We start from the raw sequence: 57,671 nt of genomic DNA on the forward strand, positions 1-57,671 counted from the left end.
GCCCCGCCCTGCCTGAAAACTTCGGTGGGCTGATCAAGGGCTCTGTCTATTTCATCAGATGACGCCAATGACGTCCCGGTCGCAAGGTAGTTTGTAGACTGATGTATGCCGTTATGGTAAACCTACGCGAATTTGTAACTCAATACGGGAGCGTAGTTAATGAAGAACCGATCAGCGACAGTGGCGCGTAAAACGCGCGAGACCGACATCAAAGTATCCATCAATCTTGATGGTTCAGGGGTCAGCAAAATCGAGACGGAAATGCCGTTTCTCAGCCATATGCTGGAATTGTTCTCCAAACATTCGCTGATTGATCTCACCGTGGTGGCCAAGGGGGATCTTGAAGTCGACTACCATCACACCGTCGAGGATCTGGGGTTGGTGCTCGGGGACGCCATTGACCAGGCCCTGGGTGACCGCAAGGGGATTGTGCGATACGGGTCGGCCTATATCCCCATGGATGATGCCCTGAGCCGGGCCGTGGTGGATTTGGGGGGACGTCCCTTTATGGTCTATGAAGTGGCCAATCGTACACGCAAGATCCGCGATTTCGACCTGTTGCTGATCCGTGAATTCTTCCAGGCGTTTACCGTCAAGGCCCGGATGAATCTCCATATTGCCCAGCTTTATGGTAAGGAACCCCACCATGCCTACGAGGCCATTTTCAAGGCAGTGGCGCGCGCCATGAGTGCCGCCTGTCAGAAGGATCCCCGTGTCAAAGGCGTGCCGTCCAGCAAAGGGGCGATCTGATTTGAAAATTTATCCAGCCATTGATTTGAAAGACGGGAAATGTGTGAGGTTGCGCCAGGGCCTGGCGGAGGCGGTCACCGTCTATTCCACGGATCCTGTAGCCATGGCGCGCCAATGGGCGGAGGCGGGTGGCGATTGGCTGCATGTGGTGGATCTGGACGGGGCGTTTGCCGGGCATCCGGTTCATCACGAGGTGATCAAGGCCATGGCGGCCGCCATTTCCATTCCCTTGGAATTAGGCGGGGGCCTTCGTACGGACGCCGATATCCGCCAGATGCTGGAGGCCGGCGTGAGCCGCGTGATTCTGGGAACCCGCGCCTGTGCCGATCCCGGGGCGCTGGCGGCGCTGGTGAAGACCTTTGGTGACAAGATTGCCGTGGGGATTGATGCCCGTAACGGGAAGGTTCAAGTCAAGGGCTGGGTGGAAACCACTGACACCCTGGCGGTGGATCTGGCCGTGAAGGTGGCGGCGGCAGGGGTGCGTACGATCATTTATACCGATACGGCCACGGACGGGATGTTGACCGGCCCCAATCTTGACGGCGTGCGGATCCTGTGCCGGGCGGTGAAGGCCAGGATCATCGCCTCAGGCGGGATTTCCAACTGCGGGGATATTGCGGCACTCGCGGCCTTGGCACTGCCCAACCTCGATGGGGTCATTGTCGGGAAAGCCCTCTATGAGGGGGCCGTGACCATTCCCGCCATGCGGGCGGTGGCAGGATCGGCGTTCTGACCATGATGATTGATTCAAAGCTCGTGCGACTGCCCTCCGGTGTACGTGTGGTGACCGCGCCGATGCCGCAGGTCGAAAGCGTGTCGATGGGCATCTGGATCGGAGCCGGCGGCCGTTGTGAAACGGCCGCCCAGTCCGGGGTCAGCCACTTCCTCGAACACATTCTTTTCAAAGGGACCGCCCGGCGTACGGCGCGTGAGATTTCGCAGGCCATTGAGGGGCGGGGCGGGGATATCAATGCCTTCACGCAGGAGGAGAATACCTGTTATTACGCCCGGGTGGCGGCACCCCATACGTGGCAGGCGCTCGATGTCCTGATAGATATGATTCAGCACCCCCGTCTGGCTCCGGTGGATATCAAAAAGGAGCGGGACGTTATCATCGAGGAAATCATGATGGTCCGGGATCAGCCCCACCAGCAGGTGGAGGAGACACTGGGTGAGTTGATGTGGCTGAATCATCCGTTGGGCCGGCCCCTGGCCGGGACCTGTGAGACGGTCAAGGCCATCGGGCGCGACGAATTGCTGGCGTATAAAACCCGGCATTATGTGCCCGCCAATATCGTCGTGGCCTTTGCAGGGAAAGTGGATCACCAATCCTGCATTGAACGCGTGCAGGCGGCGTTCCCCGGGAAAGGCAGGGCCTTGCCGCCCCCCTTCGCTCCCTTGGGAAAAGGGGTGAAACACAAGCCGCTGGACGTGCAGGCGAAAGAGGTGGAGCAGGCGCATATGGCGCTGGGATTCCCGACATTTGGACGCCGGGATCCCCGACGCTTTGCCTTGAAACTGTTCAGTGTCATTCTGGGCGAGAATATGAGTTCGCGCCTGTTCCAGGTGGTCCGCGAGCAGTATGGCCTGGCCTATGCCATTCAATGTGGTGGCCATCTGTTTCATGACACCGGCTGCTTTGCGATTACCGGCGGGTTGGACCGGGACCGGTTGGACCGTGCCTTGGCGTTGATTGCCCGCGAGGTGCGCCGGATCAAGGATACCCCGGTCGGGAAGCGGGAGCTGGAGCGGGCCCGTGATTATTCCATCGGGCAGATCCAACTGGGCCTGGAAAGCACGACCAGTCAGATGATGTGGATCGGGGAGCATATTCTGGCCTATGGGCGTGTGAAGGCACCGGAAGAGGGGATCGAGGCGTTGAAGAAAGTCACTGCGGCGGAAATTCAGCACCTGGCAGGTGAGATTTTGCGCCCGGAACAGGCCAGTCTGGCCATGGTCATGCCCGATGCCGATGGCCGTGCGAATGCAAAACTCGGAACGTGGTTAGGGTCCATATAATTCCTGAAGAATTTTCTCTGACAGAATGAACATAATAAACAGAATGGTTCATCGTCGATGGGTTCATTTTGTGTATTTTGTTCATTCTGTCTAAATATTTTAGTTTCGACTACGCTGTGGCAAGGAGAGTCCATATATGAAACTTCGCGGAAAAACAGCATTGGTCACCGGCGGGGCGGTCAGGATTGGCAAGGCCATCTGTGAGGCGCTGGCGGAGGAAGGCTGTAACGTGGTGATCCATTGCAGCCGCTCCCTGCCAGCCGCCCAGCAACTGGCTGGATTGATCCGTGCTCGCGGGGTCAAGGCGTGGGTCGTGCGTGAGCCCATTGACTCCGAGGCCGATTGCCGCTCCCTGATTACCGCCTCACTCAAGCAGGCCAAACAACTCGACATCCTCGTGAATAATGCGGCGGTCTTCCATAAAAACCGGTTGGCAACCACGACCGAGCGCAAGCTGACGGTGGAGCTGGGAATCAATTTGTTTGCTCCAATATTCCTGACGCGTTTTTTTGCGGAACAAGCCGAGCAGGGGGCGGTGATTAATTTACTGGACCGGCGGATCATGGCCAACGATCCCGACTGTCTGCCCTACTCGCTATCCAAAAAAGGGTTGGCGGCCTTTACTCAGGAAGCCGCCCTCGCCCTGGCGCCCGCCATCACCGTGAACGCGGTGGCACCCGGCGCGGTGCTTCCCCCGCCGGGGAAGGGCGCAGAGTATCTCTGTGACCATGCGGGCCGGATTCCGCTCAACTGCCGTATTTCGCCGCAGGATGTGGCTGCTGGCGTGGTGGCGTTGCTGCGGCTTGAGGGTGTGACCGGCCAGACCCTGTTTGTGGATGGTGGCCAGCATTTGCTTGGGAATGGCGTGTGAAAAAAAGGACTGATGGACTATGACTTACAAAGCGTTGCGTAAAGATATCTGTGATGCCAATCAGGAACTTCATAAAAACGGCCTCACCTTTTTGGGCCGGGGTGAAGTCAGCGGATTTGACCGTGAACATGCGATTATGGTGGTGAAACCGGCCGGCATTCCCCATGAACGGCTGACGCCGGAAGACATGCTGGTGGTGGATTTTACAGGAACCCGGATCGAAGGCACCGCGGCCCCGGGACCGGATGCCATCACCCATCTCTATCTGGCCCAGTCCTTTCTGGAGGTGAACGCCATTGCGAGCAGTTACAGCCCGCATGCCACCATGTTTGCCCACGCCCTGCGCCCCATCCCCTGTCTGGGCTCCATCCATGCGGCCCATTTCAAGGGCGAGATTCCTGTGACCCGCATGTTGCGGAAGCCCGAGCTGGACCGCAGTTACGAAAAGAGTTTGTCCTCCGTCATTGTGGAACGTTTCGGACGGATGGTGCATCTTGAAACGCCCGCCGTATTGGTCGCGAGCCATGGAGTGGTCGCCTGGGGGAAAACGGCGGCAGACGCCGTTTTCAGCGGATTGGCGGTCGAGGAACTGGCCCGGATCACGTTGGGCACGTTACAGCTGGCCCCGGCGATACAGCCCATTCCCTCCATGCTGGTGGACCGCAGCTTCGCCGATCACGGCCGGAAGTGATTGAATCTGGCTCAGACGTATTCCGGACCGAACTTTGAGGCGACCAGTTGTTGGACTTCCTTGATGCGTTCGGCCTGATCAGCGGGGCAGATGAGGGTCGCTTCGGGCGTGTGAATGACCATGAGGTTCTGGCAGCCGACGGTGACAATCAGGTGGTTGGGGTCACTGGAGGCCACGAGCATGCCCTGGCTGTCCATCAACAACGACTTCCCCCCTCCGGTGGCATTCTGATCCCCGTCCATCGGACAGGTCAGGGCGAAGGACGGCCAGGAGCCGACATCCAGCCATTTCAGCGGCATCGGAACGGCGGCTACCTGAACGGAGGCGTCTCGTGAGGCGGGCTCCATGACGGCAAAATCCACACTGATTTTTTTCAGGGTGGGATAGATGGCCGCGATGACTTCCTGTTGAAGCGGTGTCCCCCAGGCGGCGGCAATTTTCATCAGGCCGTCATGGTTTTCCGGATGATAACGCCGGATACAGTCCAGCAGGGTGCTGGCACGCCAGACGAACATGCCACTGTTCCAGAGATATTTGGACGGTCCGGCCTTGAAGTAGCGTTCAGCCAAATCCGCGGTTGGCTTTTCCTTGAATTGATCCACGATGGACGCGCCGCCTTCGATAGGGGTGCTGAGTTGAAGGTACCCGTAGCCGGTGGCCGCCTGGGTCGGGGCGATGCCGAAGGTGACTAATGTGTGGGGCCGCTGTTCGGCCAGGCGGAAGCCCTGATCCACAATCTTGAGGAATTGATCGATGGGTTCAATGATATGGTCGGCGGTAAAAATGGCAATGACGGCCTCGGGATCCTGTTTCGCAAGAATCGCGGCGCTGAACCCGACGGCATTCAGGGTGTCCCTCGCGCAGGGTTCGCCCAGGAATTGACTGGTCCCCAATTCAGGCAGGGCCTGGCGCATCATGGGCTCCTGACGATTGGCAGCGCAGATATAGCGTTGGGCGGACGGCACGAGCCCTTCAAGCCGTTGGGAGGCAATTTGAACCAGGCTTTTCCCCTTGATAAAAGGGATCAATTGTTTGGGCATCACGTCCCGGCTCATCGGCCACAACCGCGTTCCTGATCCACCCGCCATTATCACTGCATATCTCATGGTAATCTCCCTTGTGTCTTGGACGTTTCTGTGATGTTTCTGCCATAATTCTCATCATCACGTCAATGATCTCCAATCCTGATCCTCTTCTTTCCCAGAAGACTTTATGTTTATGCTTGAAGATCAAGAGGTTATGAACTTGAGGTGCCAATTTGGCACCTCAAGTTCATGGGGAGGGACGCGTTATGTTCCCATGGCCTTTACAGAACAGGGTGTGGCCATGCTGTCCAGCGTGCTGAACAGTCCTCGTTCCATACAAGTCAACATCACTATCATGCGGGCATTTGTGCGACTGCGTTACATTCTTGCCACACATGCTGATTTGGCCAGGAAGTTGGAGGAGCTTGAAAAGAAATATGACGCGCAGTTTCGCGTGGTATTTGATGCGATGCGGGATTTGATGAAGCCTCCGGCAACTTCAAGCAAACCGATAGGTTTCAGCATCCGGGAGGGACATCCCGTCTATCTTGTGGCGGTCAGAAAACGGAGTCGGAGATAGTCCGTGAGGGTAAGCGGTGGCTGATTCAACTCACCCCAATCTCAACTCTCTCGCCGATGTTGGGCGGGGAGGTGAGCCAGCCGCTTTGGACTTCAATGACCGAGTGGGCCTTCCCGCCGCCCCAGACGAAACGCCAGGGGGGCACCTGTTGAACGATGCGGACAACCCGCCCGTTGGAATCCAGAAAAATGAGGTCAATGGAGAAGCACATGAAGCAGGTGTGGATGGAGCCACAGGGGCTGAGAAGCAGGCCCTGTCCAGGATTCAGGCCACGGCGCCCCATCAATCCGATACTGCGCTTCCAGAAGGTGTCGGCAACGAGCAGTTCGGGAATCAGGTGCAAATATTCTTCTCCATGTGCTTCCGGATTTCCCCTTCGCTGGCAGGGAGGATAGCGCAGCGGGTGGGCAGATGGCGCAACGCCTCGAGAATGGGATGATGGGCCAGGTCCGATCCGGTGGCCTCCTGAATGGCCTGACTGAACTTCGCCGGATGCGCGGTCGCCAGGCAGATCATGGGGGAAGCTGGGTTAACGTAAGGCCTGGCCACATGAACGCCGACGGCGGTGTGGGGATCAAGCAGGTAGCCATAGCGGGTCTGAAATTCCCTGATGGTGGCCAGGGTTTGCGCGGTATTGCCGGAACCGGCACAGATGAGGTTATCAATCTTGCCATTCGCGAGCGGCGGCACCGTAATCTTCTGGTCCACCTCAAACTGCTTCATGACCCGGCTTAAGACCACCGGGTCAGCGCCCAGCCGGTAATACAGATACCGCTCGAAGTTGCTGGCCACCTGAATGTCCATAGAGGGGCTGATGGTGGCATGGACGGCATCACTGGAATAGCGGCCGGTATTAAAGAAGCGCGATAGGATGTCGTTTTCATTGGTGGCCAGCACCAGCCGGCTGATGGGCAGTCCCATCCGGGCGGCCATATAGCCGGCAAAGATATCGCCGAAGTTGCCGGTAGGGATGGAAAACTGAACCGTTTTGGCCCCGGTCAGCCGCATGACGCGGAAGGCGGCAAAGAAGAAATAGACGATCTGGGCCAGCACACGTGCCCAGTTGATCGAGTTGACGGTGCCGAGCGAATAACGGTCCTTAAATTCCAGATCGCTGAAAATGGTTTTCATGATCCGCTGGCAGTCGTCAAACGTGCCCTCCACGGCGATATTGAACACATTGGCATCCGGGACCGTGGTCATCTGGCGTTCCTGAAGTGGACTGACCCGGCCGTGGGGATGCATGACGAAGATATTGATATGCTCGCGGCCTTTGACGCCATCGATGGCGGCGCTGCCGGTGTCGCCGCTCGTGGCGGCGAGGATGTTCATTTCCCGCCCGGTTTTCTTCAGGACATATTCAAACGCATTTCCCAAAAACTGAAGCGCCACATCCTTGAAGGCGAGGGTGGGGCCATGAAACAGCTCCAGGATGTGGATGTCCCCGACGCTACGGACCGGGGTCACGTCGGGATGCCGGAAGGAGGCATAGCTCCGGGTGATCAGGTCGCGGAGTTCCCGCTCCGGAATATCCGTATAGAGCCGCATGACTTCGAATGCCAGATCGGTGTAAGAGAGCGATTTCCAGTCCTTGAGTTTGCCGGTTACATCCGGGATCACGTCAGGGAGCAACAGCCCCCCGTCGCGGGCCAGACCGGTCATGACGGCATCCTGAAACCCCCGGCTCTCTTTTTCACCACGTGTACTGATGTATTGCATGGTGGGAACCATAGGTCATGGGGAAAGCGGCAGGCAAGGAGAAATTATTTGCTTTTGAGCGTGTGGAGGGTTACTTCCGGGCGGCACGAGAACCGCACATCCACGCCGGAGCACCCTGTTCCGGCGGAGGTATAGCCCTGCATGCCCCGGTACCCCCACGAGCCCCGCACAAAACGGATCGGGACGCGGGCATTGATGAATAAGGGAAAGCCACCCGGGAGACAGATCTGTCCGGCATGCGTATGTCCGCACAGCAGGAGGTTAAACCCGCAGGCCGCGGCCTTCCGGTAGATTTCAGGTGAATGGGCCAGCAGTACGGAGGGCATTGCCGGGTCCAGATGGGTGGCGGCTTTCTGGATGTTGTCCGTTTCGTAGAAATGGGGGTCATCGACCCCCGCCAGGGTGATGGCGGCATCCCCGCGCCGCAATACCACGGACTCGTTCATCAGAAGCCGGATTCCCGTCGCCTCAAGAGGCGGCAGCATTTCGATGAAATCATGGTTTCCGAATACCGCATACACATCCCCCTTCAGTGCCGGCCGCAGGCGTTGAAAGGCTTCAATCGCCGGTCCGGTCGGGCCATGCGTGAGCGAGCGGAAGTCTCCGGTGATGACGCAGACATCATAGGTGAGCGGGGCGATCACCCGGGCAATGGCCTCCGGGAGTTCCGGAGTGATATCCAGATGCAGGTCGGATAAGTGCAGGATCGTGAAGCCATCGAAGGCGCGGGGTAGGCCGGGAATGGATACCGGATTATGACGGACGATGGCTCTCAAGGCATTCTGCTGGCCCCGCCGATAGAGGCCGGTCATTTTGAGTGAAAGCCGGATCAGCCAGTGCAGCACCATCATGTTTTCAATGTGAAAATACGTCCGGCCATGGCCCATCACCTTGGCGACCCAATGTGACTGCATGTGCAGCCGATGGGTCAGGTGTGCCCGCCCGATGCGCTGCTCGATCATCCGGTATAGAGATTCATTATCCATCGCCCCTCACTATAATGGGGGCCATGGCGGCAGTCCATCATTATGGGGTAGAGCGGATGAACATCTGGTCCACATAGAGGGTGTCTTGTGACGTTTTGCCTGCGGTGCGATTGGTGTCCATGACCCGGACATACACCTTGCCCTTCACGGTTGCCGGTAGGGAAAAGGTTTGGAACGCGTTGTCATCCGTGGTCTTGGTCACCGTCAGCATGGAGCTGAAATTCACATTATCCGTGGAATAGGAGAATGCAAAATGATCGCCGTCCTGGTTGGTCGAGTGATGCGCCTGAATCGTGAATACGACGGACGTGCCGCCGGTGACATCAAACGTCCAGATATGGCTCAGGTAGGAATACCGTTTTTTGGCGGTCCCGCTGGAGAGTCCTTCTTTGATCGATTCATATACGTTGTCGGCGGTGAGCAGGGATGAAAGGCTTCCGGAAATAGTGCCCACGCTCCGGATTTCGCCTGACGCGAAATTATTCGTGGGCGCTGCGGGTGGGGGGGGTGGTGGCGGGGGAAGGGCCAACATTTCCGAGCCTACTGCGCTCAATAGCGGTTGGTTCCCGATGCTCAGCAGATCCTGACTGAGTTCCCAGATCATGACGCCGGCGAGGCCCTGCGCCTTGGCATACTGGCATTTCAGGCGGACCGAGACCGGATCCTCAAAGGTGACGATGGTTCCCCCATTGAGGGGGGAGGTGAGATAGGGAACCTGGGAAACACTGTCCCAGTTATAGGTGTAATTGAGGGTGGACGCGACCGTGTATTCGCAGGCATTTCCGCCGGCGGCGGGCTTATAGAGTTGGGTGGTCCCTGTGAACGCCAGACCGTAGAAAGGGATTCCTGAGACCAGCTTATTGTAAGGCACCCCGCGTTGGTCATGGAAATACTGGCGGATACTTTGATCAATGGAGCCGGCCGCCAGGGGATCCAGGGGATTGGAGTAAAGCGGAGCATTATGGCCGGACATCCCTGCCCAGGAGCCATAGTAGCAGTAGGTCATTACCCCGATCCAATCTAGTAATGGATGCAGGGTTGCGACATCAAAAAATTTACCCCGCCAGTCGTCGGCATTAATGGTCATGGTCAGCATCAAATTAGGCGCCGCCTGTTTCCAGTAGGCGCGAATATCCTGAACCAGCAACGTCAGGTTCTGGCGGTCGGTGGTGTTTTCAGGGTATTCCCAATCGAGGTCGGCGCCATCATAGTGATTGGTCAGGCATAATGCCGTGAGAGTGGTCACGAATTTGGCGCGAGCGGTTGAATTCCCTGCCATCGGGGAGAAACCCAGTGAGTCCGTATAGCCGCCCAGTGAGAGCAACACTTTCTTGCCAGCGGTATGGGCGCGTTGCGTGAGCTCCGGTACAGGCGTTAAAAAGCCTTGTGGATAAGAAATACTGCCATCGGCATTCGGCCAGGCAAAGGCATGTATCACATGAGTCAGATTCTGAAGCGGGATGGCGGAAGGCGGGTACTCCTGGGTGGTCCATTCTGCGTAATAGCCCGCCACGATCTGGCTATGGGCTGTTAAGCTTCCCGACACTAAGAGCAGCGCTATAGTGACTATTCTTCGCAGGAATGCGAAGCGGGTAGTCGAATGATACTTAAGCGGTGATTGATAAGAAAACCCTTCATTTGCCGCAAATAATCCCAACTGAATGCATGATTTCATTGAGTTATTTCCCCTGTGGTGTTGTCGTGAATAAGTCGTTGGTTTAGCACGCAATGGTAAGGAGCAGTTATCGTGCCTATTTACCCTTGTCTTGACATCCCGGGAGAGTGTTGGCAGGTTTCCCTCCATGAATTCTGCACTCTATATCCTGTTGGGTCTTGGCATTGGCGGCTTGCTGGGGGGCCTGATCGGCTGGCTATTGGGGCAACGTCGTATTTCGGCCACCGCATCGGACAGCCGTGTTGAAACGGAACTTCGCCAGCAAATCGTCCAGCGGGAATCTGAGCTGTCGCACATTCGTGAGGCGCTGGCGCAATCGCAGACGGCCCGCGCGTCGGCCGAGGCCAACTGCTCTGCCGCGGAAAACCTGTTGGCCGAACAGCGGCAGCGTCATGACCAGGCGTTGAAAGAAGCCCGCCTGGCGCAGGATAAGGCCATCGCCGATTTGCGTGAAGCGTTCAAGGCGCTGAGTGCCGATGCCCTGAAGCAGACGCAGCCCGAGTTCCTGCGTCTGGCCAATGAGACGCTCGCCAAGTTCCAGGAATCGGCCAAGGGGGACCTGGCCCAGCGCCAGCAGTCCATTGCCACCCTGGTCAAGCCGCTGGAGGAGCAGTTGAAGAACTACCAGCAACGCCTGCAGCAAAGCGAAGCCTCGCAGTCGACCACGCTGGGGGAAGTGAAAAAGCATCTCGAAACGCTGGCGCTCCAAAGCCAGTCGCTCTCGAACGAAACCCTGCAACTCCGGCGTGTACTCAGTTCGAACCAGGCCCGCGGCCGGTGGGGCGAAGAGACCCTGCGCCGTGTGGTTGAAGCCGCCGGTATGAGTGCCCACTGTGATTTTGTCGAACAGGCGCAGTCCGGTGACAGCAAGCCGGACCTGATCGTCCGGCTTCCGGGCGACCGGATGATCATCATCGACGCCAAGGTGCCGGATCTGGATTTCCTGGATGCGATGGAGGCGGCCGATCCCGTGAAGCGGGCCGAGGCGCTGGCGATTCATGCGGCGAAATTGAAAGGCACCATCAAGTCGCTGGCGGATCGCGATTATCCGCATCAGTTCCCGAACGCCCTGGATTACGTCGTATTGTTTCTCCCCGCCGAATCCCTCTTCAGCGCCGCGCTGGAAGGGGACCGCGACCTGATCGTCTGGGCGGCCGGCAAGCAGATCATGCTGGCGACGCCCGCCTCGCTCATCGCGTTGCTGCGGTCCGTGAGTGTGAGCTGGCAGCAATATGCCCAGACTGAGAATGCCCAGGCGATTGCCGGGGCGGCGCAGGAGCTGTTTGCCCGGGTAACCAAGTTTATCGAGCATTTCGAGCGGATCCGTTATGGCTTGGACAAGGCGAATAACGCCTTCAATGACGCTATCGGCAGTTACGAGCGCATGGTCCGGCCCAGCGGAGAAAAGCTCCTGAAGCTGGGCGGGGGAACGACCGGCAAAACCCTCGCCGATGTGCCGTTGCTCAATGCCTCACTCCGACTGCCGCCCTCGACCTGAGGGATATTATGGGGTCTTGCCTTTCATCGCCCCTTCTGACACTATCGGATTAATTATTGTTACAAAAATAAAATGACTGCCAAAATTCAATCTTCCCGCAAGCGGCGGCCAGGGGCTGGACGCAAGGCCGGCTCGACCAAATATGGGGAGCCCACCCGTGTGATCCGGCTGCCGGAATCGATGTGCCAGCAGGCGGCCATGCTGCTGGCCGCCCGCCTTGCGCCCAAACCGGGCGATATGATTGCGGAGATCACTGTGCCTGTTTTGAATGCTCCTTTATCCGCGCGGCCCTTGTTCCTCTCCCAGGTGGCCGCCGGCTTCCCTTCTCCTGCGGATGATCATATCGAGCAGCGGCTGGACCTTAATCAGTATATGATCCAACATGATGCTGCGACCTACTTCGTGCGCGTCAAGGGGGACTCCATGATTGAGGCCGGCATCCGGGATAATGACGTGCTGGTGGTCGATCGCTCCGTCACCGCCCGCGTGGGCTGTATCGTGGTGGCGGTGGTGAATGGCGAGTTGACCGTCAAGACCCTGGGGCGGACCAAGGGCGGTCAACCCCTTCTGTCGCCAGCCAATGCCAACTATGCGGCCCTTGAAATCAAGGAGGGCATGAGTTTTGAAGTGTGGGGCGTGGTGACCGGTTCGGTCCGGAAATTCAAATGAACCCGCGCGTGATCGCGCTCATTGACTGCAACAATTTCTACGTAAGTTGTGAGCGGGTGTTTAATCCGAAACTCGCCAGTCGGCCGGTGGTGGTGTTGTCCAATAATGATGGCTGCGCCGTGTCCCGTTCGAATGAAGCCAAGGCGCTGGGCATCAAGATGGGGGCCCCCTGGTTCACGTTGAAAGAACTGGCACGCCGGCAGGGGCTGGTGGCCTGCTCATCCAATTACGCGCTCTATGCCGACATGAGCAACCGCGTGATGTCCATCCTGGCGCAGTACAGTCCCTGTCAGGAAGTGTATTCCATTGATGAGTGCTTTCTGGATCTCACGGGTAGCCCCTGCCGGGATCTGCAGGAGCAGGGACAGGCGATCCGTGAGCGGATCCGGCAATGGACCGGGCTGCCGGTGTGTGTGGGGATGGCCTCCACCAAGACGCTGGCCAAACTGGCCAATCATATCGCCAAGAAAAACCCGCAGTTTGGCGGGGTTTGTGATCTCAATGCGATGTCGGATGAGGAGCGTGACAACTGGTTCGGTGGTCTGGGGGTGGGGGAGGTCTGGGGGGTGGGCCGCCGGCTGACGCCCAAGCTGGCCGAACTGGGGATTCAGTCGGTGTTGGATCTCAAGCGGGCGGAACCGGCGCGGTTGCGGTCGCATTTCTCGGTGATGATGGAGAAGACCAACCGGGAGTTGAATGGCCGGGTGTGTATTGAGATGGAGGAGATCACTCCGCCCAAAAAGCAGATTATGAGCTCACGCTCGTTCGGGGTGCCGGTGTCGGATTTGCAGAGTCTGGAGGAGTCGGTGGCGTTGTATGTGAGCCGGGCTGCGGAAAAACTGCGGCGTCAGAAATCCTATGCCGGCTCCCTGCAGGTCTCGATCCGGACGAGTCCGTTCAATCCCGCGATACCGTATTATGGCAACAGCATTACCCTGTCATTGCCCACGCCCACCGATGACACCCTGCAACTGACCAAGGTGGCGTTGTGGGGGCTGGCTCGCATTTACCGTCCGGGCTTCCGTTACCAGAAGGCGGGTGTGATGTTGTCGGAGTTGGTCCCGCCCTCGGCGGTGCAGCCGGACCTCTTTGCGGGTCGGACGGACAGCCGGAGCCGGGTGTTGATGGGGGTGCTGGATGGGGTGAACCGCAAGCTCGGGCGCGGGACCTTACATTCGGCCCGGGAGGGGTTCACGCAACCCTGGAAGATGAAGCAGGATCACAAAAGCCCCGGTTACACCACCCGGTGGGATGAATTGCCTGAAGCCGTGGCGTGAACTTTCAGCGTCTGGTTCAGGACATACGCCAGCCAGGCCTGCTCTTCAACGGACCGGTCGGAAAGCAGCCCGATTCTCCTTCCGCTTTTCGGGATGATTTGAATCTCCATGACGGGCCGGTTATTGACTTTCACGCTACTGGGGCCGACCCGGATGGCGTCAATCGAGTCGAGGGGGAGCTTCTGCTCGCTGGTTTTGAAAGGCCCGATGACCCGGTAGGCCAGCATATTGTTGACGACGGCGATCAGGACTTTACGCTTGGCCATATTTATGGCGATGACCAAAATCAGAAGGCCGATGGCCCAGAAGACGGCAATGAACAGATAGACCGGCAAAGGCGGGTGCCCCTTGATCATGAGTACCGTAAAAACGGTCATGAACCCGTTCCAAACCAAACTGAAGGCGAATAGCCCCTGACTCCCTTTCCACAAGCCTAGCGGCGGAACGGAGATGGCCAGACCGTGGGGATCGGCCTGGCAGGTGATGTCGGTGCCAGCGGGTTTCGAGACCGCCATGCTGGTGTTTTCTTCGCCCACATCAAGTTCGATCACCGGCTCCGTGTGGTCTGCCATTGCGGAATGTCCGCCCAGAGAGAGCGAGGCGGCCAGAACATCGGCCAATGGCCTGAGCAGATCATGAGGATAGGCGGGGGCCATCCACAGGGGTTTCCCGGTGACGGACACCGCCTCCAGCGAGGCCAGGTCCGGGGCATAGGTCTGGGTGCTCCCATCCGCGTTGGTCACGGTCATGCCTCCTTTTCGAACGATCAGCTGGCGCAGTTCAGCGATCGGCCGCTTGCGGCGGATGGGGATGGGACCGAGCTGGTCAATGGCCCGGATAAACCCATCCCCGACCACGATTTCAGAATGCGAGTTGTCTTTGATGATCGCGATGCCAATCATGATTAGGCCGAGCCCTGCGGCCAGTCCTGGAAGTCCCGCCAGCCCGAATCCAATGTCAATCCAGCGTCCGAACCCGGGATCATGAAGGCCGCTGGCAAACGCATCGCGTATCCAGAAGAGCATAAAGCCGGTGATAAACAGGCCAAGGCCGATGGGGGCCCAGCCGAGCTTTCGGGCATTGCCCAGGTTCCGTGTGGGGAGGACATAACGGGTCACGCTCATGCTCTCCCTGATGACTTTGATTTCAGGCGGAAGTGTGGATGTGCTCATGGCCGGAATATTAATCATAATCTTATCGTAATCCTAATCTTAATCGCTCTGGCTTATTCGAACACGGCCACGTTGCCGGCCGTGAACAGGCGTTTGGCCTGGGCGGGGGCCGTGCCCTGGCCATCAATGATGACGTAATAGACTTTGGCGCCGTCGCCATACCAGTCGGTATGGGCGCCCCGCAGTTCGAGCATCCCTCGCAAAAAGTCAATCCATTGGCGTGCGTCATGAGCCGGCTTGCCGGTCCAGGGGGGGGGGCGGTGAAATTCGATTTGACTGGTGCTCTCCGCATGAACCGTAAAGCGGGGACAACCCGAAACGTAGGCCTGGATCTGAGCGCGCGCCTTGCCTGGCGCCTCGATCCGGAATGGGCCCCGGGGATCGGTTTGCTCAATGAACTGGGCGGCCTGATAGACGGCTTCAGAGGGGGAATCCCGCATCTGGTTGAGAACAATCACCAGTGCCGGGATGAGGATGATGGCTAGCCCGGCATAGCCTGAATCAAGAAGAGTTTGAACAGAAGCACGCGAAGGTCGCAAAGAAGAATATTCTTTTACGCCTTCGGCGGAAGCCCCGTTTTCACTTTGCGGTCTTTGCGAGCTTCTGTTTAAAAGTATTTTCTTCTCCGTGATTTTATCAAGGCCCAAGGTTGCCAGGCAGGCCATGAAGGGCAGGGCCAGCAGGGCCCCATACATGTCAGGGGTGCAGGAGATGACCAAGGTTCCCAGTCCGGCAACGGTCAGGGCGCGGAAGGGCGGCGTGGTGAGTTTGGCGGGTAACGTGGCGATGGCCAGAAAGGCCAGAGGTAAAAGCCAGCCGAAGCGGGTGATCAGGCGGATTCCCATGGTGACGGGCTGGCCATTCACCAGAAGCAGGCCGGCGGCAAGGGCGAGGAGGGCGGCAAGCCACAGGCCCCAGCGTCCGCGAAAGAGCGCGAGGGCCGGGGAAGCCAGTAGCAGGAGCGGGATCAGCAGCGCGCCGACCACTCCCCCCTTATGTGCCATCATGAGGAGTGCGGTCATGAGCAGCCAGGCCGGGATCAGCCAGATCCGTTTTCTTTGCGTGCTTTGCGACTTCTGTTCAAATTTATTCTCTTGATACTGACCGTGTTGTGCCAGGGACTGGCCCCATTTCAATAGAATCAGAAGATAGACCGGCAAGAGCGCGAGCAGGAGTCCCCGGCCTGTGGCCCAGTAATTGTAGCGCATGAAGACGGGAGAGAACAGGTAGAGGATAGCCAGCCAGCCGGCCGAAGCGTCCGTTTTAAACAGGTACCGGCCCAGTGCCCAGGCTCCGGAAAACCCGGTGAGCCCGAAGGCGAGGGACAGGAGATAAAAGCCCCAATCCACTCCCGTATGGCCTAGCATCTGGATGGTGGCCAGCACCAGGGGTTGCGCGCTGGAGTAGGAGCGGGGGGTGAACCCGAGGAGGGACAGCGGATGGATGAGCCAGGAGATGCGCTGTTCAACCGCAATGTTGCCAGCCAAATCCTGCCACTTATAGGTGTCGATTCCGGCGATATGGGTCAGGGGGAGCACCAGGAGTGCGAAGAGAATGGCGGCAGTAGTGAGAGGATGCGGGAGAGAAGAGAATTTGAACAGAAGTCGCGAAGATCGCGAAGGGGAAATAGGGTTTCCGCCGAAGGCGGGGAAGAAAACTCTTCTTTGCGTGCTTTGCGACTTCTGTTCAAACTCTTCCCGTTTTCTATTGCACGCGGTGAAAAGGATTCCGACGGCTCCTGCCAGGAGTCCATGGGCGATGGCGAGTGAGTTGGCCGTAATGGGAATCGCCGACACATGAAGGGCGATGGGGATGGCCACATTGATGGAAATCATGGCAGGCCCCCAGCCGGCAAGAATCGCGTTCCATGAGTATCGCTCCAAGAATAGGCGACTCAGCAACCAGGGCGTAAGCCCGATGGCGAGAATAAGTGAAGCGATGTGGCCGGCGGCTAGACTGTTCACTCAAAGTCCTGATGTGCTGACTTCCGGTGGAGGTTCCGGAGGAGGTATCGGCGGCGGTCCTGGTGGCGGCCCCGGTGGCGGCGAGGGCGGCGGTTTGGGTGTGGGCGGCGGTGTGGCACCATGGGAGGTACGCGAACCTCCACTGCCGCCAAAGGCGCCGCCCCCCTCCTTGCCTGAAAGGGTTTTGTACCGCTCGAGATTTTTCTGGCCGACGAGCACCAAGGGGAATTCTGCTACCGGCGCATCGTTGGGGAGGGATGAGAAAGTGAACATATCACGGGCAATCCGGGGCGGGGGCAACTCATATTTATCAGTGGGTTTCTGTGCCGCGATCTCGGCATCAACCGCCGTCATCGTCGCCAGTTTATTGCCGAATTCGACCTTCGGGGGTGCCGCGTTCGGTTTGTCGGAGGGGGGGCTGCCGGGCTGGGTATTGGCCTCGCCTGAAGGCGCAGGCTCTGAAGCAGGCGTTTGACTGCTCTCATTTCCCTTCAGCATCGCTTGCAATTCAGCCAGATTGTCGGGTTCCGGGGTGCGGGAGACAAAAAAAAAGTAGCTGGCAATGAGTGAGCATGCCAAGACGCACAACAACAGGATGATAATGTTAAACCGTTTATTACTGTCTTTCACGGAAAGGCCCCCTTGTGAGGACGTCCTCATACAAGCCCCATCATTATCCAAGAAACCATTGCATTGAGCAAGATGGATTTCGTAAGGTGTACAGATTGGAGAAACGATTTATGGGTAATACATTCGGATCAATCTTTCGCGTTACAACGTTCGGGGAGTCGCATGGGCCGATGGTGGGGGCGGTCATTGACGGCCTGCCGGCCCAGTTTCATCTGAAAGAAGCGGACATCCAGCCGCAATTGGACCGGCGCCGGCCGGGGCAGAGCGATCTGACCACCCCGCGGCAGGAATCGGATACCGTTCAGATTATTTCCGGATTGCAGAAGGGGGTGACCCTGGGCTCGCCTGTGACCCTCGTCATCCCCAACCGCGACACCAAGCCGGAGGATTATGGCGAGATGCGTACAGCGCCGCGCCCTTCGCATGCGGATTTCACCTATATGACCAAGTATGGCGTCCTGGCGTCCAGTGGCGGTGGCCGGGCCAGTGCCCGCGAGACCGCCGCGCGGGTCGCCGCGGGCGCGGTCGCCGAGAAGTTTCTCCGGGAGCGGTTCGGCATTGAGATTGTCGCCTGGGTTCAGTCCGTGGGTGAATTGGAGGCCGCGGAGGTCGATGTCGCGACGATTTCCCGCCCGCTGGTGGACAAAAACCCGGTGCGTTGTCCGGACCAGGCCCAGGCGGCCACGATGGCCACGCTGATCCGGTCCCTCAAGGAGGCCGGTGATTCGGTGGGTGGGGTGGTTTCCTGTGTCTGCCGGAATGTGCCGGCCGGGTGGGGGGAACCGGTATTCGGCAAGTTGTCCGGTCTGTTAGCCGGCGCCATGCTGACCATTCCCGCCACGCGCGGTTTTGAGTTCGGGCTTGGCTTTGCCGCCACGAGCCTGCGCGGCTCGGTGCATAATGACCCGTTTGTGAAGCGTGGCAAATCACTGGGTACGCTGACTAATAACAGTGGCGGGATTCAAGGCGGCATCTCCAATGGCGAGTCGATCCTGTTCCGGGTCGCCTTCAAGCCTCCGGCCACCATCGGCTGTGCCCAGGCCACTGTGGACTGGGATGGTCAGAAATGTGAATTGAAGGCGCGGGGCCGGCATGACCCCTGTGTGGTGCCGCGTGCGGTCCCGGTGGTCGAGGCGATGGCGGCACTGGTGCTGGCGGATGCGGCCTTGATGGCGGCGGTTGCCAAGTGAAGGCCCCGGGTACCTACGAGATTCTGGCCAGTGACCCCAACACCAAGGCGCGGCGCGGCCGGTTATGGACCCTGCATGGGGCCGTCGAGACCCCGGTGTTCATGCCGGTGGGGACCCAGGCGACCGTCAAAGCCATGACTCCGGTGGAACTGAAGGAGGCGGGCTCCGACATCGTGCTCGGGAACACCTATCACCTGAGTCTGCGGCCTGGAGTCGAAATTATCGAAAAATGCGGCGGCCTGCATCAATTTATGGGGTGGGATCGCCCCATTTTGACCGATAGCGGCGGATTTCAGGTCTTCAGCTTGTCGAAACTCAATAAAATTAAACCTGATGGGGTTGAGTTTCGTTCGCATATTGACGGGACCAAACTGTTTCTCGGGCCCCGTGAGGCGATCGACATCCAGCGCCGGCTCGGCTCCGATATTATCATGGCGTTTGATGAGTGCCCCCCCTATCCCAGTACCTACGAATACGCTTGTCAGGCTGTAATGCGGACCCTATCATGGGCCGCTTTATGTGCCGAACTGCATCCGCGGAACGGTCAATTGGTCTTTGGAATTGTGCAAGGCGGCGAATATGCCGACCTGCGTGCGAGGTGTGCCCGCGAATTGGTCGCGATCGGCTTTGACGGCTATGCCGTCGGGGGCGTGAGCGTGGGCGAGCCGGAACCGGTGCTGCTGGAGGCTGTGAAAAACGGCGTGGCGGAGCTGCCGGTGGAACGGCCGCGGTACCTGATGGGCGTGGGCGTGTTGAAGCAACTCGTGGAATCGGTGGCAATGGGCGTGGATATGTTTGACTGTGTGATGCCCACGCGGTATGCCCGGCATGGGACGGCAATGACCCGGACTGGGCATTACCCCGTCCGGAACGGGTTGTATAAAGAGGATACCCGTCCGGTTGAGGAAGGCTGTACCTGCTATTGCTGTCAGAACTTCACGCGGGCGTATATAAGGCATTTGATGAATGTGAAGGAGATCCTCGGGGTACGGTTGTTGTCGATCCACAACCTGCACCGGACGCTGGAGTTTATGCGCGAGATGCGCGCGGCACTGGATCAAGGGGTTTTTGAAGAGTTCAGACGGGAATTTCACGCAACTAATAAGGAGAGTTAATAAGCATGACGACGACACTGTTGTTTTTGGGAATGGGTTCTGCACCGGCTGGTGGCCAGGCGCAGGGCGGTAGCGGGATGTTGATGATGGGCTATATGGTCATCATTTTTGCTTTGTTCTATTTCATGATGATCCGGCCCCAGCAGAAACGCGAAAAGGAACGCCGGGCGATGGTCGATAGCATCAAGGCGGGCGATCGCGTCATGTTCTGCGGCGGAATGATCGGTATCGTGGCGACCGTCAAGGACCAGATGCTGGTGATCAAGGTGTCGGAGACCACCAAGGTGGATATTGTCCGGAGTGCGGTGGTCCGCGTGCTGGGCAAGGACGAAGTTCCCGCCAGTGTTGAAACCAAGTAAGAAGTAGTGGCTGAGGGTAGCGAGGAGTAGGTCGATATGGATAAGAAAACAATCTTCAAGTGGATGTTGCTCATTGTTCTGGTGGGGATGTCGGTCGCGATGGTCTTCCCCGTCAAGGATAAGGTGCGGTTTGGTTTGGACATCAAGGGCGGAACGAGCTTCACGGTGCAGATCGACGAAGCCGCCATGTCGGATCAGATCCGCGAGGAAATCAAGACCAAGTTGGGCGTCGAGGATTTCGCCAAGCTATCCGAAGACCAGATCGCTACCCGGGTGAAGGACCGGATGATCACGACCCTTAAGGAGGCCCAGGCGCGGGCCATTGAGGTGATCCGGAACCGTGTGGACGGTCTGGGAATTGCCGAGCCGATCATCTTCCCGGAGAAGGATAACCGGATTGTGGTGCAGCTTCCCGGCGTGGATGAGCGGAAACGCGACGAAGCCGCGCGTATGCTCAAGGAAGCCGCGTTCCTGGAATTCCGCATGGTTAACGAAAAGAGCCATGAGCTGGTCAATAAATTATTTGAAAAGGGCGTCGCCCCGGAAGGGTACAAGATCATGTCCCTCTCGGATGGCGGGGCGGCCAGGGATTATCTGGTGCGCGACCGTCAGGCGGTCCCAGATGAAAAGATGGACGCCGCCTTCCGCGCGAAGGTAGCGCTGTTCAATTCCCCGCGCCGGTGTGAGTTGCTCCTTGAAAAACAGAAGGTGGGCGGGCGTGAAGCCTTTACCCCGTATTATGTTGAAAAGACCGCCCAGTTGACGGGCGATACCCTGAAGCGCGCGTCAGTGGATACCCAGGGCGTGGGCCAATCGGTCGTCAGCCTGGAATTCAATCCTGAAGGCTCGCGTAAATTTGCGCGGGTGACCGGGGAGTATGCGCCCGGTGGGGCCAAGAACCCCGGCCCTGTGGGACGCCAGATGGCGATTGTACTGGATGGGTCCCTCTATTCCGCGCCGGTGATTAAAGAGGCCATTCATGGCGGACGTGCCGTCATCAGTGGTAGCTTTACCTTCAGTGAAGCGTTGTTCCTGACGCATATCCTCAAGGCGGGGTCACTGCCTGCGCCCGTGGAAATTGTTGAACGCCGGGTGGTGGATCCCACGTTGGGTAAGGACTCGGTCACCAGCGGGATGAATGCCGGCCTGTATGGCTGTGTTGTCATTATCATCCTGATGGCCCTCTATTACCTGGTCAACGGCTTGCTGGCCGATCTGGCGCTGATCCTGAATGTGGTGCTGTTGCCTCTGGGCATGATCGTGGTCGCCGGGATTCTGGGCATGTTCTCCAGTGATGCCCGGGCTGGCAGCGCCATTGCGCTACCGGTGCTGACGTTGCCCGGTATTGCGGGTATCGCCCTGAGTATCGGTATGGCCGTGGATACCAACGTGCTGATCTTTGAGCGTATTCGTGAGGAAATCAAGGCGGGCAAGAGCCTCAAGGCCTCCATTGACGCCGGTTTCTCCCGCGCCTTTGCGGCGGTGTTTGACTCCCATGTGGCCACCATCCTGACGGCGGTGATCATGTTTATCTTCGGGTCCGGCCCGGTCCGGGGTTATGCCATCACCCTGATTGCCGGTCTGTTGATCAATCTTTACACCGCCGTGACGGTCACCCATATGTGCCATATGCTGATCGCGGAGCGGACCAACAAGGTCTCCCTGATGAAGATGTGCTCCATCATTCCCGAGACGAATATCGACTTTATCGGGAAGTGGAAATGGATGCTTGGCGGGACCTTCGCGGTGGTCGTGGTGTCCTGGGCCCTGATGATCGGGCATGGAATGAAGGACAAATCCAGTGTGTTCGGCGTGGACTTCACGGGCGGAACGCAGTTGACCATGAGTTTCCTGGCAAAGCCTGAGATCGACAGTGTCCGCGCGGTTCTGACCGGCGGCGGCATCAAAGATCCCTCCCTTCAGTTCCAGAAGGGCATGGAGGCCGGGACCCGCGAGATCCTTCTGGTCAAGGTGGCCACCTTGGAAGAAGGCAAGCAGGTGGAAGCCCTGTTGTTGGCGAAGATTCCCCAGGCTGGCTTCAAGTTGATGCAGCAGGACGATGTGGGACCCCAAATCGGGCAGGAACTGAAAACGCGCGCGGCCTGGGCCATGATTCTGGGCACGCTGGCGATGGTCATCTATATCGCCTTCCGGTTTGAGTTCGGCTTTGGACTGGGCGCCGTGGTGGCCACCATCCATGATGCCATGATCACCCTGGGTATCTGTCATCTGCTCGGTTTCCCGATCACGATGACGCTGATTGCCGGGGTATTAACCATTATCGGTTACTCCAGTAATGATACGGTGATCATCTTCGACCGGATCCGTGAAAATCTGCGCCTGTACCGCGGCGGCCAGACGTTCAAGGAATTGTGCAATCACAGTATCAACCAGACCCTCTCCCGGACGTTGCTGACCAGTTCCTTCACCCTGGTGTCGGTGCTGTTCCTGCTCATCATGGGCGGTGGCGCGTTGAAGGACTTCTCGGTGGCCATGCTGGTGGGTATGATCACGGGCACCTATTCAAGTATCTACATTGCCACCCCCGTTACCCTGGCGTGGTACCGTTGGAAGGCGCCGGATCTCGGCCAGAAATAAGCTCCGTGAAACAGTGGAGACTTCGAGAGACTGCAGACGGGCCAGTTCAAGAACTGGCCCGTCGTTCTTTGCTAGCCCCCCCCCTGGCCCGCGCCTTGCTCCTGCGTGGCGTATCCACAGCCGGTGATGTCGACCGCTTCCTGAATCCCCGGCTGAGTGATGTCGTCGACCCCTTCGTCCTGCCGGCCATGGAGCCGGCCGTGGCGAGAATCTGGCAGGCCCTCAAGGCGAAGGAATCCATTGTGGTGTATGGGGATTATGATGTGGATGGCGTCACCAGCGCTGCATTGATGAGTCATGTCCTGACCCGTCTCGGGGGAAAGGTATCCCGGTTTCTTCCCAGTCGGACGGAGGAGGGCTATGGACTCAATGCCGAGACGGTGGCACGCTGCATCAGCGCCTATCACCCCGGCCTGATCATCACCACCGATTGTGGTTCAGGCGCCCATGAGGCGGCGGCTACCGCCGCGAAGGCGGGGGTGGATATCGTCGTCACTGATCACCATGAGGTGGGCGCCGGTGGTCCGGCCCAGGTGGTGGCGGTGGTGAATCCCAAACTGGGCTCAGACCCGCAGGCCCGCTGCCTGTCCGGGGTGGGGGTGGCCTTCAAGGTCTGTCATGCCTTGCTGAAAGCCGGGCGCGATCAGAAGAAGAAAGAGGCCTTCGCGGTGGACTTGCGCGAGGTCCTGGATTTGGTGGCCTTAGGCACCGTTTCCGATATGGTTCCCATGATTCATGAAAACCGGATCCTGGTGCGGCATGGGTTGACCCAGCTGAACCGGCGCGAGCGGCTTGGATTGCGCGTGCTCTCCGAGGTGGCCGGGGCAACAGGGGAGTTGGGGACCTATCATGTAGGCTTTGTGCTCGGGCCCCGGATGAATGCGGCCGGGCGGATGGGTAAGGCGGACGAGGCCTTGGAACTGCTGCTCACAGAAGACCCTGACAAGGCGCTGGAACTGGCCCGCTTCCTGGATTCGGCCAATCAGGACCGCAAACAGGTTGAGAGCGACATCATGGAGGAAGCCGTCCGCCGGATTGACACCTATTTCGACCCGGCGACGCATTTTGGCATTGTGGTGGGAGACGTCGGCTGGCATGTCGGGGTGGTGGGCATTGTTGCCTCGCGACTGGTGAGTAAATATGGCCGGCCCGCGATTGTAGTGGGGTTTGACGAACATGGTCTGGGCCGGGGTTCCTGCCGGAGTATTGAAGGCTTTGATTTGCTAGGGGGCCTTACGCTGTGCTCCCAGTACCTGAGCCGGCATGGCGGCCACGAGATGGCCGCCGGTCTTGAAGTCCAGCAGAGTGTGTTTGAGCCGTTTCAAAAGGCCTTCCATGCCGTTTGTGAGGCAGGCTTGAAAGGGCGAGACCTTCGCCGCACTCTGGAGTTGGATAGTTGGGTGTCCATGGCCGAGGTGCTTGATCCAGCCTTTATGGATGTCACTACCCGCATGGGCCCCTTTGGTGAAATCAATCGCGAACCCGTGTGGGGCCTGAACAACGTTCAACTGGTCGGGGCCCCCAAAGTGCTGAAGGGCGCCCACCTCAAACTGCGTGTGGGACTGGGAAGCGACGTGTGCGACGTGATCGGGTTCAAGATGGCCGACCGGTTGAGTGAATTGCAGGAAGGGCCCTTGGATCTGGCGTTTAATTTGCGTACCAATACCTATATGAACCGGACCACCCCGCAGTTGAACCTGCTGGATCTCAGGAGCGGCACATGAAAATACCTTACTATCAATTGGATGCCTTTGCGGAAGAGCGATTCAAGGGCAATCCGGCGGGCGTTTGTTTTTTACCGCGGACCTGGCTGCCTGACGGGGTCATGCAGAAAATAGCGGCGGAGAACGGCGTCTCTGAAACGGCCTTTGTCCTCCGTGAGGGCGAGGGGTATGGATTGCGCTGGTTTTCGCCGACCATGGAGGTGGATTTATGTGGCCATGCCACCCTGGCAACGGCCCATGCGATTTTCTTTGAGACGGGGCTGGATGCGGAAAGCATCACCTTCACGACGCGGAGTGGCGACGTGAGCGTGGCGCGGGTTGAGGACATGCTGGTCCTGGATTTTCCGGCCAGACCGCCGGTGCGTTGTGAGCCTCCGTCCGGAGTGGAGTTTGGGCTGGGCACCATGCCGCAGGAAATTTGGCGGGCAAGGGATTATCTGGTGGTATTTGAGACGGAGGCGGATGTGACGTCGCTACAGCCGGATTTTGAAAAACTGCGCGAGTGGGATGGACTGGGCGTGATTGCCACCGCCCCGGGCGATGCCGTGGACTTTGTTTCCCGCTTCTTTGCGCCCAAGGCCGGCCTTAATGAGGATCCCGTCACCGGGTCCGCTCACGCTACGCTGATTCCCTATTGGGCCCGGCGGCTTAAAAAGAAGGAGCTCCATGCCCTGCAGATTTCCGCCCGTGGCGGTGAATTGTTCTGTCAGGACGAGGGTGACCGGGTGAAGATCGGCGGCTATGCCGTCACCTATCTTCGGGGCGAACTGGATATCATCCTGTAGGTCATGAGTCCCGGGCACCTCGCGCCCCCCACTTTTGTTAAACCTGTTTAACGGGATGCATTAGCGGCTGGGCCTTGATAGATTCTTCTTTATGAGCAGTGAGAAGGAATTGTTGATCGATGTGGCCCTGCCCGGGGAATGGGCGGTTTACGGGCCTGTTCCCAGTACCGTTCAGCCACATCCGGATTCGGATATCCCGGCTGCGCAAGCCATGCCGGCCGCGCTCACGCTGGGCAACCAGTCCTACTCCTGCCTCAAGGTGAAGCCCGAAAACGGGGTGGTCAATCTGATGTCCCTCTTTTCGCGCGGCGGGCTGAAGAATGCAATCCGTACCGGCGACTGGGCTTATTTGACCGGGGAGATCCACTGCGCGACGGCCGGGACGGTGCTGATCGGAGCCGGGGCCGATTGGTGGATGCAGTGGGTGATTGACGGGAAACCGGTGTATGACACGCTGGCGTTGGGCAACCAGACCGGGGATTACTCGGTTTTCAATCATGTCTTCAAGGTCAATCTGGAAAAGGGATCCCATACCGTCTGTGTGCTGGTCAAGAGCGGAAGCGCCGGCTGGACCTTGGTGGCGGGGAGCAGCCCGAAGGATCGGAAGCGGTTTATGGAAGTGGAGAAAGCACAACGGGGAATGGCCCGGGATGCGAAGGAGCTGGAGGCGGTGATCCAGTCGACGGCGAAAACAAACAGCCACATGAAACTGGTGATCTTCGGTTCATCGGTGGCGTCCGGGGCGGGCGCGGTAGATAATCATGGCTGGGCCTACCGCTTGAAAGAGGTGCTGGAAAAACGGAATTGGACGGTCGTGAACAAGTCGGTGGGCGGGGACAGCACGACCAAACTTCTGGCGCGTTTCAACCGCGATCTGCTGCCGGAAAAACCGGATGTGGTGATCATCGGACTATCCCTGGCCAATGAGGGACTGGTGACCTCCCCGGCGGAGACCTTCGACCGGTACAGCCGGAACATGAGGAAGCTTATTCAGTTGTGCCGGAAGCATGGGATTGTCCCGGTGATCAGCAATGGTTACCCCAATAATGCCTACACCCGGAGTCATTATGAGATCATCCGGAAATTTAATGCTGAGTTGAACTGCTGGCCGGTGGCCAGTATCAATTTCATGGGAGCGGTGGATGAGGGCCATGGCCATTGGCCGGACGGGTGTTGGACCGATGGGGCCCATCCTAATGAGTGCGGCCATGCTGAAATGTATTATTCCATAGCCCCTTCGTTGTTTGACATGCTTATCGATCCCTGTGACCAGCTGCCCGCCCCCAGTTCATCCTGGCTGGCCTACCGGCCTGATCCCGCGGTTAACTCCGCTCCCCTGACGCATCACGTCATCGATCCCATCCATTCCTTCTCCCTGGCCTTTACCGTCATGTTCCCCGGGCCCGTCTCCGGGCGTTCGGTATTGGCGGGCGTCGATGGCAATAGTCTCTGTGTCAGCAAGGAGGGGCGGATGACCTATGAAGCCGAGGGTGGCGGGGTGATTCAGGCGGGGGAACGGATTCAGGCGGAGCGGCCCTACCATCTGGCCGTGACGCACAGCTATATCAACCGGCAGACCCGTCTCTGGGTGGATGGGGTGCTGGCCGGAACCTTGAGCCAGCAAATCGCCCCGCGGGAGTTAACCTTGGCGGGAAGCTCCACCTGTGCGGGGGGGGAGGCCTGGTACCGGAATGTGATGCTCTACCGGGGCTGTTTGGACGGCGAACAAGTGATGTCGCTTGCCCAGGGGCAGATTCTGCGTTCAAGCCTGGAACTGTATGCGCCCCTGGCCGATCGCCCGCTCGTGAAGCACCTGCCCGTGTTTAACGCGGCCCCGACGGGGGCAAAGCTTGAACTGCAAGGGGATCAATGCAGGTCCTGGCCGTGACAGCCTGAGTATTTTCATTTCAGGGTTCCCTTTCAATTTTGACAATCAATTGAGCTCAGCAGGGGTTTTCGTAATCGTAATCCGATTCCTGATTAACACTGTAGAGGTGTCGGGAGCGTTAAAGCAAGACCAGGATTACGATTACGATTATGTAGTGTTGTCGTCCCCTGCGGAGTTGATATGTGTCATTCTATGCCTGTCTCATACGAATGAGGTTGACGTAATGACAGGGATATGATGTACTGTGCGGTGTCATGAACTCAGGAACCACACAGAAGGAGACAACTATGAAGACCGGAACGTCGACCATGTTGAATAGTGCCCTTGCGAATTTTGACCGGGCCAGCGGCTTGCTGGGAGATGAGTATCCCTCAGACCTGTTGGAGAAACTGCGCCATCCCAAAGAACGCACCGAGTTACGGCTTTCACCCCAGTTCAGCGATGGGAAGATCCATACGATCAATGCCTTCATCGTCCATCACAGTGATGCGATTGGGCCGTGCAAGGGGGGGATCCGCATGTCGCCTTCGGTGACGTTGGACGATGTCACTGCGCTGGCCATGGAGATGACGTGGAAGTGTGCCCTGATCGGGGTGCCGTTTGGCGGCGGAAAGAGCGGGATTGTGGCTGACCCGCTGGCGTTATCCGCCGACGACAAGCAGACATTGATCCGGAGTTTTACGCGCAACGCGCGCCGGAACATCCATCCGCTGGTCTATGTGCCTGCGCCGGACATGGGGACGAATGAGCGGGATATGGGGTATATCAAGGACACCATCAGTTATTCACAGGGGAATGCCACCACCCAGGGCTCCTATGTCACCGGCAAGCCGGTTATCCTGGGGGGGATTCCCGGGCGACGTGAAGCGACCGGGCGCGGGGTGGTGCTGTCGACCATGGAGGCGCTGAATACCCTGGGCGGGTCGATCAAAGGGGCCCGGGTGATCATTCAGGGCTTCGGGAATGTCGGGGCCGGTGCGGCCGAGACCTTTGCGGAGATGGGGGCGAAGGTGGTAGGGGTTTCGGACGTGGACGAGGCGATCTATGCAGAGAAGGGGCTGGATGTCCCCGCGCTGCTGGCACATGTTCGCAAGACAGGGTCCTTGCGTGGGGCCGGGCAGGGCCGGGTTGTTGGACACGACGCGCTCCTGGAGATGCCCTGCGAGGTGTTGGCCCCCTGTGCCACTGCCAACCAGATTAACGCCAAAAATGCGGAACGCATTCAGGCAAAGATCATTGCCGAGGGGGCGAACGGGCCGACCAGTCCCGAGGCCGATGCCATCCTGACCCAGCGCGGCATTTATGTGATCCCGGACATTCTCTGTAATGCAGGCGGGGTGTTTGTGTCGTATCTGGAATACACGCAGGAAACCCAGCAGGAGCAGATGACACGGGAAGATGTGCTGGCGCGTTTGGATAAGCGCATGAAGGACAAATTCAAGCTGGTCCATGAAACGGCCGTCAGCCGGAAGTTGCCTACCCGTGAGGCGGCCATGTATCTGGCCTTGAAAAATGTCTGTGCGGCGCATATCGCACGGGGCGCCTTGCCGTAAGGACGTTCAGAGGTGCGGCTACGTAGCCGCGCCTGATAAGGCGTGGCTCTTCCCGGAACGTCAGTAACTCCCATTTCCATCGTCTGGCTCTAATGGATACGTAAAAGGTATCATTTGAGTATTGACGAAGGCCCCTGTGTTAGTGGTATATTCCTTTATCGAATGGGGCCAGGCCCGAAAGGAGTTAATAACGATGTGGGACTATACAGGGAAAGTAATGGATCATTTCCGGAATCCCCGGAATGTCGGCGTGATTGAGAATCCGGATGGGGTCGGCGAAGTGGGCTCATTGGCCTGTGGCGATGCCTTGAAGTTGATGTTCAAGCTGGGGCCGGATGGCCGTATTTCCGATGTTAAATTTCAAACCTTCGGGTGTGCCAGTGCGATTGCCTCCTCCTCCGCCCTGTCAGAGATGATCAAGGGCATGTCTCTCGACGAGGCCGCCAAGGTGACCAATCAGGATATTGCCGATTTTCTGGGCGGGCTGCCGGAACAGAAGATGCACTGTTCCGTGATGGGCCGGGAAGCATTGGAAGCCGCCATTGATAACTACCGGCTGGGAAAGACCGAAAAGAAAATCCTGAGTGGCAAAGTGGTGTGCAACTGCTTCGGGGTCACCGAAGAGGAAATCGTCAGGGTGATCCGGGAAAACGGACTCTCCACCGTGGATCAAGTGACGAACTACACCAAGGCGGGCGGCGGTTGCGGTAAGTGCAAGGGCGATATTGCCAAGCTGGTAGATAAACAGGTTCATGAGCGGTTGGAGGCGGAACGTAAAGCCGGGGCGCAAGCGGCGCCCCGCAAAATGACCGTGATTGAGAAAATACGGTTGATTGAGCAGACCATTGACCGGGAGATACGCCCCTTGTTGAAGCGGGATGGCGGCGATATTGAGTTGATTGATGTTGAAGGGAACCGCGTCAAGGTGGCGCTACGGGGGATGTGTGCCGGGTGTCAGGTATCCTCGTTTACGCTGAAGGATGTGGTGGGGGTCAAACTGAAAGAGTTTGTGTCCAGTGACCTGACGGTGGAAGAGGTACGCGAATGAAGAATGTATACCTTGATAATAACGCGACCACGGCGGTAGCGCCCGAGGTCATCGAGGCGATGGCTCCCTATTTCAAGGACCATTGGGGGAACCCCTCCAGTATGCATTCCTTTGGCGGTCACGTGAAGCAGGCCATTGATGAGGACCGTCAGAAGGTGGCGGCGCTCATTCATGCCGATCCCTCGGAAATTATTTTCACCAGTTGCGGGACCGAGAGTGATAATACCGCCATCCGGGGTGGAGCCGAGGCGGTCGGCAACCACCTGAACATTGTCACCACGCGGGTGGAGCATCCGGCGGTGCTGGGCCCCTGCCGTTATCTGGGGGAGCGCGGGCACCGGGTGTATGAAATCAATGTGGATTCCTCGGGGCAGTTGGACCTGGTCCAACTGGGGGCCGCCCTTCGCGATGGGCCCGCCCTGGTCAGCGTGATGTGGGCGAATAACGAGACGGGTGTGATCTTTCCGGTTCCCGAAATCAGTGTCATGGTGAAAGCCGCAGGCGGGGTATTCCATACCGATGCGGTTCAGGCGGTTGGTAAAATTCCGATTGATGTCAGGAAAACGCCCGTCGATATGCTTTCCCTCTCAGGTCACAAACTCCATGCGCCCAAAGGCATTGGGGTCCTCTATGTGCGAAAAGGGACGCGTGTTCAACCGTTTATGCTGGGGGGGCACCAGGAGGATAACCGGCGCGCAGGGACCGAAAACGTGCCCTACATTGTCGGCCTCGGGTGTGCGGCTGAACTGGCGCAGCGGCATATGGAATCTGAAGCCACGGCAGTGTCGGAACTGCGGGATCGGCTGGAGTCCGGCTTGCTGGCGACGTGTCCTGACTCGCGTGTCAACGGGGATCGCGTTCATCGTTTGCCCAACACGGCCAATATCAGTTTCGAGTATATTGAAGGTGAGTCGATTCTCTACATGATGAGTGATGTGGGCATTGCGGCCTCATCGGGGTCTGCCTGTACGTCCGGGTCCCTCGAACCCTCCCATGTATTGCGGGCGATGGGCGTGCCGTTTACCGCGGTGCATGGTTCCGTCCGGTTCAGTTTGAGCCGCTATACGACGGCCGAGGATGTGGATTATACGGTCAAACAATTGCCGCCCATCATTTCCCGGCTCAGGGAGATTTCGCCGTTTGTGAAAAAATAATCTCTGTTTTCTGGTGTGGAGGGTTTTGCTCTGTCAAAACCTTCTTTGAAAGCTTGATTAGGCGCCGACAGAGCGGCGCCCGCTGCTCATCTTTCCCGTCTTTCCCCGACTCTCTATCAGGGTTTCCCTTATAGCAGAATCAGGTCTCTCCTCCGTTGCTAGTGATAGTGCCCGGTAGTATTACGTTCCTTATCGGAGCGGTGCTAATGGTGCTCAAATTACAACTTGGAAAAACGGAGAGAGGCATGCATGCAACAGCTTGAAGATCTCCTGAAGGAAATGGTCGAACGCAAGGCCTCTGATCTACTTCTTACCGTGGGTACCCCGCCCCAGTTGCGGATCAATGGTCTGCTCACCCCGACGACGGCTGAGGTGTTGGATGCAGGACTCCTAGAACGGCTAGCCTATAAGTTACTCGGGGAAGAACGGTTCGAAGTCTTGCGCCTGAAGCGGAGTTTGGATATGTCCAAGGGCTATGACGAACTTAGCCGGTTCAGGTTCAATTTCTATTATCAGCGCGATTCGATTGCCATGGCCATACGGGTGATCCCCTTTGAGATTCCGCCTTTCGAGGAATTAGGGCTGCCGGAGGTGATCAAGGAGTTCGCCCTTCAACCCCACGGACTCGTGTTGCTCACCGGCCCGGCGGGGAGTGGCAAGTCCACGACCCTGGCGGCCATGCTCGATTATATCAATGCCAACCGGCGGCTGCACATCGTCTGTCTCGAAGATCCCATTGAGTATCTGCACCATCACCACATGAGCGTGGTGGATCAGCGGGAGATCGGGGCGGACGCCCGTACGTTTCCTGAAGCCCTCCACAGTGTATTCCGGCAATCGCCGGATGTGATCATGGTGGGGGAAATGCGCGATCTGGAAACCATGCAGCTTGTGCTAAGTCTGGCTGAGACGGGACACCTCATTCTGGGAACCTTGCATACTCAGGATACAACCCATGTGATCAACCGGATTGTGGATGTGTTTCCTCCCGCCCAGCAGCAGCAGATCTACTCCCAGCTCTCCATGGTCCTGGTCGGGGTGGTGGCTCAACAGCTCCTGATTACATCAGACGGAATGCGCCGGGTGATGGCGTGTGAGGTCATGAATGTCAATCAGGCCATCCGGAGTTTGATCCGGGAGATGCAGGTTCAGCAATTGTATTCGGTCATACAGACCGGCCGGGAGGAGGGGATGGTTACCATGAATGAATCCCTCAAGAATTTGTATGAGAAGGGCCTGATCGACCTTGGAACGGCCATCAACCGTTCCCCGCGGTCAAAAGAATTAGTTCGGATGTTGGGATTGAAACAATAGCTGGGAAGGAGAACGCAACATGAAGACGATTCGGAATGACCGGTGGATGAGTGTCGGAGTGTCGTGGTGGCTGGGGTTGGGCCTGCTGCTTCAGGGCGGAATCACGCTGGGGGCGGTGGAGACGCCCATCCCTCCGATGATCGCACCCTCAGCGGCGTCCGATCTGGTTACCATTAATGTGGACAATGGCCCCATCGCACAGGTTTTGAATGCCTTTTCCCGCCAGACTGGCCGGAGCATTGTGATCGGCGCGGAAGTGACCGGCAACGTCACATTGCGTTTGACCGATAAACGCTGGCAGGATGCGCTGGATGTCATTTTAAAGCCCTATGGATTTGATTATTACATGGTGGGTGACACCATTATCATCTGTGGGAAAGATAAGGTTCCCAAACAGGCAGTCGGGACCAATGGCGTGTGGGCGACGGCACCCGGAGCAACGCAAGGCCCGCCCCCTGAGCCCTTGGTCGTTAAAGCGTTCGCCCTCAAGTATCTGGATGCTTCCGATCTTGAAGACCTGGTGAAAAGTCAGATTTCGCCTGCCGGGCGGATCGGGAAATTAGTGTCGCGAAGCCAGACGTGGCAGGATCAGCAGGTCTTCCAGGGGAATCTCAATACGACCAGCTCTGAGAGCTTGGGACGCCTGAAACGATTGCAGGAAGAGCCCGGACAGGTCAGAGGGAAGATGCTGGTGGTGGTGGATACCCAGAAGATTATCGATCGGATTCAGTCGATTATCACCCTGGTGGACAAGGCACCCAGCCAGGTATTGATTGAAGCCCGGTTTGTAGAGATCCGTGCAGATTTCATGCGGGATGTGGGGGTGGAGTGGGGGACCGGCCTGAATGGCGCCACCGTGCCCGGGGTCAAGACGATCGGGACGTCAGGGGCGGGAAGCGTCTTTGCCGCTGGAGCCCAGCAGATCAGCGGGACGGTGAAACCGGCGGGATTCCAGTCGGGAAGCGGGTTGTCCGCCACGCGACCGTTTGACGGCGGCATGTCATTGGCGTTCCAGAAATTAACGGACCTTCAGCTTGAGGTGATCCTGCACCTCATGGAGGAGGATTCCTCCTATAAAATGTTGTCCTCCCCGCGGGTCTTAACCATGAATAATCAGGATGCGGTGATTATTGTCGGACAGAAATTGCCGATTATTAAATCTGACTCTTCGGGTGGGGTGGGGACCACCACCATTTCGACCTCACTGGAGCGATATGAGGATGTCGGCATTAAACTGAAGGTGATGCCGCAGGTGTGTGAGGATAACAGCATCAATCTGATTGTGCACCCCTCGGTGCGTGAACTGCTGGGGTATCAATCCGGTAAAGTCGGGACCGCATCGGGTGACAATGCCGGTGTGTCCCTTACCGAGTACCCGGTAATCGCTACGCGTGAGGCCGAGACCCATGTGATGATCCGGAGCGGTCAGACGGTGGTTATCGGTGGAATGCTGCGGGACAAAAAGACCACCACGACCATCAAGGTTCCTTTTCTGGGGAGTATCCCCTTGGTGGGGCTCTTATTCCGGCGTGACATGATTGTCACGGAGAAGTTCGAGTTGATGATTTTCCTGACTGCCCGGGTGATGGATCCGAATGATCAAGTGAGCGTCAAGGCGCCTGAAGTATCCCGTTTGATCCCGGAGGAGAAGGTGGCGGCAGATGTGAAGATGTAGGAACGCATCGAACACCGGGAGCATGGATATGGGCGAAACTCAAATCGGCAAAATACTTATCTCAAAAGGGGTGATAACGGAGACACAGTTGTCGCGGGCGATTGGCGCGCAACGTGACTCCGGGAAGATTCTCGGGGAGATGCTGGTTGAATTGGGATATGTGACGCAAGACGATATCGCCCGTGCGCTTTCAGATCAACTGGGCATTTCCTATTTCGAGCTGGATGATGACTTTAAATTGGAGAAAGAGGAAGTCAAGCTGGTGCCGGAAAATGTGGCACGCCGCTACTGTATATTTCCGGTCAAGAATCAGGCGGATCCGACCAAGCAATCCATCACGTTGGTGATGCGGGATCCGCTGGATGTGGAGGCGATTGCCACGGTCCGCTCATTGACCCGGTTGGAGATTCACAAAGCTGTTGGTTCAGAGGAACGCATCCGGGCGGTCATTGACAAGTTCTATCAGGTGGAAGCTTACATTGAACGGGACTTGAAAGATATCGTAGACGTGGAAACGGAGGTGGGCACCGGGGCCGTCGAGGCGGGTGCGGATTCGGATCAATTGCGCGTGCTGGCCAATGATGCCCCTGTTGTCAAATTTGTGAATCTGATGCTGATGCAGGCGGTCCGGGACCGGGCGAGTGATATTCATTTTGAGCCCGGAGAACATTCCGTTTCGGTGCGCATCCGGGTGGATGGCCTGCTCCGGGAGGCGACTCCGCCGCCCAAGGCGCTCTACCGGGCCATTACCACCCGTATCAAGATTCTTTCCAATATGGATATCACAGAGCGACGGCTTCCGCTGGACGGCAGGTTTAAATTCAAGGTCCATGACCGAACCATCGATGTCCGGGTCTCGTCCCTGCCTGAGGCTCACGGCGAGAAACTCGTGTTGCGGATCCTTGACCGGCAGGCCTTGTTGGTTGACATGAAGGATGTCGGGTTTGATGACGTGATGCTTAAACGCTTTCAACGCATCTTGCAGGCCCCGAACGGGATCATTTTGCTTACAGGCCCGACGGGAAGCGGTAAGACGACCACGCTCTATGGCGCCCTTAATTTTCTGAAGGACCCATCCTGGAATATCCAGACGGTTGAAGATCCCATTGAATATCTGATCCCGGGGATCAATCAGATGCAGTGCAAGGCAACCATTGGGCTGGATTTTGCCAATGCGCTGCGCTCGATCCTCCGCCAGGATCCCGACATTATTATGATTGGCGAGATCCGTGATGCGGAAACCGCCCAGATCGCCATGCGGTCTGCCCTCACCGGACATCTGGTCCTGAGTTCCCTGCATACGAATGATGCGACTTCCGCCTTATGGCGTTTGCGTGACATCGGGATCGAGTCTTACTTGATTGCCGCGACGATCAAGCTGGTGATCGGCCAGCGCCTGGTCCGTTTGATCTGTCCGGCCTGTAAGCATGAACAGCACCCGTCCGAAGAGGCTTTGGAATATGCCGTCCGGCAGAACCCGTCGGCCGCCTCCTGGACCTTTTATCATGGAGAAGGCTGTCCAAGATGTTCGAAAACAGGATTCAGGGGACGCTCCGGGATATTTGAATACCTGGAGGTGACGGACAATATCCGGGAGATGATCACCCGGAATGCAGGCGCGGTGGAGTTCCGGAAAAAAGCAATTACGGCGGGAATGGAGCCGATGGCCCTGAATGGCCTCTCAAAAGTCAAGGCCGGCCTGACGACCATTGAGGAAGTGATGAGTGTTTGTGCGGGGGATGACGAGTACTGAGGTGAGGAACGGTTTATGCCCACATATCAATATACGGCTAGGGATGTTTCCGGGAAAATGGTGGCAGGGGAAATCTCCACCTCCACCCGGTTTGAAGCGTTGTCGCAATTGCATGCCCGCGGTTTGGTTGTCATGGAAATCACGGATCATGCGATTCAGGCTGCGGTGACTAATCACAATACCATGTGGACGTCTTTCAAACGCTGGTCACTCAGCTCGATTACCTTGTCTGAAAAATCCGTTTTTTGCCGGCAGCTCTCGATTTCGGTTGGATCCGGTGTTCCCTTGAGGGAAGCGCTTGAGACCATTGCCGAAGACATGGACAACCGGGCCTATCAGGAAGTTCTGTTCCGCATTCTCAAGCGGCTGGATGATGGGCTTCCCTTTTCCCAGGCCATTGTGAATGAATTGAAGGCCTTTGATCCCCTTTTTGTCGCATTGATTAAAACGGCGGAAGAATCCGGCAGTATGACTGAAACACTGGATTACCTGGCGGTGAGTCTGGAAAAAAACGATCGTTTGGCCCGGAAAATAAAGTCGGTCATCGCCTATCCTATATTTGTGGCCTGTTTCTTTGTCATTGTCTCAATGATCATGACCTTGTTTGTGTTGCCCCGGTTCCAGTCGATTTTTAGTTCCACGGGCGGGAATCTACCCCGGTTGACTCAAATAGTATTCATGGTTAACGGGTTCATTATTTCGAACACCGTGTGGATCTTCTCAGGGTTCTTCGTGCTGATGACCGTAGGAGTGATGTATGGCCGGACAGTGGTGGGGCGTTGCCACATTGACCGGTTGATGCTGCGCCTGCCGGTGGTGGGTGACATTATCCGCAAGATTGCGGTGGCCCGGTTCTGCCGGAATCTGGGGATCATGTTGCACGGGGGCGTTCCCGTTGGAACCGCGATCGAGATCGCCTCCGAAGTGCTTGGGAACAAGTCCATGGAAAAAACACTGCGTCAGACCCGGGACCGGATTATGGCAGGTAATGATATTGCCACCAGCCTGGACCGGCAGGTATTCCCCCGGCTGGTGGTCCGGATGGTGGGGGTCGGGGAGTCATCCGGCAAGCTTCCCGAAGTGTTGGTCAAGGTGGCGGATGTGTATGAAGATCAGGCGGAGGGGGCGATCATGATTGCCATGGCGTTGATCGAACCCATCATCATTGTCGTATTTGGCTGCATGATTCTGGTGCTGGTGATGGCGGTGTATCTGCCGGTTTTCACGGCCGCGGGTCATATCCGGTGAGATGAGAGGGTGACATGGAAAATCATATTCTCTTGGAATTCCGAACAAAGGAGGTGGATGGTGAATCCGTAGCGGGGCAGGGACGTGGGATATACCTTATGAAGGGATTAAACGCAACAAACACAATTAGGAGGAAAGCATGAATATCAATAGCAAAGCAGGGTTTACGTTGGTTGAGTTAATGGTGGTGGCCATTATTGTCGCCATTCTGGCCGCAGTGGCCATCCCCTTGATGATGGGGAATAAAGACCGCGCGATGGCTACAGAGGCACAGGCGGGCTTGGGAACGTTGAGGACCGCCATGCAGGTTTACAAGGCCGAGCATGGGGGTTATCCCGTCATTGGCGCGGGCGCTCAAATTCCCGGGTTTACGGGGTTGACGGTAAAAGATGGTGATCTGGATGGCAAATATTACAGGTCAGCTGGATACACCATGACGTCATCCTCCGCCAGTAATTACACCATGCAGGCGCAGGGCTACACAAATAGTCCTCCGACGGTCACATTGGATCAGAGTGGGACCTGGGGCGGTCTTTGATAGCCCGATTTGATATTGAGGCCCGTAGTCCGTAACGGCGTTCCGCCGCGAGGGGAGGCCGGTTACGGGCTGGGGCATAGTGTATGAATACCAAATCCGGATTCACTTTGGTTGAACTGATGGTCGTGGCCATCATCGTAGCCATTCTGATGTCAGTGGCGGTGCCGTTGATGCTTGGAAATAAGAAAAAAGCCATGGCAACGGAAGGTCAGACGGGGTTGGGAGTCGTTCGCAGTGCGCTTCAAGTTTACAAGGTTGAAAACGGCCATTATCCGGATAGTGAGTCAGGCAAAACAATGGATCATGTGACGATCTTGATGGTGAAATCGGGCGACCTGGATGGCACCTATTTTAAAACAGATGGATATCGGCTGACAACGGTCACGATGAGTAATTTTAATTTGACCGCGACGGGATATACCAATGATGCCGCGGGAGGGACGGTGACACTGGATAGTGATGGCCATTGGGGTGGAACGATGCTTTGAAATCAATAATGGGTATCGGGTGAGGAGGGTTCTGTGATCAGTTGGTCCACAACAGATATTGCGGGAATTGAGTTCGGCGATACTCACATTACTGCGGCGCGGTTGCATCAAAGGAAGGCAGGGTCTTACCTGATCACCCATGCCGGGTGGGTGGATTACGATCCCGCTGGTTCGCTCAGGGAGAAAGCGGAAGCAATCAAGGCCTTGTGGAGGCATTCCAAAATGCCTACCCGGACCGTGTGTGCGGCGTTACGCAGCGGATCGTTGGCGGTCCGCCCCTTCAGTGTTCCCGCCATGAGTGGCAGTGAATTAAGTGCCGTTTTGGGGTTAAAGGCCGAAGAAGCCTTGCAACTACCCCGACAGGATCTGGTGGTGGAGTGGCATCTCAATGGGGGCCCGGATCTGATCAAGATGGGAGCCCTGATGACCGGCATCTTCGCGGCCGCGCCGTTGAAAGATATTGAGGCGGAATTGGAATGGCTGCGTGCGGCTGATTTAGACCCGGTTATTCTCGACATCCGGGCACTGGCGATCGCGAATCTGCGTGCCGCCTTTAACGGGACGGATGCGGAGGATTACCCCCTGTGTCTGGTCAATATTTCGCCCCACTCCGCGGACATCATCCTGCAGCATGCGCCTGGGGTGATCTATCCCCATACCGTTTACTGCCGCGCGTCCACGTGGGATGAGTCTCCGGGATTTCTCGTCGAAAATATCCGGGATGTGATGCGTTACGGGGAATACAAGCTCGGTTGGCATTCGTCTGGCCGAGTGGTGATGGCTGGCCAGATATCCAAAGGGTCGCGGTTGCCAGAGGAAATCCATGAACGACTGGAGCAGGAGGTCCAGGTTTGGGAGCCCTGGGAAGAGTGTCTGGAAACAAGCCGAGCCGTTGATAAAGTCTTATCTCGGCAGGGGATCAGTAATGGGATCCTGTTACCGGCGCTCGGGTTGGCATTAAGGAGAAAATAAAATGATTCATTACCAACTCAATATGGCTTGGGGGTATGTCATGCCTCTGGAGTTGCGCCGGAAATGGTTGCATTGGGTGGCGCTGTATCTGCTGCTGATGGCCCTTGCGATCGCACTGACGCTAAACCAGGTATTCAAGCGAGCCTTATATTGGAAGTCTCAACAGACCTTGGTGGCGGCGCAGGAACAAAAAATACTGGTGAACCACCCGGGATTTCGAACCATCGGTGACTATGAGAAGATGTTGGGTCAGGAGTATTCCGCTTGCGTTCGGGATATGGAGGCCATTTTAAAATTCGGGCAGGCTCAAGGACGAATTGCCTCCATCTTGATATCGCTGATAGACCCCTTGCCTTCCGGACTATCATTAGGCTCGGTTTGTTATGATGGGGATTCGAAGAAAATCACCTTTGACGTGATCATGCCGCTATCATTGAAACAGGATGCAAAAATCACGCCTCCTAAGCTTATCACATTGTGGGAAAAGCAACCCCTGATATCAAAAAACCTGTCGCAGGTTGAAATGGAAAATAGTGAACGAGTCCGACTGGGTGGGCAGGAGGCGATGAGCTGGCGTTTTTCCGCTGTTATGGGAGGACCATAACATGAGAAAAGGAAAAATCAGGTTGTTTCGTGTGGAACTGGCTACCTGTCTATTGGTTCCTCTGATTGTCCTGCTTGCGGTTGTCATATGTGGTTATGGTTATGTCACACATGAAAAGAAGGCCGTCATGCGGCCAGCCGCTTTGCTTGAGGAGGTGCCGCAACTGGAATCTCGTTTGTCCATGGCTCAAAAAGCCCTCAGTAATTTCCGCATGAATAATGGCGGAAAAGAAAACGGGGAGTGGTCGCATCGTGTCAGTCAGGCGGCTTCGGTCAAGGGGGTTGCGGTGAAATCAATTAATGTGGAGAAAATTGTCCCCCAGATAGCGGTCTCGTGCAATGACTACAGGGTTCAGGTGTGCGGGGAAGGGCGCATGGCTGCGGTCGTGGGGTGGCTGGATGAATTGGACCAGCCTGCACGTTGTTTCCGGGTGGCGTCATTGAAAATGCGACCTCTAAAATTGGGTCCATCTCAGGTCTATGAGTTGGAGACGGTGATCAATGCGAGGGCGATTGCTATGCTTTCCTCGCCAGGTGAGGAGTGGCCAGGCCAGATCGGGCCAGCTTTGGAAAAGCTAAATACATTGATATTGGCCGTCAATCAACTGGCTAAAACAAAATGGCCGGAACTGGATACGCGCACCCTGGATGAGCGGGAGCGAGCGGCTAAAGAAGAGAGGCCTTCAAGCACTCCTTTGGCCGCCTTCTCCCTGAAACTCAACGGTATCGCGAAAGACGGGCACAAGTCACTAGCCCTGACAGACCGGGGGGTGTTTGAGGAGGGAGACACCTTGGATGGGACCCGAATTCTGAAGGTAGCGACGGATCATATCGTAGTAGTGGATGGGGAAGGCCGTCAGACCATTGTGCGACTTTATGAGAGTGAATAACGAATATGAATGGATGCTCCCGATATCAGGTATTGCGTCTGGCAGGCTCGCCACGTGATGGATTGACATCGGTCGAAATCCTGATGGCGTTGCTAGTGCTTGCCATTCTGGCAATTGCGGGGGCGGCGCTGATTAGCCTTGGTCAGGTTGAGACGGTGACACAGAAATACAAACGCGCCGCAATTGAGATGGCAAATATGCGGATGGAACAGGTGGTGAGAGGGTGGGCTTATCCGAGTGTGGCTGGGTTGGTAGGGTCCCCTCAGACAACCAATGTTGTGCTGAATCATATCGCCGGATTCGGGATGACGACCACCGTAGTCAATGCGGGTTCCGGCGGGGATAATTGTCTGAAGGTCACCGTCTCTGTCGCCTATCAGAACAACGGGAGCGCGGTGACACTCGAGACGTACCGCTCTAAATGATGAAGATGAGGAGACCTATGCAGCTGCATCATATCAGTGAAGGGTTCACTCTGGTGGAATTGAGCATCGCGATTGTGGCGACGGCGATCATTATGTTGACCGCCGGCACGATGCTTCAGTCCATGGTGAGGGCCATACAGCAGCAGTCAGAAATGGCAAATCTGCAGGGCGAGATGCGCGTGGTGGCGCCCACTCTCATGGAACTTGCGCGCGAAGCTCGTAGCGCTGATGTCACGGCCCCGACGATGGGGACAACGGGTGTCGTATTTACCGTGGGAACAAGTTCTATCTATCGCGCCAACAATTCATGGAGCGCTGATGCCGCGGGACCGAACCTGGTGTATGCACGGGGGGCAGGGACCGGCAATAGAATGTTGCTATCGAAAGGGTGGATCACGGCTTTTTCAGTCAGCCGCTCAACCAATTCCGCAACTTTTAAAATTGAAATGAATAACACAAATGACTCGATCGACTTTAGCTGTGTTGCTTTTTTCAGAAATTAGTATGGAAAAATCATGAAAATATTTTCGAATAACATGATGAAGGGTATGGGATCTCTTCGGGATCAGAGCGGGATGGCGCTCGGAATGGTCATGGTGGTCGTACTTGCCGTATCTGTTTTGGGGGTGGCGCTGATGTCGTCTTCGACGATGAATGCTTTGGAAACGTCGAGATATCTGAATTCGGTTAAGGCTTTTTGGCTCGCAGAAGCAGGAATTCAACGTTTTGACAAACGGGCTTTCGCCGGGGTTTGGTCGCCGTTCACTGATACATCCTTGGGCGGAGGAGGGATTCAAGTCGCTATCGTTTCGAATGCGGTCCCGCCTTATGCGGAATCAGTCGGTACGGTCCAGGGGGATGCGCAACGGATACGGGTCGAGTTCCAGTATCTGGCGCTGTCCTACCAGCATGCCATTTTTGCAGCCAACAAGTCCGGGGTCCCTTGGACCTTTACATTACGTGGAACCGGGAATCCCGCCACAGTCTCCGGCCATGAGCGAAGTGGGCGTGATGTGGTGATGGGTAACATTTATGCTGATGGGGATGTGGTGCTTTATGAGCAGAGCATGATCAGCAACGCGCCCGCTCCCAATGCCTATCACCTGATGGGGGACGTGGAGGCTACGGGACGGATTGCGCTATCGAATGCGGCATCCATCAGGGGAAGTCAATATGAAAATGTCATGGAAATTCCTGCTCCTGATTTAGTCGTCATGAATTACGCGTCCAACAATAACTGGAACATACGCCGGGAATTCCAGAATGCGCGGGTAACCTCGGGGAACCTGCCGGTAGGCCATCCGTTGAGGAACGTGGTGGTGATCAATCCGTCAGATCGTTCAGCTGAAAACAGCAGCACCCCGGGGGATGACTTTTATTTTGAACCCATGAATGCCAACAATAACGGGGCAACGCAAAAAGAGGCCAAAACGCCTTTAGCACTCGGGGCCAATCAAACGTACTATGTCGATGGAAATGTATGGTTTCATAACCTTAATGTCTATGGATTCGCGATTGACGGGACGGCCACTATTGCGTCCACTCGTGATATTCATATCAGTGACAACTTGAAGTATGCCTCAACCAATAGCTTGTTGGGGTTAGTGTCATTAGGCAGCTATGATTCTGCCGGCCATTTGCAAAGCGGCGGAAATGTCTATTTTGGTGATCCTGAATACGGGACAACGTATACAGTAGATGCCTTTATGTTTGCCGCCAACGATTTCTATTATAACACTTCGGCAAACACCCCAACCCGTCAGGAGGAGCCTACGACAGGGTTCCAGGTGTTCGGTAATTATGCCGCAATGAATCAGGTATTAGTGTTTCGCGATTGGTATACGGGTAGTAGCGGTGACCGTTCCGCCTGGTATGATCCGCGCACAAACCGATGGCTTGATTCTTTGACAGGCACCATGCTCTCTTCATCACAAACGAATACGTTGCGCCATTATCAAATGACTGTCAAATACGACGAACGTATTCGTAATCAATCCACTCAACCGCCTCGGCTCCCCCGCCAGCAAAGTGGCGTGGGATCACTTTACGGGGGGATAACACAGTGGAGTATTAATCCATAATCTGGGCCTTCTATTATGAATATTTATAAGCAATCTATTCGACGACTCGGCTGCTTTAGCCAGGGTGGGACATTCATTGAGGTGATGATGGCTTGTGTAGTGTTGGCCGTAATTGCGATTGCAGGTGCGAGCTTTGTGGCTCAGACCCAGAATACGCTGGCCGTTCATAGGAATCGCAGTGCCGCGTTAGCGGTTGCGAATAGCCGCTTGGAGGAACTCAGGGGTACCTCCTTCAATCAGCTCACCAGTAAAGTGAGCGGCACGGCTGTGGTTTGGATAAAGCGAGATGGATCGGGCTGGCAGGTGACGACGGCTGCAGATCACGATAGCTTTATGCTGGATTCGTCACAGGAGGAACTCCGTACCGGATTAAGCCTCACGAATTGGTCAGCATTAGGGTTGTCAAAGATGCTTCGGGTGACTGTGCAGGCGACCTATAAAAAACCTGACCATGTGACGTTAACGACGCTTTATGGCCCATGAATCAAGGATCACAATGAGAATCTCCATGAAAACCGGTTTTTCATTTATTGAGTTCCTTTTGGGGCTCAGCGCTGCGGCAATTCTCGCCATCGCGTCTGGAATCTTGTTAGCGAACATTTACCGGGGGTGGATTAGGGCGGCTGCCGCCGTTGACATGGAGCGTGATGGAGCTGTGGCGGTTCATACGTTTGAATTGGCGATCCGGAGTGCGTCCAATACGGTGACGGGAGAGGTAGGGGTGGACCGGCTGAAAGTCCGGACTCCCGGTGGGATCATACGGTCTTTTTCAGTCCAAACCAGCAATGGGCGCCGGAGCCTCCTTTATAACCCTGATGACCCGGGAGGGGGAACTATGGTGCTGTTAGACAAGCGGTTGGGGACATTTACATCCGCGACAACGGGTAAAATGGTGTGTGTTTCATTTACCGTTAATGGAATTGATCAGAATAATCAGGATACCGGGCTGGTGATGGGGTATAGCAATATCTGGATGCGTATGAGGAATTAGATCATGAACATGCTGTCAGTATGGGAATTCTTACGACGAGGGAATCAAGATAGCCGGGCGGGTGCCATTTTGGGAATGGTGTTGGTGATCATGTTGGCCATGAGCGTCGTGGGGGTTAGTCTGCTGCAACTGGGCACCCTGAATGCCGTTGAGGTATCAAGGGCTGTAAATGGGAATCAGGCCTTTTGGTCGGCAGATGCGGGGCTTCATCACGCGCGCGCAATGTTGAGGGGGAATTCGTCCATTCGGAATGATCCTTTTCGCTTTCCGTACCTGTTTGTCGGATCTGATCTCGGATATGCGGGACGGATCATCCGCGTGGACAATGTGAATTTCGAAATTGTTTCAACTGGTACATGGCAGAATGCGGTGCGTATTGTGCAACAGTCAATCAAGGTGGAGGAGGATTGGCCATTAGCATTTGATTATGCCATTTATTCTGGAAACACAATGGAACTGCGGAAGGACACGACAATCGCAGGTGATATTTTTGCGGACAATGGTTATCGGTTTGTATCCGGCGGGCCGAGTGTCTCCGGGGGAATCTATGATGACGTCACCGGAGGGAGTTACCCACCGCCGGGATCACTCCCTAACGTGCCTGTCCTGGACACTTCATCCTATGATGCGGTGATTGCAAACGCCTCCGCAGGTGCGGTTACAAGTCCGATTTACCCCTATAATTTAGGAGGACATACCAATTATTTAAATATGTCCTCCTTTAATGTCGGCGGACGAATTGATGGGCCCGGAGTGTTGGTAGTAAACGGAAATGTCTCCATCTCAAGTGGATCGGCTGTAATCGGAAATAATGTGACAGTGATTTCAGGAGGCACCATGACCCTCGACAAAGATTGTACGTCCGGATCGAATGACCTGTTTTATGCAGCCTCCGGCTTTGAGTTGGCAAAGGATAATTCAATTTCGATAGGAAGTTGCGCGCTCGTCACGCCGGGAAATATAAATATCAAAAAGGATTTAACGTTTTCCGGTTTGATCTATGCGGGAGGATCCATTGATGCCGATAAAGCCGGGACGGTTATGGGGGCGATTATTGCGGCAGGAAGTATCCGGCTGAAAATGGATTATAACGTGACCTATGACGCCTCGTTGCTGCCAATGGAAATGTTTCCGGGGCTTGAGCCTGAAGTGAGAATCACAGACTTTCCATGGAGTGAGGTCTTTCTGTAAGAGTTGAAATAACATGAAGAAAGGGAGGTTGATGATGAAGACGATGCGAATAGTTGCGGTGCTCGGAGTGGTTATGGCGGTGGTCGCGGGGATCATGATCACTGGGTGCGAAACAACGGAAACGACCGATAATGCCATGACGGTCAGTCCAGATAGTGCCATCGTGACAAATGATGTCTCAATGGTAACCTTCACGGCCTCATTAACGAGTAGCAATGTGGCCTTGATCCTTCCCCTGATCTGGTCGGTAGGGGATGCGTCAATGGGTCATATCCGAGCTTCGGATGGGGTAACTGCTGTTTATGAATCAACTAGTAAAACCGGGAATAACACTGTCCATGTTAGGGATCAGGGGGATTCCGAAGGGGTTGCGACAGTGAGTCATGAAAGGTCAGTTGAGACGCCTGGTTCCGCTGCAGTTGATCCAGCTGAAAATAATGCTCTGCTTATAACTCCTGATAATGTGCTTCTTACGAATCTTTTGGATACAGTCACCTTAGTGGTTACTGGCTCGAAAGTTGACCCTTCCTTGCCATTGGTGTGGTCTGTGGGAGATTCTTCATTAGGTGATATTATTTCATCAGGAGGGCATACAGCTATTTATCAGTGCCGCAATATTTTATTTATTGGAAACAATGTGATACGCGTAAGTGATCAAAAAGGTGCAACAGGCGTGGCTAGCGTGAAATCGAGATAATTTGAGGTAACCATTTTATATCAATCTTCTGATTGGCGTTAAGTGGTCCCACGCTGATAATGAAGACCCCATGCGATATTTCGATTGTTGGTGTGGCAGTGGCACTATGCATTTCCACCTTGATGGAACCGGAAAACGGGATGGCAGGGGATATCCTGTGGGACGGTGACGTCCAGACGGTGGTGTCGAATGACTTTGGCGATGGGCTGCCCGAGGGATGGTCCATCGCGGTGAATGGAGATACGAATGTGTTTTGGCGGTTTGATGATCCTGCCGTAAATGGGAATTTGACGGGTGGTTCAGGAAGATTTGCAGAGATAAATAGTTTTTATGTGGAGGAATATGGCGATAATGCGAATGCAGAACTGCGGAGTCCTGCTTACGCCGTGGTGCATACGGCGCTTACTTATCTGGTATTCCGAACTGATTTCAAGCGTTATGAATTCCCCCCGGAGGAAGTGGCGGATGTGGATGTCAGTACGAATGGCGTGAGTGGGGGGTGGTGTAATGTGTGGCGGCAGACAGGCGCCAGTTATCAGGGGCAGGTGCGGATAGACCTCACTGCGCTCTTAAGTCAGGCGTCAACTGTGGTGGTCCGTTTTCATTACTACAATGCCAATTATGATTGGTGGTGGCAGGTTGACGATGTGACGCTGATGAGTGAAGCGGATATCAATACCAACGGGGTCCCTGACTGGTGGGAAGTCCGATATTATGGTGGTTTGACCAATTTAGCGGTTCAAACGGATTCCGATCATGATGGTGCGGTTGACCGTGATGAATTTATAGCCGGCACAGATCCAACCAATAATATGTCGGTATTGCGCCTTGGCCAGTATGCGCACCATGACGGGCAGCAGGATTTTGAGTTTTCAACCTCGACGGGCCATCTCTATGCCCTGATGACGTGTTCCGATCTGATGAGCGGCAGCTGGACGAACGCGTCACCCTGGATCAGAGGGGTTGGGAGCGTTACGAATTTTACAGCCAATGGGGATACGCGCTCGGGATTCTATCGAATCTCCGCCCAAAGGTGGTGAGGTGGCAGGCTTGGTCAGATGATCGTTATTTCACAATTCGAGACGATGGGAGTATGCGATGTACCGTGAATTCTATAATCTCAGGGAGGGGCCCTTCAATGTTACCAGTGACCCTGGCTTCCTCTTTCTGAGTTCGACTCATCAGGAAGCCTTAGATCACCTGCGTTACGGGATCGAGCAGCGCAAGGGGTTCCTGGCCATCACCGGGGAGATCGGGGCCGGCAAAACGACCCTTTGTCGTGCTCTGGTGAACCAGCTTGACCCCAAGGTTAAGGTCGCGCTTATACTCAATGCTGTTTTGCCCGAAATTCAACTTCTGGAGGCCATTGTCGAGGAATTCGGGATTACCGCAGAGAAACGCACCAAGGGGTATTTGCTTAAAAAAATCAATCAATTCCTCCTGGAGCAACTTTCCTGCGGGAATAATGCGGTGTTGATTATTGATGAGGCCCAGAATATGCGCTTCTCGGCCCTTGAGACCGTGAGAATGCTCTCCAATCTGGAGACGGAGAAAGAGAAGCTTCTGCAAATTGTCCTGGTCGGCCAGCCGCAATTGAAGGACAAGTTAAACGCACCGGAGCTGGTTCAGCTCAAGCAGCGGATTGCCGTCAGGTTCCATATCCGGGCGTTGAATGAGCCGGAGGTTGCCGGTTATATCCAACATCGGCTTGCGGTGGCCGGCTCCCCGGGTCAAGTCGTATTCAGCCCTGAGGCGATCAAGGCCATTTACACTCATACCGGCGGAGTACCGCGGCTAATCAATATTCTGGCCGATAAGGCTCTTTTGAGGGGGTTTGTGATGGAGCGTTTTGCGTTAGATCACGTTCATGTCCAGGATTGCATCAAGGAACTTGACGGCGAACATCTTGCCTGAGGGACATTCTCATGAGCACCATCAGCGATGCATTGAAAAAAGCCCAGAAACAGCGACTTGGAAATCGGGCATTGGATGACGTTGTTCCACATGCCCCGACATTTGATCCTCAAAAACCGGTTCCGGTACCACCCTATGCCTCTGGCCGTCCAAGTTTTATCATGATTTTGGTTGGTGTCACGATAGTGGCGCTGGCCTTGTTCTACTTCTTGTGTGGCTCGAACGAAGGGGGGCTTGGCAATGGCTTTTTATCAATTCCCGCCACCCATGCGGAGGTTGCGGCCAGCTCCCCGGAACCGGAGGGCGCTGATATCCCCCTGAAAAGTGTTGCCATGGGAGCGGGGGGCACTACGGATGTGGTAGTGAGCCAGTCGTCCCGCCCCAAGGTGGCGCGGCCAGATATTCCGGTGCTCAAAGGGATTTTCTACTCCGAGAAAAATCCCGTTGCGATCATCAATGGCACTGTCATGAAAGAAGGCGAACGGATCGGAGCCTATTACGTCGTCAAAATATCGGCCTACAGCGTCATGCTGAACTGCGATGGCGAGGAGTTCGAACTTAGACTCGAATAGCAGGCCCGGTCAGGCTTGAACCGACGACCAATGGTGGTGAGATAACTCCTACGTACGCGCCGGGCCCATTACAGCAATCAACTGATTCGCCTGACCAGTCATCCAAGGGGCTTTTGCTTTGACCCCTCTGGCACAGGTTTCGACAGAGCGAAACCCTCCATAAAGATTGATAACATGAAAAAATCATGTGTTTTCCCAATGGAGGGATGCGCTCCGTCGCATCCGCAGACCTTGACCAGTCATCCACGCGATCATTCTTCGAAGGGGCTGTTAATTCTGTGCTACTGTAAAAACAATCCTATTGTGACAATCGAAAATTATTGGGTAGTATGGGCTCTCACTTGCTAGGGAGAAACGGGATTATACAAACATGAAATCGTCATTTCACGCACATCATTCGCCCATGGGGGCTCATAGCTCATTAACGTGTGGTATGCATGGTGCCCGGGGCGGCATGGCCATGGAGAAGGGGCAACCTGCCGATGGCGGGGTATATGTGGGGTATGAGGACGAGACGGGGGGCCTTAATTTCCTGCCCCTGTTCGCCATGAATGAGGGTGAGCGGGCACGCTATGTCCAGGGAGGTCAGCCTGCTGGCGGGCAGCCGCGGGAGCGGGTGATTCCTGCAGACAAGATCACGCGGGACTACCGGTGGGCGTCCGATTCGTTCAGTGCGGAAGGGGTGAGTGTTGAGATCGTGACCCCATTCTTCTCGATTCCAGACCCGGCTGCCAGCTCCGCTACGGAACAAAAATATGCCTCCTGTCCGGCCAGCTTGATCAAGGTGAGTTGCGATAACCGTAAATCAAAGATCCCCCGGCGGTTTTTCTTTGCCATAGCCATGGACGGACGGTGGGCGGTGTCCTCGGGACAGGATGAGCCGTTCAAGTGCCTGACCCAGCGGGACAGGATGGGAATGGCCACGGAGGAGGAGGTGGAATCCTTTGTGAATTTTGATTTGCCCCATGCAATGCGGCGGCGTCATCGCACCCCGCATTTCCTGCTGGGCGGAACGGCAGGCTTTATTGCCGAAGCCAAGGCGGGTGAGAAGCGCGAACTGCTGATCAGCGTAGGGTATTTCAAGCAGGGGAACGCCACGACGGGCAAGAATGCGAAGTACTGGTACACCCGCTATTTCAGCAATCTTGAAGAGGTGTTGCGCTATTCCCTTGAGACGGCTCCCTGTTATTTGGCTGAAGCCGAAGCACGTGATGCCGAGTTGGCGTCTGCCAAACTGACGGAAGAACAGAAATTCCTGATCGCCCATGCCACGCACAGCTACTGGGGCTCGACCGAGTGGTTGGATGACGGGGGGCGCCCGCGCTGGGTGGTCAACGAAGGTGAGTACCTGATGATGAATACCTTTGACCTCACCGTGGATATGTTGTTCTTTGAAATGCGGTTCAATCCCTGGACGGTGCGTAATGTGCTGGATCAGTTTGTGAGTGAGTACCGTTATTATGACCAGGTGTTTGAGCCTGGGAAACCGGGTAAACTCTACGAGGGCGGGATCGCCTTCACCCATGACATGGGGGTCATGAACCAGTTCAGTCCATCGGGGCGCAGCAGCTATGAGGTCGCCGGATTGGATCGCGAATGTTTTTCCTTCATGACCTGTGAGCAGTTGGCCAACTGGGTCTGCTGTGCCGGTGTCTATTTTGCCCAGACCCGGGATGCCGATTTCCTGGTCAGGAATCGCGGGATCCTTGAGGATTGCCTGAGGAGTCTGCAGCATCGCGATCACCCCGATCCCCGGAAGCGAACCGGCATCATGAAATGCGAAAGCTCTTTCACTCAGGGCGGGGGAGAGATTACTACCTATGACTCTCTCGACCATTCGCTCGGGCAGGCGCGCAACAATATCTATCTCGCCTCCAAATGCTGGGCCTCCTATCTGGCGTTGGAGTATATGTTTCAGACGCTTGGGGCTGGCGACAAGGCGGACGAATGCGTGAAAGCGGCCAAATTGTGCGCCAAATCGCTGGTAAAAGGCTTCAGTAAGAAGTTAGGGTTTATCCCTGCGGTGTTGGAGGGGGATAACCAAAGCGCCATCATTCCTGTCATCGAGGGGCTGATTTTCCCGCATGAAATGGGATTGAAGGAGGCGTTGTCCTTCAAGGGGCCATACGGGAGCCTCATGAAAACCCTGAAGCGGCACCTGGAGAATGTCCTGGTGGAGGGGGTCTGTCTGTATCCGGATGGCGGATGGAAGTTGTCCGCAACGGCGGATAATTCCTGGATGAGCAAAATCAACCTCTGCCAGCATATCGCCGGCACGATTCTCGGGGTGAAACAAGGGAAGGCTGGAGCCGTCGCCGATCATGCTCATGCGGAATGGGAGCGTAATGGATCCGAGTTTGAGGCCTGCTCGGATCAGTTCAAGTCGGGCAAGGCGGTGGGAAGCAAGTACTATCCGCGAATTGTCACAAATATCCTTTGGATGAAGTAACGATTAACACAGAAATGTAGAGATTTTCATGAAGATAAAAAAAGTATCAAAGAGTCCGATCACCTGTTCGGGGCCGGAATTGGTGGCCTCGCGATTCCGCCAGATCCATTTGGATTTCCATACTTCTGAACTGATCCCGGATGTAGGGGCTAAATTTGACGCAGATACCTTCGGAAACATACTGGACGAGGCACGGGTAAACTGGATTACCCTGTTCGCCAAGTGCCACCATGGGATGAGCTATTACCCGACCCAGGCCGGGACGATTCACCCGAGTCTGAAATTTGATCTATTGGGTGAGCAGATTGAGACGTGTCGCCAGCGTGGCATCGTGACCCCGGCTTACCTCAGTGTGCGGGTCGATGAACATCATGCGAAGGTGAACCACGACTGGATTGGTCATCTCAAGGATGGCAAGTACTGGAAATGGGGCGAGACCCTGGCGCCCGGCTGGTACAACCACTGTATGAACAATCCGGCCTACGTGGATGAACTGGAGGCCCAGGCCGTTGAGGTGCTGAAGTGGTACGACGTGGAAGGGCTGTTCTTCGACATGTGCTACAATCCGGATCCCGGCTGTTATTGTCCCCGGTGTTACGACAGCATGAAGCGGCGCGGACTGGACTTCACCAGCGACGAGGATCACCGGAAGCATGAATTCCTGATAACCCGCGAGTATACGCAGCGCCTGACCAAGGCGATCCGGAAGGTCAAGAAGAACGCCACCATCTTTTTCAATGGCCGCATGCGGCCCGGTATTGCCGAGGAACTCGATGTCTTTACGCACATCGAGATCGAGGCGTTGCCCACTGGTGGCTGGGGTTACGCCTTCTTCCCGATCCATGCCCGCTATGGCCGGGTCCTGCCGCGTCCGCTTCAGGGAATGACGGCCCGCTTCCACAAGAGCTGGGCCGATTTCGGAGGGGTAAAAACGGTTGATCAGATGATGTTTGAGACGGGCACCATCTTGTCTGCCGGGGCCGTGATGAATGTGGGCGACCAGTGCCACCCGCGTGGTGAACTGGACAAAGGTGCCTACGAGGTGATCGGCGCGGCTTTCAAGCATGTTGAAAAATGCGAACCCTGGTGTGTGGGGGCCAAGGCGGTGGCGGAGATCGGCGTGATGATGCTTCCCGGGGCCCCTGAGGAAGCCGGGAAGGCGGTTGGGGCGGGACACATGGCGGGCATTCAGGAAGCGGTGGACGGTGCCGGGCGGATGCTGCTGGAATTAAAGCAGCAGTTCAATCTGATCTATCCTGATACCGATTTGAAAGATTACAAGGTCGTGATCCTACCGGACAGCGGTATGGTCGAAGCCCCCCTGCAGAAAGCTCTGAAAGTTTTCATCGATCAGGGCGGCGCGGTCATTGCCTCTCACCAGGCCTCCTTGCAGGACGGCAAGTTCCTCTGTCCCGGTCTGCCGGTCCGATATGAGGGCGGGAACCCGAGCGCGCCCTGCTATCTGGATTTGGGCAAGACCCTGGGCCAGGGCTGGCCGCAAAGCAAATTCGTCTTTTACGAGGCAAGCACGTTCGTCAAACCGTTAAAAGGGGCGTTGGAGTTGGGCCGGCTGGTCAGCTCTTACTTCAACCGGAGCTATGATCATTTTTCCTCCCATAACCAGACTCCGTACGACCAAACCACGGATTATCCGGTAGTCGTCGTGAAGGGCCGGGTGGCGTATATTTCAACGGAGGTATTCAAGGCCTACAGGAGCCATGCTTACTCGCTCTACAAGAGCATCGTGGCGCGTGTGCTCGAACAGGTTTTCCCGCAACCTCTGGTGAAGACGCATGCCCCATCGGCCATGGAAATCTCTGTCAATCGTCAGGCGAAGCCGAAGCGGTTGGTGGCACATCTGGTTAACTTTCAACCCCAGCGGCGCCACATCGCGGTGGAGTGGATCGAGGAGCTTTACCCGGTGCGGGACATTCCCTTGTCCGTTCGGGTCGGCAAACGGCCGGCCTCTGTCTATCTAGCCCCGTCCGGTGAGGCCCTGCCCTTTACCATGGAGGGCGAGTACTGCTGGCTTGTAGTGCCCGAAGTGAAAGCGCACCTGCTAGTCGTGTTCGAAGGGGTGTAGCCGGAAACGAGTGATTCAAAAACTGATCTTCAAACAAAACACAGGATAAAAAGACAATGCCAGTTAAAATTGCGGTTATTGGGGCGGGGAGCATCGGGTTTACCCGGGGGTTGATGAGGGATATTCTTGCGGTTCCGGAATTCCGGGATGCCGAATTCAGGTTCATGGATATCAATGCCCTGAACTTGGATATGATTGCGCAGCTTGCCCGCCGGGATATCAAGGCCAACAAGTTGCCGGCTAAAATCGTCACAACGACCGATCGGCGTAAGGCCATCGCGGGCGCAGAGTTTGTGGTGAACACGACCCGGATTGGCGGGCTGGAGGCCTTTAAACTGGATGTCGATATTCCTCTCAAATACGGGGTCGATCAGTGCGTTGGCGACACGCTGTGTGCCGGCGGCATCATGTATGGGCAGCGCAATATCCCCCAGATTCTGGCGTTCTGCAAAGATATCCGCGAAGTAGCCGCCCCCGGTTGTCTGTTCTTGAATTACGCCAACCCGAATGCCATGAACACCTGGGCGGCGATCAAATATGGCGGCGTGCCGACATTGGGCTTATGTCACGGGGTGCAGGGTGGTCACTGGCAGATTACCGAAGTGATCAAGTTGTTGGTGAATGGCAATAAGAAGCCCGGTTCGAAAGGCTATGTCAATATCACCCCGAAGGAGGTGGATATCATCTGTGCCGGGATCAACCATCAGACGTGGTATACCCAGGTTCGTTATCAGGGTGCCGATTGGACTGGACGGTTGCTGGAGGGGTTTGAAAAGCATCCGGCCTTCAGTAAGTCGGAGAAAGTGCGCATCGATATGCTCAAGCGCTTCGGGTACTACACCACCGAATCCAACGGGCATGTTTCGGAATATGTCGCCTGGTATCGGAAACGCCCCGCGGAACTGCACCAGTGGATTGACATGGGGTCTTGGATTGATGGCGAGACGGGCGGCTACCTGCGGGTCTGCACCGAGGGCCGGAACTGGTTTGAGACGGACTTCCCCAACTGGATGAAGGGTAAGCCGGAGGTGTTCTCCCCTGAGAAACGGGGTCATGAGCACTGCAGTTACATCATTGAGGGACTGAAGACAGGGCGTGTCTACCGGGGGCACTTCAACCTCACCAATAATGGTTGTATCACCAACCTGCCGGACGACGCGATTGTGGAAGTGCCTGCTTATGTCGACCGGAACGGGATCAGTGTTCCCAAGGTCGGTGATCTGCCCCTGGGGTGCGCGGCCATATGCAATGCCTCCATCAGCGTGCAGCGGCTCGCGGTCGAAGCGGCAGTGCATGGCGACGTGAATCTGCTTAAGCAGGCCGTGTTGATGGATCCCCTGTCCTCGGCCGTGTGTACGCCACCTGAAATCTCCCAGATGGTTGATGAGATGCTGGTGGCGCAGGCCCGCTGGTTGCCGCAGTATAAGGTGGCGGTTCCGGCCGCCAAGGCCCGGTTCGCCTCGGAGGCAAAACTCGGCCTTCACAGCACGGAAGGGGCCGCGCGCCTCAAGACAAAGACGGTGGAAGAAATGAAGCAGAATGCTGCCGCTGCACGTCGTAATGCCGGGGCGGCCGATAAGGCCATGGCTCAGCGCAAGCAGGCGGCTCAGTTCACTGGGAAAAAGCGGTGATTGTCAGGGGTAGTCTGGAATTGAACGATGAACACGTGATCCGGATTTAAAAACAAACAGGACGTTAAGAATGAAAAGATCTGAAATCAATGACATTATGCGCGAAGGACTGACGTTCTTGAAAAAAATGAACTTCCTGATGCCGCCGTTTGCCCATTGGTCTCCATCCGACTGGAAGCGCAAGGGCCCGGAATGCCGCGATATCATTGATCAGCAACTCGGCTGGGATATCACGGATTTTGGATCCGGTGATTTCAAGAAAGTGGGATTGCTGCTCATTACGATACGCAATGGGAAACTTTCTGATCTCAAAAAGGAAAACGGCAAGAGCTACGCCGAGAAAATCATGATCGTCAAAGAAAATCAGCTCACCCCGACCCATTTTCATTTTCACAAGATGGAAGACATCATCAACCGGGGTGGCGGCAACCTGGTCATCCGGCTGTGGAATTCCACGCCCGGCGAGAAACTGGCCCAATCACCTGTTACCGTGGCCATGGATGGGGTCCGGGTCAAGGTTAAGGCAGGCGAGACCATCACACTGAAACCGGGTGAATCCGTTTGTCTGCCCCAACGCCTTTATCACCGGTTTTGGGGTCAGCCTGGCAAGGGCATGGTCCTTGTCGGCGAAGTCAGTCGCGTCAATGATGACCATGTGGACAACCGATTCCTCGACCCTGCAGGCCGATTCCCGGAAATTGAAGAGGATGTGGCTCCTCTGCATCTGTTATGTAAAGACTACGCCACCTATTATCGTGGCTTTCGCCATGCGTGATCCCGCCTCTGCCGTTAGCCAGAATGGAATCAAATTGCCGGTGACCCGGCAATTATGTAAAATTTGCGGCTATGAACAACAGCCTGCCCTTCCCTGAGTTTCTCCAGTTCCTGCTCGACCTGACGAGCCTGCAACTCCATTTCGCCTGGCGTTGGGCCGACGAGCATCCCGGGGAGACGATTCGTGAGGTGCTGCGCCATCGCGTGGATTTGTGCCGCAAAACCGACCCGGTTCCGGCCGACTATGACATCGCCACGCAGGATTTCACCCGCCCGGCCTGGGTCGAACTGGAGAACCGGTTGGCGGCGATCCACACTCATGTCAAATCGGCAGCGGAGTTTGAAGCACAGGCGGTGGAATGCGTTCGCCCGGTATTGGAAACCTTCGCACGGAAGACGTTTGGCAGTACCGTCAAAATAGCCGGGTACCAGTGCGGCAGTCTCATGTATGATACCCCCGAGGCGGTGACTCCCGGCGTCGTCAACTTTCATATCGGCAACGCGATTGCACCGGTGAGTATTTTTGCCGATCCCGGCTATTTGCCTCACTGCCTGTCGGATCTGATGAACCAGACTGAGGCGAAGTATGGTGCCAACATCCTCAAGACCGGCACCTGGCTGAACTCGTTTCCGAAATGGTTGGAGCTCTTTCCCGCGGAGTGGCAAACCAGTCTGAGTCCCATTAACACCAGTGTGGGGTGGCATTACGGCTTCTGGGGTCAGTTTGTTTCGGCCAAAGGGACCTTGAACATTAAATATGCCCGGCACCTGCGCGATACCGGCGCCTTTCCTTTCTATCCACGCGAGGGGAGGTGCTCCTTCGCGGCCCTTCGCGGCCATCTGAAGCAAAGGAAAGGAGGAATCTCAGATTGAGGTCCCCCCCCCCCCGAAACGGTCGCCGGAGTTTCTTTTTTAAAAAGAGCTGGCCATGGATGCCAATACTATTTCAGCATTCATAATCCGACTTTCATCCATGTAGAATAGGTCTATTCTACATGCAAAGCTAGGTGATAAATAAATATACTCCATGGTACCTTGACTGAAGTTGAAGCAGACAACCCGCAGTTAAAGGAGACGGTTTATGGCAAATACAGTGAAACCTTATGTCAAGTACTCGACGGATGAATTAATGGAAGTGATCGATGTTTTCAATGTCAGCCCAAAAGGGCTTTCAGATATCCTGGCAGTGCTGGAGCGTGAGGAGAAGGCGCCGGACGCCGGCAATTTCTTCCGGTATTACAATCCCCGCAGCAAAGTGGACCTGTTCGAAAAACAGGTGGCTGCCAAGGTCGGGGTGAATCATGTGCTGGCTGTGAATTCCGGCACGAGCGCGCTGGTGGCGGCGCTGGTGGCCGCAGGCGTCGGGCCGGGTGATGAAGTGATCATTCCCGCCTATACGTTCTTTGCGTCAGCTTCTGCCGTCGTGGTGGCCAAGGCCATTCCGGTGATTGTGGAGATTGATGAGACGCTGACGTTGGATCCCGTGGCGGTGGAGAAGGCGATTACTTCCCGTACCAAGGCGATTCTTCCCGTTCATATGCTGGGGCTTCCCTCCAAGATGAATGAATTGAAGGCGATTGCCAAAAAGCACAAACTGGTCATTGTTGAGGACACTGCCCAGGCGTTTGGCGGGAAATATCAGGGACAGTACCTGGGCACCATCGGGGATATCGGTTGCATCAGCCTGGACGCCTATAAGGTCATTGGGACTGGCGAAGGCGGGTTGGTGCTCACCAATAATGAATGGATGTACACCAAGGCCCAGAGTTATCATGATGCGGCGGCCTGCTGGCGTCCTGACCGTTTCGCGCGGGAACGCAAACCGGGCGAGCTGTTTTGCGGCGAGAATTACCGGATGCCGGAGATGTGCGCTGCGGTGGGAATCGCTCAATTGAAGAAGCTGGACTGGATTTGCAATCAAACCCGTAGCGCCTGGAAGCAAATTCGCGCCGAAGCTAAACTGCCCTCCTGCGCGAAGTGGGTTGAAGCCAATGATGAAGACGGCGTATGCGGCTACAATCTGGGAATCTTGTTCGAAAACAATGACCAGGCGACCAAGGCCATTACGGCGGGAATCGGTCTCGGTGGGCTGGCGGCGGGCGATACCAAGGGCGTTCGGGACTGGCATGTCTACTGGAACTGGGAGCATATCCTGGAGCAGAAGACCGCCACCCCGGAAGGATGCCCGTTCAAATGCCCTCATGTCGGCAAACTACCCGCCTATAAGGCAGATATGTGTCCGAATACCCGTGACATTATGCGCCGGTTGGCGACACTGGCGATTGCGCCGACGATGACGGCTGAGACCACTGCGGTATTGGCTGCCAAATTATCCGCTGATCTCAAGAACCTGTTCTAGACTCTCAGGAGTTTGAAATGACTAAAGTTGATGTTCTGATTGATTTATTTTTCAAAGACCTGCCCTTCGGGCAGAGGGTGGGG

Annotated in this window: 52 protein-coding genes and 1 pseudogene (1 of these 53 running past the window's edge); 45 read left to right on the forward strand and 8 right to left on the reverse strand. The window is 56.1% G+C overall.

Annotation, left to right across the window (positions count from 1 at the left end):
- Nucleotides 1–159: 159 nt before the first annotated feature.
- The 5 genes from hisB (at nucleotide 160) to WCS52_03790 (ending at nucleotide 4,331) form a co-directional block, all read left to right on the forward strand.
- On the forward strand, nucleotides 160–750 hold the full coding sequence (gene hisB, locus WCS52_03770) for an imidazoleglycerol-phosphate dehydratase HisB (GenBank protein MEI6166290.1): 591 nt from the start codon (nucleotides 160–162) through the stop codon (nucleotides 748–750).
- A 1-nt stretch (nucleotide 751) separates the two neighbouring features.
- Nucleotides 752–1,483 (forward strand): 1-(5-phosphoribosyl)-5-[(5-phosphoribosylamino)methylideneamino]imidazole-4-carboxamide isomerase, encoded by a 732-nt coding sequence (gene hisA, locus WCS52_03775; protein ID MEI6166291.1) that lies wholly within the window; start codon nucleotides 752–754, stop codon nucleotides 1,481–1,483.
- A 2-nt stretch (nucleotides 1,484–1,485) separates the two neighbouring features.
- Nucleotides 1,486–2,769 (forward strand): pitrilysin family protein, encoded by a 1,284-nt coding sequence (locus WCS52_03780; protein ID MEI6166292.1) that lies wholly within the window; start codon nucleotides 1,486–1,488, stop codon nucleotides 2,767–2,769.
- A gap of 136 nt (nucleotides 2,770–2,905) precedes the next feature.
- Nucleotides 2,906–3,640 carry an SDR family oxidoreductase gene (locus WCS52_03785; protein MEI6166293.1) on the forward strand — a complete coding sequence of 245 codons (735 nt, stop codon included), beginning with the start codon at nucleotides 2,906–2,908 and terminating at the stop codon, nucleotides 3,638–3,640.
- A gap of 19 nt (nucleotides 3,641–3,659) precedes the next feature.
- On the forward strand, nucleotides 3,660–4,331 hold the full coding sequence (locus WCS52_03790) for a class II aldolase/adducin family protein (protein MEI6166294.1): 672 nt from the start codon (nucleotides 3,660–3,662) through the stop codon (nucleotides 4,329–4,331).
- 11 nt (nucleotides 4,332–4,342) lie between these two features.
- Here WCS52_03790 and WCS52_03795 read toward each other — a convergent pair whose 3' ends face one another.
- Nucleotides 4,343–5,437 carry a mannose-1-phosphate guanylyltransferase gene (locus WCS52_03795; GenBank protein ID MEI6166295.1) on the reverse strand — a complete coding sequence of 365 codons (1,095 nt, stop codon included), beginning with the start codon at nucleotides 5,435–5,437 and terminating at the stop codon, nucleotides 4,343–4,345.
- A 103-nt stretch (nucleotides 5,438–5,540) separates the two neighbouring features.
- Here WCS52_03795 and WCS52_03800 point away from each other — a divergent pair.
- A pseudogene (locus WCS52_03800) lies at nucleotides 5,541–5,936 on the forward strand (ORF6N domain-containing protein).
- Nucleotides 5,937–5,961: 25 nt separating this feature from the next.
- Here the strand turns inward: WCS52_03800 and WCS52_03805 are convergent.
- From WCS52_03805 to WCS52_03820, 4 genes are read right to left on the reverse strand one after another with little or no spacing between them, the layout of a single operon-like run.
- Nucleotides 5,962–6,279 carry a DUF192 domain-containing protein gene (locus WCS52_03805; protein MEI6166296.1) on the reverse strand — a complete coding sequence of 106 codons (318 nt, stop codon included), beginning with the start codon at nucleotides 6,277–6,279 and terminating at the stop codon, nucleotides 5,962–5,964.
- On the reverse strand, nucleotides 6,270–7,655 hold the full coding sequence (gene thrC, locus WCS52_03810; protein MEI6166297.1) for a threonine synthase: 1,386 nt from the start codon (nucleotides 7,653–7,655) through the stop codon (nucleotides 6,270–6,272). Before thrC ends, WCS52_03805 begins: the two co-directional genes overlap by 10 nt.
- Before the next feature lie 44 nt (nucleotides 7,656–7,699).
- Nucleotides 7,700–8,641 (reverse strand): metallophosphoesterase, encoded by a 942-nt coding sequence (locus WCS52_03815; GenBank protein ID MEI6166298.1) that lies wholly within the window; start codon nucleotides 8,639–8,641, stop codon nucleotides 7,700–7,702.
- A 40-nt stretch (nucleotides 8,642–8,681) separates the two neighbouring features.
- Nucleotides 8,682–10,316, reverse strand: coding sequence for a glycoside hydrolase family 18 protein (locus WCS52_03820; protein ID MEI6166299.1), 1,635 nt, complete (start codon nucleotides 10,314–10,316; stop codon nucleotides 8,682–8,684).
- Nucleotides 10,317–10,443: 127 nt separating this feature from the next.
- On the opposite strand from WCS52_03820, the gene rmuC reads away from it, so the two are divergent.
- The 3 genes from rmuC to WCS52_03835 all read left to right on the forward strand — a co-directional run bounded on the left by rmuC (nucleotide 10,444) and on the right by WCS52_03835 (nucleotide 13,760).
- Nucleotides 10,444–11,814, forward strand: a complete 1,371-nt coding sequence (rmuC, locus tag WCS52_03825; GenBank protein MEI6166300.1) for a DNA recombination protein RmuC — start codon at nucleotides 10,444–10,446, stop codon at nucleotides 11,812–11,814.
- Nucleotides 11,815–11,886: 72 nt separating this feature from the next.
- The gene (gene umuD / locus WCS52_03830) at nucleotides 11,887–12,483 is read left to right on the forward strand and encodes a translesion error-prone DNA polymerase V autoproteolytic subunit (GenBank protein MEI6166301.1); all 597 of its coding nucleotides are present in this window, start codon (nucleotides 11,887–11,889) and stop codon (nucleotides 12,481–12,483) included.
- Nucleotides 12,480–13,760, forward strand: coding sequence for a Y-family DNA polymerase (locus WCS52_03835; protein ID MEI6166302.1), 1,281 nt, complete (start codon nucleotides 12,480–12,482; stop codon nucleotides 13,758–13,760). Before umuD ends, WCS52_03835 begins: the two co-directional genes overlap by 4 nt.
- Here WCS52_03835 and WCS52_03840 read toward each other — a convergent pair.
- From WCS52_03840 to WCS52_03850, 3 genes are read right to left on the reverse strand one after another with little or no spacing between them, the layout of a single operon-like run.
- Entirely contained in the window at nucleotides 13,718–14,950 is a 1,233-nt protein-coding gene (locus WCS52_03840) for a hypothetical protein (GenBank protein MEI6166303.1), read from the reverse strand. The two genes, WCS52_03835 and WCS52_03840, sit on opposite strands and share 43 nt — an antisense overlap.
- Before the next feature lie 35 nt (nucleotides 14,951–14,985).
- Entirely contained in the window at nucleotides 14,986–16,896 is a 1,911-nt protein-coding gene (locus tag WCS52_03845) for a hypothetical protein (protein MEI6166304.1), read from the reverse strand.
- A complete protein-coding gene (locus WCS52_03850) occupies nucleotides 16,897–17,526 on the reverse strand; it encodes a hypothetical protein (protein MEI6166305.1) in 630 nt (209 codons plus the stop codon). It abuts the gene before it with no gap.
- A gap of 110 nt (nucleotides 17,527–17,636) precedes the next feature.
- Here WCS52_03850 and aroC point away from each other — a divergent pair, with 110 nt between their 5' ends.
- The 36 genes from aroC to WCS52_04030 all read left to right on the forward strand — a co-directional run.
- Nucleotides 17,637–18,716: a chorismate synthase gene (gene aroC, locus WCS52_03855; protein ID MEI6166306.1), complete on the forward strand. Its 1,080-nt coding sequence runs from the start codon at nucleotides 17,637–17,639 to the stop codon at nucleotides 18,714–18,716.
- Nucleotides 18,713–19,831 (forward strand): tRNA guanosine(34) transglycosylase Tgt, encoded by a 1,119-nt coding sequence (tgt, locus tag WCS52_03860; protein MEI6166307.1) that lies wholly within the window; start codon nucleotides 18,713–18,715, stop codon nucleotides 19,829–19,831. Before aroC ends, tgt begins: the two co-directional genes overlap by 4 nt.
- Before the next feature lie 5 nt (nucleotides 19,832–19,836).
- Nucleotides 19,837–20,190 carry a preprotein translocase subunit YajC gene (gene yajC / locus WCS52_03865; protein ID MEI6166308.1) on the forward strand — a complete coding sequence of 118 codons (354 nt, stop codon included), beginning with the start codon at nucleotides 19,837–19,839 and terminating at the stop codon, nucleotides 20,188–20,190.
- 36 nt (nucleotides 20,191–20,226) lie between these two features.
- Nucleotides 20,227–22,788: a protein translocase subunit SecD gene (secD, locus tag WCS52_03870; protein ID MEI6166309.1), complete on the forward strand. Its 2,562-nt coding sequence runs from the start codon at nucleotides 20,227–20,229 to the stop codon at nucleotides 22,786–22,788.
- Nucleotides 22,789–22,856: 68 nt separating this feature from the next.
- Complete coding sequence (gene recJ, locus WCS52_03875) at nucleotides 22,857–24,512, forward strand: single-stranded-DNA-specific exonuclease RecJ (protein ID MEI6166310.1); 1,656 nt, start codon at nucleotides 22,857–22,859, stop codon at nucleotides 24,510–24,512.
- Nucleotides 24,509–25,297 (forward strand): PhzF family phenazine biosynthesis protein, encoded by a 789-nt coding sequence (locus WCS52_03880; GenBank protein ID MEI6166311.1) that lies wholly within the window; start codon nucleotides 24,509–24,511, stop codon nucleotides 25,295–25,297. Before recJ ends, WCS52_03880 begins: the two co-directional genes overlap by 4 nt.
- A gap of 91 nt (nucleotides 25,298–25,388) precedes the next feature.
- Entirely contained in the window at nucleotides 25,389–27,185 is a 1,797-nt protein-coding gene (locus tag WCS52_03885; protein ID MEI6166312.1) for a GDSL-type esterase/lipase family protein, read from the forward strand.
- A gap of 287 nt (nucleotides 27,186–27,472) precedes the next feature.
- Complete coding sequence (locus WCS52_03890; protein MEI6166313.1) at nucleotides 27,473–28,738, forward strand: Glu/Leu/Phe/Val dehydrogenase; 1,266 nt, start codon at nucleotides 27,473–27,475, stop codon at nucleotides 28,736–28,738.
- Between the two features lie 193 nt (nucleotides 28,739–28,931).
- Nucleotides 28,932–29,786 (forward strand): Fe-S cluster assembly protein NifU, encoded by an 855-nt coding sequence (gene nifU, locus WCS52_03895; protein ID MEI6166314.1) that lies wholly within the window; start codon nucleotides 28,932–28,934, stop codon nucleotides 29,784–29,786.
- Complete coding sequence (gene nifS, locus WCS52_03900) at nucleotides 29,783–30,940, forward strand: cysteine desulfurase NifS (protein ID MEI6166315.1); 1,158 nt, start codon at nucleotides 29,783–29,785, stop codon at nucleotides 30,938–30,940. The genes nifU and nifS overlap by 4 nt, the downstream gene beginning before the upstream one ends.
- 249 nt (nucleotides 30,941–31,189) lie before the next feature.
- On the forward strand, nucleotides 31,190–32,254 hold the full coding sequence (locus WCS52_03905; GenBank protein ID MEI6166316.1) for a PilT/PilU family type 4a pilus ATPase: 1,065 nt from the start codon (nucleotides 31,190–31,192) through the stop codon (nucleotides 32,252–32,254).
- A gap of 19 nt (nucleotides 32,255–32,273) precedes the next feature.
- Nucleotides 32,274–33,929, forward strand: coding sequence for a secretin and TonB N-terminal domain-containing protein (locus WCS52_03910; protein ID MEI6166317.1), 1,656 nt, complete (start codon nucleotides 32,274–32,276; stop codon nucleotides 33,927–33,929).
- Between the two features lie 28 nt (nucleotides 33,930–33,957).
- A complete protein-coding gene (locus WCS52_03915; protein ID MEI6166318.1) occupies nucleotides 33,958–35,682 on the forward strand; it encodes an ATPase, T2SS/T4P/T4SS family in 1,725 nt (574 codons plus the stop codon).
- 15 nt (nucleotides 35,683–35,697) lie between these two features.
- On the forward strand, nucleotides 35,698–36,930 hold the full coding sequence (locus WCS52_03920) for a type II secretion system F family protein (protein MEI6166319.1): 1,233 nt from the start codon (nucleotides 35,698–35,700) through the stop codon (nucleotides 36,928–36,930).
- 139 nt (nucleotides 36,931–37,069) lie between these two features.
- A complete protein-coding gene (locus WCS52_03925; GenBank protein MEI6166320.1) occupies nucleotides 37,070–37,468 on the forward strand; it encodes a prepilin-type N-terminal cleavage/methylation domain-containing protein in 399 nt (132 codons plus the stop codon).
- A gap of 83 nt (nucleotides 37,469–37,551) precedes the next feature.
- Nucleotides 37,552–37,956: a prepilin-type N-terminal cleavage/methylation domain-containing protein gene (locus tag WCS52_03930; protein MEI6166321.1), complete on the forward strand. Its 405-nt coding sequence runs from the start codon at nucleotides 37,552–37,554 to the stop codon at nucleotides 37,954–37,956.
- 33 nt (nucleotides 37,957–37,989) lie between these two features.
- A complete protein-coding gene (locus WCS52_03935) occupies nucleotides 37,990–38,928 on the forward strand; it encodes a hypothetical protein (GenBank protein ID MEI6166322.1) in 939 nt (312 codons plus the stop codon).
- Nucleotide 38,929: 1 nt separating this feature from the next.
- On the forward strand, nucleotides 38,930–39,532 hold the full coding sequence (locus WCS52_03940) for a hypothetical protein (protein ID MEI6166323.1): 603 nt from the start codon (nucleotides 38,930–38,932) through the stop codon (nucleotides 39,530–39,532).
- Nucleotide 39,533: 1 nt separating this feature from the next.
- Nucleotides 39,534–40,421 carry a hypothetical protein gene (locus WCS52_03945; protein MEI6166324.1) on the forward strand — a complete coding sequence of 296 codons (888 nt, stop codon included), beginning with the start codon at nucleotides 39,534–39,536 and terminating at the stop codon, nucleotides 40,419–40,421.
- 5 nt (nucleotides 40,422–40,426) lie between these two features.
- A complete protein-coding gene (locus WCS52_03950; protein MEI6166325.1) occupies nucleotides 40,427–40,846 on the forward strand; it encodes a hypothetical protein in 420 nt (139 codons plus the stop codon).
- 17 nt (nucleotides 40,847–40,863) lie between these two features.
- The gene (locus WCS52_03955) at nucleotides 40,864–41,349 is read left to right on the forward strand and encodes a prepilin-type N-terminal cleavage/methylation domain-containing protein (protein ID MEI6166326.1); all 486 of its coding nucleotides are present in this window, start codon (nucleotides 40,864–40,866) and stop codon (nucleotides 41,347–41,349) included.
- A 12-nt stretch (nucleotides 41,350–41,361) separates the two neighbouring features.
- Entirely contained in the window at nucleotides 41,362–42,927 is a 1,566-nt protein-coding gene (locus WCS52_03960) for a hypothetical protein (protein MEI6166327.1), read from the forward strand.
- Nucleotides 42,928–43,011: 84 nt separating this feature from the next.
- Nucleotides 43,012–43,410 (forward strand): hypothetical protein, encoded by a 399-nt coding sequence (locus WCS52_03965; protein MEI6166328.1) that lies wholly within the window; start codon nucleotides 43,012–43,014, stop codon nucleotides 43,408–43,410.
- A 25-nt stretch (nucleotides 43,411–43,435) separates the two neighbouring features.
- Complete coding sequence (locus WCS52_03970; protein ID MEI6166329.1) at nucleotides 43,436–43,918, forward strand: hypothetical protein; 483 nt, start codon at nucleotides 43,436–43,438, stop codon at nucleotides 43,916–43,918.
- Nucleotides 43,919–44,236: 318 nt separating this feature from the next.
- The gene (locus WCS52_03975; protein MEI6166330.1) at nucleotides 44,237–45,109 is read left to right on the forward strand and encodes a hypothetical protein; all 873 of its coding nucleotides are present in this window, start codon (nucleotides 44,237–44,239) and stop codon (nucleotides 45,107–45,109) included.
- Nucleotides 45,110–45,140: 31 nt separating this feature from the next.
- Nucleotides 45,141–45,806: a hypothetical protein gene (locus WCS52_03980; GenBank protein MEI6166331.1), complete on the forward strand. Its 666-nt coding sequence runs from the start codon at nucleotides 45,141–45,143 to the stop codon at nucleotides 45,804–45,806.
- 59 nt (nucleotides 45,807–45,865) lie between these two features.
- Entirely contained in the window at nucleotides 45,866–46,846 is a 981-nt protein-coding gene (locus WCS52_03985) for a hypothetical protein (GenBank protein ID MEI6166332.1), read from the forward strand.
- A gap of 58 nt (nucleotides 46,847–46,904) precedes the next feature.
- Nucleotides 46,905–47,720 (forward strand): AAA family ATPase, encoded by an 816-nt coding sequence (locus WCS52_03990; GenBank protein MEI6166333.1) that lies wholly within the window; start codon nucleotides 46,905–46,907, stop codon nucleotides 47,718–47,720.
- Nucleotides 47,721–47,731: 11 nt separating this feature from the next.
- Complete coding sequence (locus WCS52_03995) at nucleotides 47,732–48,292, forward strand: hypothetical protein (GenBank protein MEI6166334.1); 561 nt, start codon at nucleotides 47,732–47,734, stop codon at nucleotides 48,290–48,292.
- 370 nt (nucleotides 48,293–48,662) lie between these two features.
- A complete protein-coding gene (locus tag WCS52_04000) occupies nucleotides 48,663–50,741 on the forward strand; it encodes a glycoside hydrolase family 52 protein (GenBank protein MEI6166335.1) in 2,079 nt (692 codons plus the stop codon).
- Nucleotides 50,742–50,769: 28 nt separating this feature from the next.
- Entirely contained in the window at nucleotides 50,770–52,824 is a 2,055-nt protein-coding gene (locus WCS52_04005) for an alpha-amylase family protein (GenBank protein ID MEI6166336.1), read from the forward strand.
- Nucleotides 52,825–52,880: 56 nt separating this feature from the next.
- Nucleotides 52,881–54,455 (forward strand): alpha-glucosidase/alpha-galactosidase, encoded by a 1,575-nt coding sequence (locus WCS52_04010; GenBank protein ID MEI6166337.1) that lies wholly within the window; start codon nucleotides 52,881–52,883, stop codon nucleotides 54,453–54,455.
- A gap of 70 nt (nucleotides 54,456–54,525) precedes the next feature.
- The gene (locus WCS52_04015; protein ID MEI6166338.1) at nucleotides 54,526–55,230 is read left to right on the forward strand and encodes a D-lyxose/D-mannose family sugar isomerase; all 705 of its coding nucleotides are present in this window, start codon (nucleotides 54,526–54,528) and stop codon (nucleotides 55,228–55,230) included.
- Nucleotides 55,231–55,301: 71 nt separating this feature from the next.
- A complete protein-coding gene (locus WCS52_04020) occupies nucleotides 55,302–56,102 on the forward strand; it encodes a hypothetical protein (protein ID MEI6166339.1) in 801 nt (266 codons plus the stop codon).
- 208 nt (nucleotides 56,103–56,310) lie between these two features.
- Nucleotides 56,311–57,588 (forward strand): aminotransferase class I/II-fold pyridoxal phosphate-dependent enzyme, encoded by a 1,278-nt coding sequence (locus WCS52_04025; protein MEI6166340.1) that lies wholly within the window; start codon nucleotides 56,311–56,313, stop codon nucleotides 57,586–57,588.
- Between the two features lie 17 nt (nucleotides 57,589–57,605).
- On the forward strand, nucleotides 57,606–57,671 hold the 5' portion of the coding sequence (locus tag WCS52_04030) for a TIM barrel protein (protein ID MEI6166341.1). It continues 735 nt past the right edge of the window; 66 of the gene's 801 nt are visible here — the first part of the coding sequence; its start codon is at nucleotides 57,606–57,608; the stop codon falls past the right edge of the window.

The organism is bacterium, from assembly GCA_037128595.1.
GTDB lineage: Bacteria > Verrucomicrobiota > Kiritimatiellia > CAIKKV01 > CAITUY01 > JAABPW01.

What these genes read in the sequence shown, in the direction of transcription:
- WCS52_03930 (MEI6166321.1), top strand. Translation starts at nt 37,552, where the DNA reads ATGAATACCAAATCCGGATTCACTTTGGTTGAACTGATGGTCGTGGCC.
- WCS52_03890 (MEI6166313.1), top strand. Translation starts at nt 27,473, where the DNA reads ATGAAGACCGGAACGTCGACCATGTTGAATAGTGCCCTTGCGAATTTT.
- WCS52_03945 (MEI6166324.1), top strand. Translation starts at nt 39,534, where the DNA reads ATGAGAAAAGGAAAAATCAGGTTGTTTCGTGTGGAACTGGCTACCTGT.
- WCS52_03920 (MEI6166319.1), top strand. Translation starts at nt 35,698, where the DNA reads ATGCCCACATATCAATATACGGCTAGGGATGTTTCCGGGAAAATGGTG.
- WCS52_03970 (MEI6166329.1), top strand. Translation starts at nt 43,436, where the DNA reads ATGAAAACCGGTTTTTCATTTATTGAGTTCCTTTTGGGGCTCAGCGCT.
- WCS52_03785 (MEI6166293.1), top strand. Translation starts at nt 2,906, where the DNA reads ATGAAACTTCGCGGAAAAACAGCATTGGTCACCGGCGGGGCGGTCAGG.
- WCS52_03940 (MEI6166323.1), top strand. Translation starts at nt 38,930, where the DNA reads ATGATTCATTACCAACTCAATATGGCTTGGGGGTATGTCATGCCTCTG.
- WCS52_04025 (MEI6166340.1), top strand. Translation starts at nt 56,311, where the DNA reads ATGGCAAATACAGTGAAACCTTATGTCAAGTACTCGACGGATGAATTA.
- WCS52_03780 (MEI6166292.1), top strand. Translation starts at nt 1,486, where the DNA reads ATGATGATTGATTCAAAGCTCGTGCGACTGCCCTCCGGTGTACGTGTG.
- WCS52_04015 (MEI6166338.1), top strand. Translation starts at nt 54,526, where the DNA reads ATGAAAAGATCTGAAATCAATGACATTATGCGCGAAGGACTGACGTTC.
- WCS52_03980 (MEI6166331.1), top strand. Translation starts at nt 45,141, where the DNA reads ATGATGAAGACGATGCGAATAGTTGCGGTGCTCGGAGTGGTTATGGCG.
- WCS52_03960 (MEI6166327.1), top strand. Translation starts at nt 41,362, where the DNA reads ATGAAAATATTTTCGAATAACATGATGAAGGGTATGGGATCTCTTCGG.
- WCS52_03840 (MEI6166303.1), bottom strand. Translation starts at nt 14,950, where the DNA reads ATGATTAATATTCCGGCCATGAGCACATCCACACTTCCGCCTGAAATC.
- yajC (MEI6166308.1), top strand. Translation starts at nt 19,837, where the DNA reads ATGACGACGACACTGTTGTTTTTGGGAATGGGTTCTGCACCGGCTGGT.
- rmuC (MEI6166300.1), top strand. Translation starts at nt 10,444, where the DNA reads ATGAATTCTGCACTCTATATCCTGTTGGGTCTTGGCATTGGCGGCTTG.
- WCS52_03815 (MEI6166298.1), bottom strand. Translation starts at nt 8,641, where the DNA reads ATGGATAATGAATCTCTATACCGGATGATCGAGCAGCGCATCGGGCGG.
- WCS52_03965 (MEI6166328.1), top strand. Translation starts at nt 43,012, where the DNA reads ATGATGGCTTGTGTAGTGTTGGCCGTAATTGCGATTGCAGGTGCGAGC.
- WCS52_03820 (MEI6166299.1), bottom strand. Translation starts at nt 10,316, where the DNA reads ATGAAATCATGCATTCAGTTGGGATTATTTGCGGCAAATGAAGGGTTT.
- WCS52_04020 (MEI6166339.1), top strand. Translation starts at nt 55,302, where the DNA reads ATGAACAACAGCCTGCCCTTCCCTGAGTTTCTCCAGTTCCTGCTCGAC.
- WCS52_03905 (MEI6166316.1), top strand. Translation starts at nt 31,190, where the DNA reads ATGCAACAGCTTGAAGATCTCCTGAAGGAAATGGTCGAACGCAAGGCC.
- hisB (MEI6166290.1), top strand. Translation starts at nt 160, where the DNA reads ATGAAGAACCGATCAGCGACAGTGGCGCGTAAAACGCGCGAGACCGAC.
- aroC (MEI6166306.1), top strand. Translation starts at nt 17,637, where the DNA reads ATGGGTAATACATTCGGATCAATCTTTCGCGTTACAACGTTCGGGGAG.
- WCS52_03990 (MEI6166333.1), top strand. Translation starts at nt 46,905, where the DNA reads ATGTACCGTGAATTCTATAATCTCAGGGAGGGGCCCTTCAATGTTACC.
- secD (MEI6166309.1), top strand. Translation starts at nt 20,227, where the DNA reads ATGGATAAGAAAACAATCTTCAAGTGGATGTTGCTCATTGTTCTGGTG.
- WCS52_04005 (MEI6166336.1), top strand. Translation starts at nt 50,770, where the DNA reads ATGAAGATAAAAAAAGTATCAAAGAGTCCGATCACCTGTTCGGGGCCG.
- WCS52_03955 (MEI6166326.1), top strand. Translation starts at nt 40,864, where the DNA reads ATGCAGCTGCATCATATCAGTGAAGGGTTCACTCTGGTGGAATTGAGC.
- WCS52_03880 (MEI6166311.1), top strand. Translation starts at nt 24,509, where the DNA reads ATGAAAATACCTTACTATCAATTGGATGCCTTTGCGGAAGAGCGATTC.
- WCS52_03835 (MEI6166302.1), top strand. Translation starts at nt 12,480, where the DNA reads ATGAACCCGCGCGTGATCGCGCTCATTGACTGCAACAATTTCTACGTA.
- thrC (MEI6166297.1), bottom strand. Translation starts at nt 7,655, where the DNA reads ATGCAATACATCAGTACACGTGGTGAAAAAGAGAGCCGGGGGTTTCAG.
- WCS52_04000 (MEI6166335.1), top strand. Translation starts at nt 48,663, where the DNA reads ATGAAATCGTCATTTCACGCACATCATTCGCCCATGGGGGCTCATAGC.
- WCS52_03925 (MEI6166320.1), top strand. Translation starts at nt 37,070, where the DNA reads ATGAATATCAATAGCAAAGCAGGGTTTACGTTGGTTGAGTTAATGGTG.
- WCS52_03795 (MEI6166295.1), bottom strand. Translation starts at nt 5,437, where the DNA reads ATGAGATATGCAGTGATAATGGCGGGTGGATCAGGAACGCGGTTGTGG.
- WCS52_03910 (MEI6166317.1), top strand. Translation starts at nt 32,274, where the DNA reads ATGAAGACGATTCGGAATGACCGGTGGATGAGTGTCGGAGTGTCGTGG.
- umuD (MEI6166301.1), top strand. Translation starts at nt 11,887, where the DNA reads ATGACTGCCAAAATTCAATCTTCCCGCAAGCGGCGGCCAGGGGCTGGA.
- WCS52_03790 (MEI6166294.1), top strand. Translation starts at nt 3,660, where the DNA reads ATGACTTACAAAGCGTTGCGTAAAGATATCTGTGATGCCAATCAGGAA.
- nifU (MEI6166314.1), top strand. Translation starts at nt 28,932, where the DNA reads ATGTGGGACTATACAGGGAAAGTAATGGATCATTTCCGGAATCCCCGG.
- WCS52_03995 (MEI6166334.1), top strand. Translation starts at nt 47,732, where the DNA reads ATGAGCACCATCAGCGATGCATTGAAAAAAGCCCAGAAACAGCGACTT.
- WCS52_03885 (MEI6166312.1), top strand. Translation starts at nt 25,389, where the DNA reads ATGAGCAGTGAGAAGGAATTGTTGATCGATGTGGCCCTGCCCGGGGAA.
- WCS52_03985 (MEI6166332.1), top strand. Translation starts at nt 45,866, where the DNA reads ATGAAGACCCCATGCGATATTTCGATTGTTGGTGTGGCAGTGGCACTA.
- WCS52_04010 (MEI6166337.1), top strand. Translation starts at nt 52,881, where the DNA reads ATGCCAGTTAAAATTGCGGTTATTGGGGCGGGGAGCATCGGGTTTACC.
- nifS (MEI6166315.1), top strand. Translation starts at nt 29,783, where the DNA reads ATGAAGAATGTATACCTTGATAATAACGCGACCACGGCGGTAGCGCCC.
- WCS52_03950 (MEI6166325.1), top strand. Translation starts at nt 40,427, where the DNA reads ATGAATGGATGCTCCCGATATCAGGTATTGCGTCTGGCAGGCTCGCCA.
- WCS52_03915 (MEI6166318.1), top strand. Translation starts at nt 33,958, where the DNA reads ATGGGCGAAACTCAAATCGGCAAAATACTTATCTCAAAAGGGGTGATA.